At 71.8% G+C, this 56434-nt stretch carries 53 protein-coding genes and 1 rRNA gene (1 of these 54 cut by a window edge); 15 read left to right on the top strand and 39 right to left on the bottom strand.

What is annotated here, in order from left to right:
* A protein-coding gene (locus ACFZDK_RS33495) for an ABC transporter permease subunit (protein ID WP_390977661.1) crosses the window boundary here: on the bottom strand, nt 1–618 show its 5' portion. It extends 240 nt beyond the left edge of the window; the window shows 618 of its 858 coding nt (coding positions 1–618); the start codon lies at nt 616–618; the stop codon falls past the left edge of the window.
* Between the two features lie 413 nt (nt 619–1031).
* Here ACFZDK_RS33495 and ACFZDK_RS33490 point away from each other — a divergent pair, with 413 nt between their 5' ends.
* A complete protein-coding gene (locus ACFZDK_RS33490) occupies nt 1032–1985 on the top strand; it encodes a transporter substrate-binding domain-containing protein (RefSeq protein WP_390977660.1) in 954 nt (317 codons plus the stop codon).
* Nucleotides 1986–2104: 119 nt separating this feature from the next.
* Here ACFZDK_RS33490 and ACFZDK_RS33485 read toward each other — a convergent pair whose 3' ends face one another.
* From ACFZDK_RS33485 to ACFZDK_RS33465, 5 genes are all read right to left on the bottom strand, one after another.
* On the bottom strand, nt 2105–2701 hold the full coding sequence (locus ACFZDK_RS33485; RefSeq protein WP_390977659.1) for an ATP/GTP-binding protein: 597 nt from the start codon (nt 2699–2701) through the stop codon (nt 2105–2107).
* Nucleotides 2685–3035 (bottom strand): DUF742 domain-containing protein, encoded by a 351-nt coding sequence (locus ACFZDK_RS33480; RefSeq protein ID WP_390977658.1) that lies wholly within the window; start codon nt 3033–3035, stop codon nt 2685–2687. Before ACFZDK_RS33480 ends, ACFZDK_RS33485 begins: the two co-directional genes overlap by 17 nt.
* Entirely contained in the window at nt 3032–3460 is a 429-nt protein-coding gene (locus ACFZDK_RS33475; RefSeq protein WP_390977657.1) for a roadblock/LC7 domain-containing protein, read from the bottom strand. Before ACFZDK_RS33475 ends, ACFZDK_RS33480 begins: the two co-directional genes overlap by 4 nt.
* A complete protein-coding gene (locus tag ACFZDK_RS33470) occupies nt 3457–5730 on the bottom strand; it encodes a nitrate- and nitrite sensing domain-containing protein (protein WP_390977656.1) in 2274 nt (757 codons plus the stop codon). The genes ACFZDK_RS33475 and ACFZDK_RS33470 overlap by 4 nt, the downstream gene beginning before the upstream one ends.
* 245 nt (nt 5731–5975) lie before the next feature.
* Entirely contained in the window at nt 5976–7067 is a 1092-nt protein-coding gene (locus ACFZDK_RS33465; RefSeq protein WP_390978072.1) for a DUF5685 family protein, read from the bottom strand.
* Nucleotides 7068–7329: 262 nt separating this feature from the next.
* On the opposite strand from ACFZDK_RS33465, the gene ACFZDK_RS33460 reads away from it, so the two are divergent.
* Nucleotides 7330–7770: a cell division protein SepF gene (locus ACFZDK_RS33460; RefSeq protein ID WP_390977655.1), complete on the top strand. Its 441-nt coding sequence runs from the start codon at nt 7330–7332 to the stop codon at nt 7768–7770.
* Nucleotides 7771–7807: 37 nt separating this feature from the next.
* On the opposite strand, the gene ACFZDK_RS33455 is transcribed toward ACFZDK_RS33460, so the two are convergent.
* Nucleotides 7808–9001 carry an acyl-CoA dehydrogenase family protein gene (locus ACFZDK_RS33455; RefSeq protein WP_390977654.1) on the bottom strand — a complete coding sequence of 398 codons (1194 nt, stop codon included), beginning with the start codon at nt 8999–9001 and terminating at the stop codon, nt 7808–7810.
* A 335-nt stretch (nt 9002–9336) separates the two neighbouring features.
* Nucleotides 9337–10944 (bottom strand): MFS transporter, encoded by a 1608-nt coding sequence (locus ACFZDK_RS33450; protein WP_390977653.1) that lies wholly within the window; start codon nt 10942–10944, stop codon nt 9337–9339.
* A 260-nt stretch (nt 10945–11204) separates the two neighbouring features.
* Here ACFZDK_RS33450 and ACFZDK_RS33445 point away from each other — a divergent pair, with 260 nt between their 5' ends.
* Nucleotides 11205–12512, top strand: a complete 1308-nt coding sequence (locus tag ACFZDK_RS33445; protein ID WP_390977652.1) for a mannosyltransferase family protein — start codon at nt 11205–11207, stop codon at nt 12510–12512.
* A 238-nt stretch (nt 12513–12750) separates the two neighbouring features.
* Nucleotides 12751–13779: a phosphatase PAP2 family protein gene (locus tag ACFZDK_RS33440; protein ID WP_390977651.1), complete on the top strand. Its 1029-nt coding sequence runs from the start codon at nt 12751–12753 to the stop codon at nt 13777–13779.
* A gap of 82 nt (nt 13780–13861) precedes the next feature.
* Here the strand turns inward: ACFZDK_RS33440 and ACFZDK_RS33435 are convergent, their stop codons facing one another.
* Nucleotides 13862–14077: an I78 family peptidase inhibitor gene (locus ACFZDK_RS33435; RefSeq protein WP_355723849.1), complete on the bottom strand. Its 216-nt coding sequence runs from the start codon at nt 14075–14077 to the stop codon at nt 13862–13864.
* A gap of 457 nt (nt 14078–14534) precedes the next feature.
* Nucleotides 14535–15209 (bottom strand): transglycosylase family protein, encoded by a 675-nt coding sequence (locus ACFZDK_RS33430; RefSeq protein WP_390977650.1) that lies wholly within the window; start codon nt 15207–15209, stop codon nt 14535–14537.
* A 540-nt stretch (nt 15210–15749) separates the two neighbouring features.
* Here ACFZDK_RS33430 and ACFZDK_RS33425 point away from each other — a divergent pair.
* Together ACFZDK_RS33425 and ACFZDK_RS33420 are read left to right on the top strand one after the other, a co-directional pair.
* Nucleotides 15750–16535 carry a hypothetical protein gene (locus tag ACFZDK_RS33425; RefSeq protein WP_390977649.1) on the top strand — a complete coding sequence of 262 codons (786 nt, stop codon included), beginning with the start codon at nt 15750–15752 and terminating at the stop codon, nt 16533–16535.
* Between the two features lie 135 nt (nt 16536–16670).
* Nucleotides 16671–17078: a hypothetical protein gene (locus tag ACFZDK_RS33420; RefSeq protein WP_390977648.1), complete on the top strand. Its 408-nt coding sequence runs from the start codon at nt 16671–16673 to the stop codon at nt 17076–17078.
* 53 nt (nt 17079–17131) lie between these two features.
* Here ACFZDK_RS33420 and der read toward each other — a convergent pair whose 3' ends face one another.
* From der to ACFZDK_RS33390, 6 genes are all read right to left on the bottom strand, one after another.
* Nucleotides 17132–18616 carry a ribosome biogenesis GTPase Der gene (gene der, locus ACFZDK_RS33415; protein WP_390977647.1) on the bottom strand — a complete coding sequence of 495 codons (1485 nt, stop codon included), beginning with the start codon at nt 18614–18616 and terminating at the stop codon, nt 17132–17134.
* 77 nt (nt 18617–18693) lie between these two features.
* Nucleotides 18694–19281, bottom strand: a complete 588-nt coding sequence (locus tag ACFZDK_RS33410; RefSeq protein ID WP_390978070.1) for a 1-acyl-sn-glycerol-3-phosphate acyltransferase — start codon at nt 19279–19281, stop codon at nt 18694–18696.
* Between the two features lie 53 nt (nt 19282–19334).
* Complete coding sequence (cmk, locus tag ACFZDK_RS33405) at nt 19335–20021, bottom strand: (d)CMP kinase (RefSeq protein ID WP_390977645.1); 687 nt, start codon at nt 20019–20021, stop codon at nt 19335–19337.
* A 96-nt stretch (nt 20022–20117) separates the two neighbouring features.
* The gene (locus ACFZDK_RS33400; protein WP_390977644.1) at nt 20118–21203 is read right to left on the bottom strand and encodes a prephenate dehydrogenase; all 1086 of its coding nucleotides are present in this window, start codon (nt 21201–21203) and stop codon (nt 20118–20120) included.
* The gene (gene aroH, locus ACFZDK_RS33395; RefSeq protein WP_390977643.1) at nt 21200–21562 is read right to left on the bottom strand and encodes a chorismate mutase; all 363 of its coding nucleotides are present in this window, start codon (nt 21560–21562) and stop codon (nt 21200–21202) included. Before aroH ends, ACFZDK_RS33400 begins: the two co-directional genes overlap by 4 nt.
* A gap of 96 nt (nt 21563–21658) precedes the next feature.
* Nucleotides 21659–22054, bottom strand: a complete 396-nt coding sequence (locus ACFZDK_RS33390; protein WP_390977642.1) for a YidB family protein — start codon at nt 22052–22054, stop codon at nt 21659–21661.
* Nucleotides 22055–22180: 126 nt separating this feature from the next.
* Here ACFZDK_RS33390 and ACFZDK_RS33385 point away from each other — a divergent pair, with 126 nt between their 5' ends.
* The 4 genes from ACFZDK_RS33385 to ACFZDK_RS33370 all read left to right on the top strand — a co-directional run bounded on the left by ACFZDK_RS33385 (nt 22181) and on the right by ACFZDK_RS33370 (nt 24659).
* Entirely contained in the window at nt 22181–22834 is a 654-nt protein-coding gene (locus ACFZDK_RS33385) for a hypothetical protein (protein WP_390977641.1), read from the top strand.
* A 100-nt stretch (nt 22835–22934) separates the two neighbouring features.
* On the top strand, nt 22935–23519 hold the full coding sequence (locus ACFZDK_RS33380; RefSeq protein ID WP_390977640.1) for a DUF6529 family protein: 585 nt from the start codon (nt 22935–22937) through the stop codon (nt 23517–23519).
* The gene (locus ACFZDK_RS33375) at nt 23516–23941 is read left to right on the top strand and encodes a Rieske 2Fe-2S domain-containing protein (RefSeq protein WP_390977639.1); all 426 of its coding nucleotides are present in this window, start codon (nt 23516–23518) and stop codon (nt 23939–23941) included. Before ACFZDK_RS33380 ends, ACFZDK_RS33375 begins: the two co-directional genes overlap by 4 nt.
* A 22-nt stretch (nt 23942–23963) precedes the next feature.
* Nucleotides 23964–24659, top strand: coding sequence for a DNA polymerase beta superfamily protein (locus tag ACFZDK_RS33370; protein WP_390977638.1), 696 nt, complete (start codon nt 23964–23966; stop codon nt 24657–24659).
* A gap of 7 nt (nt 24660–24666) precedes the next feature.
* On the opposite strand, the gene ACFZDK_RS33365 is transcribed toward ACFZDK_RS33370, so the two are convergent.
* The 11 genes from ACFZDK_RS33365 to ACFZDK_RS33315 all read right to left on the bottom strand — a co-directional run bounded on the left by ACFZDK_RS33365 (nt 24667) and on the right by ACFZDK_RS33315 (nt 37525).
* Nucleotides 24667–25689 (bottom strand): ADP-ribosylglycohydrolase family protein, encoded by a 1023-nt coding sequence (locus tag ACFZDK_RS33365; RefSeq protein ID WP_390977637.1) that lies wholly within the window; start codon nt 25687–25689, stop codon nt 24667–24669.
* Nucleotides 25686–26414: an NUDIX domain-containing protein gene (locus ACFZDK_RS33360; protein ID WP_390978067.1), complete on the bottom strand. Its 729-nt coding sequence runs from the start codon at nt 26412–26414 to the stop codon at nt 25686–25688. Before ACFZDK_RS33360 ends, ACFZDK_RS33365 begins: the two co-directional genes overlap by 4 nt.
* Nucleotides 26415–26640: 226 nt before the next feature.
* A complete protein-coding gene (locus ACFZDK_RS33355; protein ID WP_390977636.1) occupies nt 26641–27765 on the bottom strand; it encodes a pseudouridine synthase in 1125 nt (374 codons plus the stop codon).
* A gap of 12 nt (nt 27766–27777) precedes the next feature.
* Nucleotides 27778–28428: an SMC-Scp complex subunit ScpB gene (gene scpB, locus ACFZDK_RS33350; RefSeq protein WP_390977635.1), complete on the bottom strand. Its 651-nt coding sequence runs from the start codon at nt 28426–28428 to the stop codon at nt 27778–27780.
* Nucleotides 28425–29444, bottom strand: a complete 1020-nt coding sequence (locus ACFZDK_RS33345) for a segregation/condensation protein A (protein WP_390977634.1) — start codon at nt 29442–29444, stop codon at nt 28425–28427. The genes scpB and ACFZDK_RS33345 overlap by 4 nt, the downstream gene beginning before the upstream one ends.
* 18 nt (nt 29445–29462) lie before the next feature.
* Nucleotides 29463–30080, bottom strand: coding sequence for a hypothetical protein (locus tag ACFZDK_RS33340; protein WP_390977633.1), 618 nt, complete (start codon nt 30078–30080; stop codon nt 29463–29465).
* Complete coding sequence (locus ACFZDK_RS33335) at nt 30065–31192, bottom strand: AAA family ATPase (RefSeq protein ID WP_390977632.1); 1128 nt, start codon at nt 31190–31192, stop codon at nt 30065–30067. Before ACFZDK_RS33335 ends, ACFZDK_RS33340 begins: the two co-directional genes overlap by 16 nt.
* Before the next feature lie 413 nt (nt 31193–31605).
* The gene (ald, locus tag ACFZDK_RS33330) at nt 31606–32721 is read right to left on the bottom strand and encodes an alanine dehydrogenase (protein WP_390978065.1); all 1116 of its coding nucleotides are present in this window, start codon (nt 32719–32721) and stop codon (nt 31606–31608) included.
* A 143-nt stretch (nt 32722–32864) separates the two neighbouring features.
* Nucleotides 32865–34931: a tetratricopeptide repeat protein gene (locus tag ACFZDK_RS33325; RefSeq protein WP_390977631.1), complete on the bottom strand. Its 2067-nt coding sequence runs from the start codon at nt 34929–34931 to the stop codon at nt 32865–32867.
* A gap of 195 nt (nt 34932–35126) precedes the next feature.
* Entirely contained in the window at nt 35127–35753 is a 627-nt protein-coding gene (locus tag ACFZDK_RS33320; protein WP_390977630.1) for an NUDIX domain-containing protein, read from the bottom strand.
* A gap of 101 nt (nt 35754–35854) precedes the next feature.
* Complete coding sequence (locus tag ACFZDK_RS33315) at nt 35855–37525, bottom strand: CTP synthase (RefSeq protein ID WP_390977629.1); 1671 nt, start codon at nt 37523–37525, stop codon at nt 35855–35857.
* Between the two features lie 514 nt (nt 37526–38039).
* On the opposite strand from ACFZDK_RS33315, the gene ACFZDK_RS33310 reads away from it, so the two are divergent.
* From ACFZDK_RS33310 to ACFZDK_RS33300, 3 genes are all read left to right on the top strand, one after another.
* Nucleotides 38040–39842 carry a glycoside hydrolase family 15 protein gene (locus tag ACFZDK_RS33310; RefSeq protein WP_390977628.1) on the top strand — a complete coding sequence of 601 codons (1803 nt, stop codon included), beginning with the start codon at nt 38040–38042 and terminating at the stop codon, nt 39840–39842.
* Between the two features lie 88 nt (nt 39843–39930).
* Nucleotides 39931–41280, top strand: a complete 1350-nt coding sequence (locus ACFZDK_RS33305; protein WP_390977627.1) for an FAD-binding protein — start codon at nt 39931–39933, stop codon at nt 41278–41280.
* A gap of 43 nt (nt 41281–41323) precedes the next feature.
* Nucleotides 41324–42973, top strand: a complete 1650-nt coding sequence (locus tag ACFZDK_RS33300) for a PucR family transcriptional regulator ligand-binding domain-containing protein (protein WP_390977626.1) — start codon at nt 41324–41326, stop codon at nt 42971–42973.
* Between the two features lie 18 nt (nt 42974–42991).
* Here the strand turns inward: ACFZDK_RS33300 and ACFZDK_RS33295 are convergent, their stop codons facing one another.
* The 5 genes from ACFZDK_RS33295 to ACFZDK_RS33275 form a co-directional block, all read right to left on the bottom strand.
* Nucleotides 42992–44128, bottom strand: a complete 1137-nt coding sequence (locus ACFZDK_RS33295; protein WP_390977625.1) for a glycosyltransferase — start codon at nt 44126–44128, stop codon at nt 42992–42994.
* 298 nt (nt 44129–44426) lie between these two features.
* Nucleotides 44427–46145, bottom strand: coding sequence for a DNA repair protein RecN (gene recN / locus ACFZDK_RS33290; protein WP_390978063.1), 1719 nt, complete (start codon nt 46143–46145; stop codon nt 44427–44429).
* Nucleotides 46146–46304: 159 nt separating this feature from the next.
* Nucleotides 46305–47210, bottom strand: a complete 906-nt coding sequence (locus ACFZDK_RS33285) for an NAD kinase (protein ID WP_390977624.1) — start codon at nt 47208–47210, stop codon at nt 46305–46307.
* Nucleotides 47207–48022 (bottom strand): TlyA family rRNA (cytidine-2'-O)-methyltransferase, encoded by an 816-nt coding sequence (locus ACFZDK_RS33280; RefSeq protein ID WP_390977623.1) that lies wholly within the window; start codon nt 48020–48022, stop codon nt 47207–47209. The genes ACFZDK_RS33285 and ACFZDK_RS33280 overlap by 4 nt, the downstream gene beginning before the upstream one ends.
* Before the next feature lie 7 nt (nt 48023–48029).
* Nucleotides 48030–48350 (bottom strand): hypothetical protein, encoded by a 321-nt coding sequence (locus tag ACFZDK_RS33275; RefSeq protein WP_390977622.1) that lies wholly within the window; start codon nt 48348–48350, stop codon nt 48030–48032.
* Between the two features lie 42 nt (nt 48351–48392).
* Between ACFZDK_RS33275 and ACFZDK_RS33270 the strand changes: the two genes are divergently transcribed.
* Nucleotides 48393–48740, top strand: coding sequence for a sterol-binding protein (locus ACFZDK_RS33270; protein WP_390977621.1), 348 nt, complete (start codon nt 48393–48395; stop codon nt 48738–48740).
* Here ACFZDK_RS33270 and ACFZDK_RS33265 read toward each other — a convergent pair.
* The 4 genes from ACFZDK_RS33265 to ACFZDK_RS33250 all read right to left on the bottom strand — a co-directional run bounded on the left by ACFZDK_RS33265 (nt 48724) and on the right by ACFZDK_RS33250 (nt 52783).
* The gene (locus ACFZDK_RS33265; RefSeq protein ID WP_390977620.1) at nt 48724–49572 is read right to left on the bottom strand and encodes an ATP-binding cassette domain-containing protein; all 849 of its coding nucleotides are present in this window, start codon (nt 49570–49572) and stop codon (nt 48724–48726) included. The genes ACFZDK_RS33270 and ACFZDK_RS33265 overlap by 17 nt on opposite strands.
* Entirely contained in the window at nt 49569–50606 is a 1038-nt protein-coding gene (locus tag ACFZDK_RS33260) for an iron chelate uptake ABC transporter family permease subunit (RefSeq protein ID WP_390977619.1), read from the bottom strand. Before ACFZDK_RS33260 ends, ACFZDK_RS33265 begins: the two co-directional genes overlap by 4 nt.
* Nucleotides 50603–51646, bottom strand: coding sequence for an iron chelate uptake ABC transporter family permease subunit (locus ACFZDK_RS33255; RefSeq protein ID WP_390977618.1), 1044 nt, complete (start codon nt 51644–51646; stop codon nt 50603–50605). The genes ACFZDK_RS33260 and ACFZDK_RS33255 overlap by 4 nt, the downstream gene beginning before the upstream one ends.
* A 108-nt stretch (nt 51647–51754) precedes the next feature.
* Nucleotides 51755–52783, bottom strand: coding sequence for an HAD-IIA family hydrolase (locus tag ACFZDK_RS33250; protein ID WP_390977617.1), 1029 nt, complete (start codon nt 52781–52783; stop codon nt 51755–51757).
* An 85-nt stretch (nt 52784–52868) separates the two neighbouring features.
* Between ACFZDK_RS33250 and ACFZDK_RS33245 the strand changes: the two genes are divergently transcribed.
* Complete coding sequence (locus tag ACFZDK_RS33245) at nt 52869–54152, top strand: DUF1015 family protein (RefSeq protein ID WP_390977616.1); 1284 nt, start codon at nt 52869–52871, stop codon at nt 54150–54152.
* A 72-nt stretch (nt 54153–54224) separates the two neighbouring features.
* Here the strand turns inward: ACFZDK_RS33245 and ACFZDK_RS33240 are convergent, their stop codons facing one another.
* From ACFZDK_RS33240 to rrf, 3 genes are all read right to left on the bottom strand, one after another.
* Complete coding sequence (locus tag ACFZDK_RS33240; RefSeq protein ID WP_390978061.1) at nt 54225–55094, bottom strand: hypothetical protein; 870 nt, start codon at nt 55092–55094, stop codon at nt 54225–54227.
* Entirely contained in the window at nt 54986–56191 is a 1206-nt protein-coding gene (locus tag ACFZDK_RS33235; protein WP_390978100.1) for a hypothetical protein, read from the bottom strand. Before ACFZDK_RS33235 ends, ACFZDK_RS33240 begins: the two co-directional genes overlap by 109 nt.
* Nucleotides 56192–56341: 150 nt before the next feature.
* Nucleotides 56342–56434 (bottom strand): 5S ribosomal RNA (gene rrf / locus ACFZDK_RS33230); the annotation flags it as partial.

Raw genomic sequence — 56434 nt, 5'->3', positions numbered from 1 at the left:
GCGCATCGCCTGCGGCAGCACGATCCGCCGCCAGCGCCGCCACCGGCTCAGCCCGAGCGCGTTCGCGGCCTCGATCTGGCCGCGGTCCACGGAGAGGATGCCGCCGCGGACCACCTCGGCGGCGTAGGCGGCCTCGTGCAGGGTGAGTCCGACGATCGCGACCGCGACCGGGCTCAGCAGATCGACCGTGCGCACCCCGAGCACCCGCGGGTACAGCGCCCCGATGTTGAACCAGAGCAGCAGCTGCACCAGGATCGGGATCGACCGGAAGAGCCAGACGTACCCCCAGCTCACCGCGCGCAGCACGGGGTTGGCGGAGAGCCGGAACGCGGCGAGCAGGGTGCCGAGCGCGAAGCCCAGGACCATCACGACGGCGGTCAGCCACAGGGTGAGCCACAGCCCGCGCAGCACGGAGTCCGAGGTGAAGTAGTCGGCGACGACGCCCCACTGGAACGCCTTGTTGCCGAGGACGGAGTCGACGGTGAGCCCGAGCAGCACGAGGACGACGACAGCGGCCGCCCACTGCCCGTAACGGCGCTGCGGGACGATCCGGAGAGTGTCCGCGTGCTCGGGTATGCCGGGAGCGGCGGAGGAGGTGGCGAGGGTGTCGGATGACATGCGAAGGCTCCGTGACGGATAGCTCGAGCACGGTGGATGCCTTCACACGGCGGCGCCGCCGCGCGGCGCCGTACGGCCGAGCCCCTCAGCAGGGCCGTCCGTCGACTTTACGGCGGCTTTCACCCTCACTGTCAAGGGTGTCCAGAGTGTGAGCGGCGCGTCTCAGGTCAGTTGACGGAAAACCGGAGACCTGTTCCACTTGGCCCATGCATCCACAGCAGTGGCTGGTCACCCGCTCCCACATCGACTTCGGTCGCGTGTGGTCCTGTTCCTGTTGAGCTGACCCACTGCGCGCCCCGCCCACGGCGGGGATTCCTCGCGTTCTCCCTTGCACCGTCTTCTCCTTCGCCTTCACACGCGCACCCCTCCCCTCGCGTTCCCCTCGCCTGCTGACCCCAGGAGTCCGCCCGACGATGCGTACACCCACCCATGCCCGTTATAGGCATTTTGCCCACCTCTTTGCGCTCACCTCGGCCACGGCGCTGCTCCTCACCGCCTGCGGTTCCGGCGACTCGTCCGGCACCGGCGCGCAGGGAGTGGCCGCCGCGAACGACAAGATCCCCACCACGGACGTGGTCTCCGCGATCCACAAGGACGACGCGGCCGCCCGGCTGCTGCCCTCGGGCACGACCGGCCTCACCGTCGCGGTCACCGTCGGCGGCACCCCGCCCGGCACCGCCTATCTGCCCGACGGAAAGACCCTGACCGGCCAGGACGTCGACTTCACCAAGGCCGTGGCGAAGGTGCTGGGCATCAAGCTCAAGATCGAGCAGGCCAGTTTCGAGGCGATCCTGCCCGCCCTGGACAGCGGCAAGTACGACTTCGGCGCCGCCAACTTCGGGGTGACCGACGAGCGTCGCAAGACCATCGACTTCGTCACCTACATCAACGACGGCCAGGGCTTCGCCACCCGCGCGGACAGCAAGCTGTCGAAGATCACCGACCTCCGGCAGCTGTGCGGGCTGAACGTGGCGACCGCCGCCGGCACCACCTTCGAGGCGACCCTCGAAGAGAACAAGAAGGTCTGCACCGACGCCGGCAAGAAGGCGTACACCGTGCAGACCTACGGCGAGCAGAGCGCCATCTGGTCCTCCGTCCAGCAGGGCCGCAGCGACGTCGTGATGTCCACCATCAACGGCCTGCGCTACGCGGTCACCCACCAGCAGGGCCTGAAGTTCCTCAACGAATACCACCGCCTCGACGTCGGCTTCGCCTTCAAGAAGGGCACCAAGCTGGCCCCCGCCTTCCAGTCGGCGGTCAACAAACTCATAGCCGACGGCACCTACACCAAGATCCTCAAAAAGTGGGGCACCACCGCCTCAGCCATCCCCAAGTCCCAGATCTCACCCCCAGAACTAAAGAACTGACGCCACAACAACGCGCCCCAAAAGGGGCGCGGGGCTGTGTAGACATGCGGCTCCGCCGCGTGGGCGCGACCAGCCACGAACAACCCGCACTCGCCGCACACCCCGCGCCCCCACCACCCCTACCGCACAGCCATCACCCCCCTCCTCGACACAGACCTCACTCCGATCACCCGGTCCATCAGTGCGCCCAGCACATCCCGCACCGACCCCCGCTCCCGCGCATCACAGTCCAGCACCGGAACATCGGCCCCCAGCCCCAACGCCTCCCGCACCTCCCCCAGTTCGAACCGCTCGGCGCCATCGAAGCGGTTCACGGCGAGAACGAAGGGCGCCCCGTGCGCCTCGAAGTAGTCGACGGCGGGAAAGCAGTCCTCGATCCGGCGCGTGTCCGCGAGGACCACCGTGCCGAGCGCCCCCTCCACGAGGTCGTCCCACAGGAACGAGAACCGGTCCTGCCCGGGTGTGCCGAAGAGGTACAGCGCGATGGACGGGTCCAGCGTGATCCGCCCGAAGTCGAGGGCGACCGTGGTCGTCGTCTTGGACTCCACGCCGTCCAGCGAGTCGACGCCCACCGACACCTGGGTGATCGCCGCCTCCGTGTCCAGCGGCTCGATCTCCGAGATCGCCCCGATGAACGTCGTCTTGCCGACCCCGAGTCCCCCGCTCACCACGATCTTCACGGCGAGCGGCACAACCCTGTCAGAGCGCCCGGACATGGTCCCTGATCCTTTCGAGCATCTGGAGCGGCAGCTCCGCGGGTTGCCGGCAGGCGAGCTGCCCGGCGACGACGAGGTCGGAGATCAGCACCTTGGCGACTCCGAGAGGGACGCCGACCCGGTGCGCCACCTCGGCGACCGTCGTCGGCTGTGCGCACACCGCAACGATGTGCCGCCGTTCGAACGCGAGCGACTCGTCCGGCACCCCGACGGCCACGACCAGCGTCTCCAGCCGCAGATCGGCCTGGAGCGGCTCGGCCCGGCCGCCGGTCATGATGAACGGCCGGACGAAGGACGGGTCGTCGGCGGACTCGGCAGGCTCCCGCGCACTCATCGTGGCAACGCCTGCCGCAGATCGGTGATGAGCGCCGGCGTCAGCAGGTCCCCGGCCCGTTCCGCGAGCACTGCCATCTCGTAGCCGACGAGGCCGAGTTCGCCGCTGGAGTCGGCGAGGACGCCGAGGCAGCTGCCGTCCCGGATCGCGGAGACCAGCAGGAAACCGCGCCCCATCTCGATCATGATGAGTTTGACCCCGTCGAAGCCGTACCGCTTGGACGCGCTGCGCGCGAGCGACGACAGGCCCGACACGATCGCCGCGAGATGGTCGGCCTCCGTGCGGCCGAGCCCGTCCGAGACGGCGATGAGCAGCCCGTCGGAGGAGACGGCGACCGCGTCCCGTACGCCGTCGGTGGACTTGACGAAGTTCGCGAGCAGCCAGTTGAAGGTCCGCGATTCGCTGGGGGTGTCGACGGTGGTCACCTGGCCTCCCCCTCGCCCTTCGCGGCGCCCTCGTGGTCCGCTTCCTTCTCCCGTTTCTCCTTCTCCACGCTGATCCCGCCCCGCATGTGCGCGCTGCGGAGGGTGGACAGCATTCCGGAGACCTCCTCGGGGCTGCGGTCGGGGGTCCGTTCGGCGGGTGCGGGACGGCTGGGCCGGTCGGTCTCGCTGACGGCGTCCGCGATCGCGCTGCGCTGGGGCCGCTTGACGAGCCCGTTGCGGGTCCGGGCGGCCGAGGTGCCCTTCTTCTGCTGCTGCTCCGGCCTGGCGGCCTCGGCGCCCTCGGTGGCGACGGAGACGAGCGGCGCCTCGTCGGTTCCCTTGCGCGGGGCGGGCACGGCCGGCTGCCCGGCCGCGGCGGCGGCCTGCTTCGGCGCCGCCGTCGGCTCCGTGAGCAGGTTGACGGGGATCAGCACCCGGGCGACCACCCCGGCGGCCGGCGCCTCGCCGAGCCGTACCTCGATCCCGCACTTGCGGGCGAGCGCGCCGACCACGAAGTGGCCGAGGAACCGGGTGGGTTCGGCCATGAAGCTGGCGGTGCCGGAGAGCCGTACGTTGGCCTCGGCGAGCGCCTGGGTGTCCATGCCCAGGCCGTGGTCGACGATGGCGACCAGATAGCCGGCGCTGGTGCGGCGGCCCTCGATCTCCACGTCGGAGTCCGGCGGCGAGAAGCTCAGCGCGTTCTCGATCAGCTCGGCGAGCAGGTGGGCGATCTCGGCGACGACCGAGCCGGTGAGATGGGCGGGCTCGACCCGGCGCAGGGTGACCCGGCGGTACTCCTCGACCTCCGCGAGGGAAGCGCGCAGGACGTCCGTGATGGACAGCGGGGTGGACCAGGGGCGGGGGCTGGACTCCCCGGCGAGGACGAGCAGGCTCTCGGCGTTGCGGCGCATACGGGTGGCGAGGTGGTCCAGTTCGAAGAGGTTGGCGAGGGTGGCGGGGTCGGCGTCCTCGTGCTCCAGCTTGTTGATGAAGCTGATCTGGCGGCGCACCAGGTTCTGGTTGCGGCGGCCGAGGCTGACCAGCGAGTCGGTGGCGTTGCGGCGCAGCACGGCCTGCTCGGTGGCGAGGTCGTAGGCGGCGCGCTGCACCCGGTCGAAGGCCTCGGCGACCTCCTTGACCTCGGCTCCGGCCGTGGCCGCGACGGCGAGCGGGGCGGGCGGGGCCGGGCTCTCGCCCGAGGAGCCGTCCTGGACGGCGGCGACCGCCTCGGGCAGCCGCTGCCCGGCCACCTCCCGGGCCTGCTGGGCGAGTTCGGCGAGCGGTGCGGAGACGGACCGTACACAGTCGAGGGCGAGCGCGCCGAGCGCGGCGACGGTGCCGAGGGCCAGCAGCAGGAAGAGGAGCAGGTCGCGCTGGGCGGTGCCCTCCAGTCCTGCGGCCCGGTTCTCGACGTCGGCGCCGAGCGAGACCTGGACGTCCCGCAGCCCGTTGATGGTGGCGGTCATCGCGTCCCACCACTGCATGGGCGGGATGTCGCTCCACTTGAGCTTCCCGCCGCCCTGCACGGCCGTGCTCTCGTACGCCAGCGCGCGCTCCGCGTCCGGGGTGCTCAGGGCCGCGTCCAGGCGCCGCTGCTGGGCGTCGGTGGCCGAGCGGGGGAAGGCGTCGAGGGCGGCGACACGGCCGGCCCTGATCTCCATGAAGCGGCTGTAGTCGTCGTCCTTGAACTGCCCGGCGCGCACCGAGCCGAGCACGATGGCCCGCTCCTCGCCGGTGAACTCCTTGGCGTTGCCGAGGATCTGCAGCGTCTGGTAGGCGTCGCGCAGGGTGGCGTCATGCACGTCGCTCAGGCCCAGGTCGAGCCGGTCGAGGACGGTGATGGTGGTGGTGAAGTAGTCGAAGGTGTCCTTCACCACGCCGGTGTGGTCGTCCGCGTGCGCGCGGATCCCGGTGAGCCCGTCGAGCCGTCCGAGGGACTCGCGCACCGAGCCGGCCGCCGAGTCGTCGCGTCCCCGGAGCGCCTTGCCCAGCAGGGCGCGGGCGGCGTCGGTGGCCTTGCGCTGTGCGGGCAGCTTGCCGCCGAACTCCTTGACGCCGCCGACGTATCCGGTGGTGAGACCGCGTTCCTTCTGGAGTTCGTGGATGAGGCCCTGGAGGGTGATCTCCAGGCGGGCGTTGTCCGCGGTGGCGGAGGCGTTGCGGTAGGCGGAGATCTGCTCGGCGGCGGCGACGCCCAGCAGCATCAGCAGGACCGCGAGGGCGAGGACCAGAATCCTCAGAAGCCTGGTGCGAATGGTGGCTGCTTGCACGGAGGTGCCTTAATCAGGAGGCGAGTCGGTGGATGCGCAGAACCGAGGCAGAAATGGTTCTGCGCCCCGGCCAACGAACCTCACGGGGCAGCGGTCACCCGATCATGTTTTTGTTTTACGTCCCGGATACAGGATCTCGGAGAATCCCGAGGTGACCCGTCACCTCCCCTCGTCACCGTATACAGGGACGAGGGCGGCCTCGGGTTGACGGTCGGCCGGCTGCCCCGAGCGCTCGGGCCGGCCGCTCAGCAGCCGTCGCACGGACAGCAGCAGTCGCAGCCGTCACATCCGTCGCAGCCGTCGCACGGGCAGTCGCAGTCGCAGTCCCGGCAGCAGCCTTCGCGCTTCTTCCCGGACCAGGGCCCCTCGTACTCCTCCGCGCAGCACATCTGGCAGCTGCAGCACAGCAGCGCGAACATGCCGCACCCCGCCAGGAATCCGCGCTTCTTCACGGGGGCCTCGGGCCCGGGTACGTGGGCCGCGCAGCGCGGCGCGGCCCCGAACGCCCGGTCCACCGAGCGCCCGAGTTCGTGTACGAGCAGCAGATGGGCCAGCGCGCCGTCCGTGAACTCCGTGTCCCGCAGCGCCAGCCGGATGCCGTGCAGCGCGTCGTCGGCGAGCCGGCGGGCCTCGGTGAGGGGGGTCCCGGTGGCGGTGAGCGGGTTCCAGGCCCCCGTGGCGGCGTCGGCGGTCCGGTCCTCGACGGCGTCCAGCAGATGCGCGAGCCGGCCGAAGAGGCGTCCGGCCTCGGCGAGCGGAACGGCGTTGCCCGGCCGGCCGGCCAGGACGGCGGTGTGCGCGAAGGCCGCGGCGGTGGCCGTCTCGGTCGGTTCGGTGACCGCGAGCAGGGGCGTCCCCGGCCCCGCGAGCGCCTCGATGCCGAGCTGCCGGTCGACGGCGTCGACGAGGATCCCGGTGTCGAACCCGACCCCCGCGCCGCCACGGGCCCCCGCCCGCCCCCAGCCGTCCGCGACCCGGCGCGCGGCGACCGCGACCGGCCCGCGCGCCAGCAGCCCGTCCCCGTCGGCGACATGGTCGCGCACCTTCGCCGAGGCGAGCACGAGGGAGACGGCGGCGGCGAGCCGCGCGCCCTCGCCCCGGGCGACGGAGGCGGTCCGCATCCCGCGCAGCGGGCATGGTCCGGCCGTACGCCGCCCGTCCTCCGGGCGCGCGGCCTGAGCCTCCGTCAAAACCGATATGAGCAGCCCGTCGTAGTTCGTCACGAGCCGCGCGAACTGCCCGTGGTCACCTCGCAGGGCGAGACACAGCCCGCACAGGTGCGCCATCCACTGGCTCTTGAATCTCTCCCCCAGCCGATGACCACATGGTCTGACCATCCCGAACACGCCCGAAATCCCCCCAAGCCGTTCACTCAAACGCACTACCGATCACCCATACGCCCGGAACAATCATATTTCACTCTCAGTCAGCAGACATGTGAGCTAGGGCCCTTGGCACATCTGGGCTCTCGACGTATGCGCTCTGCACCAGTACCGTCACAAACCCCCCGCGCGGCGTCTATCCACTTGGCGCGCCATCCGCATCATGGACGACCATAGAGATGCGGAGCATGAAGGACCGCTGTGAGAGGAGGCGTCCATGGGATCGGTACGCAAGGCAAGTGCCTGGCTTGGCCTCGTCGACGACAACGATGACGAGCGCTACTACGACGACGACTACTCCGAAGGGACCGAGCAGCCCGGGGATGCCTGGGTCACCGACCCCCGGGTCAAGGTGGCCTCGGACACCGCCGAGGAGAAGGGCCGCCGGATCGGTACGGTCACCCCGGACAGCTTCCGGGACGCCCGCGCACTCGGTGAGCTGTTCCGCGAGGGCGTGCCGGTCATCGTGAACCTCACGGCCATGGAGCCGGCCGACGCCAAGCGGGTCGTCGACTTCGCGGCCGGGCTGACCTTCGGTCTGCGCGGCACCATCGAGCGGGTCGCCAACCGGGTCTTCCTGCTGACCCCCGCCAACACGGAGATCGTCAGCGGCGAGCCGGCCTCGCGCCGGGAGGACGGCTTCTTCAACCAGAGCTGAGGCAGGGCCGCTCACCGGCCCTGCCCCCGCGCAGGGTTCACCGGAACGCGTCGAGTCCGGTGAGCGCCTTGCCCAGCACCAGCTGGTGCATCTCGACGGTGCCCTCGTAGGTGAGCACCGACTCGAGGTTGGTCGCGTGCCGCATCACGGGGTACTCCAGCGAGATCCCGTTGGCCCCGAGGATCGTCCGCGCCGTACGGCAGATCTCGATCGCCTCTCGTACGTTGTTGAGCTTGCCGAAGCTGACCTGCTCGGGACGCAGGCGGCCGGCATCCATCCGCCGCCCCAGGTGATGGGCGAGCAGGATCCCCTTGTGCAGTTCGACCGCCATGTCGGCGAGTTTGGCCTGGGTCAGCTGGAAGCCGCCGATCGGCCGCCCGAACTGCTCCCGCGACTTCGCGTACTCGACGGCGGCCTCCAGGCAGCTGCGCGCGGCACCCATGGCGCCCCACACGATCCCGTACCGGGCGTGCGACAGACAGCTGAGCGGCCCCTTGAGTCCGACGACCTCCGGCAGCACGGCATCGGCGGGCAGCCGCACATCCTCCAGTACCAGCTCACTGGTGACACTCGCCCGCAGCGACCACTTGTGCTTGATCTCCGGCGCGGAGAACCCGGGGGTGTCGGTGGGTACGACGAACCCCCGGATCCCGTTGTCGCTCTGCGCCCACACGACGGCGACGCCCGCCACCGACCCGTTGGTGATCCACATCTTCCGCCCGTTGAGCACCCAGTCGCCGCCGGCGTCGCGCTTCGCGTACGTCCGCATGGAGGCCGGGTCGGAGCCGTGGTCGGGCTCCGTCAGCCCGAAGCACCCGATGACGTCACCGGCCGCCATGCCCGGCAGCCACCGCAGCTTCTGTTCCTCACTCCCGAACCGGTGGATGGCGTACATGGCCAACGACCCCTGCACGGAGACCAGCGACCGGATACCCGAGTCGGCCGCCTCCAGCTCCAGACAGGCGAGCCCGTACTGCACGGCCGACGCCCCCGCACACCCGTACCCCTCGAGCGACATCCCGAGGGCCCCGATCGACCCGAGCTCCTTCGCGAGCTCCCTGATCCCCGGCAGCTCCCCACTCTCGTACCACTCGGCGACATACGGCAGCACCCGGTCCGCCGCCCACCTCCGCACGGTCTCCCGTACGGCGACATCCTCCGGCTCCAGCAGATCGTCGATCCCGAGCGGGTCCCCCGGATCGAACGCGGGCAACTTCACGGACGCGGACATGAGACCCTCCCATAAACTAGCGCTGCTAGTTACAACAGGTTACGCGCCCTCCCCCACATCTCCCACCCACGCACCACCTGTGCGAGTCACCGACAAGGTCGACGTCTCAGGTGGCGGCCACCCGCCGCCGGCGGCTGCGGGCACAGACCGGACAGTCGACAGCCGGCGAACGGCAGAGGACAGAAAGCGAACGCGGGATGGAGGACGACGAAAGGCGGACGGCCGACCGCTGACGGCAAGCGGCAAGCGGCAGCCGCCGACGGCGAATCACCCCCGCAGGTCGGCCCACCCTCCCACTCACCCGCACGGGCGGTGCGTGGGTGAGAGGGATCGCGTCACGCGGAGACGCGTGAGCGGGTGGGTTCGCGGGGGGCGGGGACCTCGACCGGTGATTCCTCGCACTGCATGGCCCGCGGCAACCGCAGCGCCATCACGGCCCCCAGCAACAGCAACCCCGCACTCACCAGCAACGTCACATGCAGCCCGTGCACGAAGGAGTCCCGCGCCGCCCGCCGCAACGCCGCCCCCGCCGACCCGCCCAGCCGCCCGGCGACCTCGTACGCCTCCCCCAGCGAATGCCCCGCCGCGGCCGACGCCGACGCCGGCACCCCCGGCACCGCGGCCAGCCCGGGCGCGTACGCCGCGTTCATCACGCTGCCGAGGAGCGCGATCCCGATCCCCGCACCCAGCTGGTACGACGTCTCGCCGATCGCCGCCGCGCCCCCGGCCTGCTCCGCCGGCGCCTCGCTCAGCATCGACTCGTACGCCCCGAAGAGCGTGGTCTCCAGACCGAAGCCGAGCAGCACGAACCCGACGAGCAGCAGACCGGCGTTGTCGACCCCGCCCATCGCCGTCAGCGTCAGCACCGCCGCCGCGGTCAGGCAGAAGCCGAAGCACACCATCCGGCGCGGCCCGAAACGCCGCAGCATCCGCGCCCCGGCCAGCCCCGCCGCCATCGCGGCGAGCGTCAGCGGCAGCAGTCGTAGCCCCGTCTGCAGCGGGGACAGCCCGAGGACCAGCTGCAGATACTGCGCGGCGATCAGTTCGAGGCCCACCAGCGCGAGCATCGCCAGCACGATGCAGCCCACCGCCGTGCTGAACGCGGGCCGCGCGAACATCTTCAGGTCCACCAGCGGGAACGCCCGCCGCCGTTGCCGTCGCCCGAAGAGCATCAGCAGCAGCGCGCCCAGCACCAGCGGCGCCACCGTGAGCACACTGCCCGCCGGCTCGCCGCCGCCAAGCCGCTTCACGGCGAAGACGACACCGAACAGACCGCCCGCCGCCATCAGCGCCCCGACCACGTCCCAGGGGCCGTTGCGGTCGCCGCGCGACTCGGGGAGGAGCAGCCGTCCCACCGGGAGGCTGACCAGCATCAGCGGGATGTTGACCAGGAAGACGGAGCCCCACCAGAAGTGTTCGAGGAGGAAGCCGCCGAGGAGCGGGCCGACGGCCGCGCCGACCGCCGCCACGGCGCTCCAGATGCCGATGGCGAGGGCCCGTTCATGGCGGTCGGGGAAGACCTGCCGGAGGATCGACAGCGTCGCGGGCATGATCATCGCGCCGCCGACACCGAGCAGCGCCCGGGCCAGGATCAGCGCCTCGGCGCTCGGCGCGACGGCCGCCGCCGCGGAGGCGACGCCGAACAGGGCGTAGCCGATGAGCAGGACCCGCCGCCGGCCCACCCGGTCGCCGAGCGTGCCGAAGAGGATCAGCAGCGAGGCGCAGACCAGCGGATAGACGTCGACGATCCAGAGCAGCTGCATGGCGCCGGGCTTGAGGTCCTCGGTGACGGCGGGCACCGCGACATGCAGCACGGTCGCGTCGAGGGCGACCAGCAGCAGGCTGACACAGAGGACGACGAGGACGACCCAGCGGTTGGCACCGGCACCGGCTTCGGGCGCCCGACGGCGCTGGCGTACGGCAGCCGTGGTCGTCCCGGACATGTACGTACCTCCCAGATGGTCCCTCGCGCGCGGCGGATCGGCGGGGCGGGGACTCCCCGTCGTACGGCCGGAGAGGAGCGGGGTCTCCGGCCCGCGCATACGAACGCGAGTGACACGTCAGCGTACGCGAGTTCGTTCCGGGGTCACGTGGCGGACCTCTCACACTCTCCACAGAACTCATGTGGCGTACGCCACTGGCCCCGACCTGGACCACGTCCGGGCGGGCCCTCCGGTTCCGCGTCCGGTCGATAATCGAGCCCGTGACCGATCTTGAAACGCCCGTCGCGGTGCCTCGGGTCCCGGCTCTGCGCCGGGCGGCGCCGGCCCTGCTCGGGTACGTCGCCGTGCGCGCCCTGGGCCTGTTCGTGCTGGCCGTGTGGAGCGCGGCGCGCGGCAAGAGCGCGTACACCTTGTTGACGGCGCGCTGGGACTCGCTGTGGTACACGCGGGTCGCCGAACTGGGCTACGGCTACGAGGTGCGGCTGCCGAACGGCGACGTCCACTCCAACCTGGCGTTCTTCCCGCTGCTGCCGTGGCTGGAGCGCCTGTTGCACGCGCTCACGCCCCTGTCGTACGCGGGCGCGGGCTTCACGGTCGCCCTGCTCGCCTCGCTCGCCGCGGCCTGGGGGATCTTCGCGGTCGCCGACGTGGTGTACGGCCCGCGGGTCGGGGTCTGCGCGGTGCTGGTGTGGGCCGTCCTGCCCGTCGGGATCGTCCAGTCGATGGCGTACAGCGAGTCGCTGTTCACGGCGCTGGCCGCCTGGTCGCTGTACGCCGTGCTGACCGGCCGCTGGGTGGGCGCGGGCGCGCTGGCCGCGCTGGCGGGGCTGACCCGGCCGGTGGGACTCGCCGTGGTGGCGGCGGTGTGGACGGCGGGGGTGGTCTCGTTCGTGCGGGATCGGAGCGGGGGCGCGCGAGAGCAGAGTGCAAGTGACGTGCAGGGCGCACACGGTGGCGAACACGCCCCTGAGGTGTCCGGCGCCGCCCGCGCCCGGCGCGTCCCGCAGCCAACCGGCGCACATCACACAGCACGCGCCCCCCACATCCCGTACGTCTCGTACGGCGCACCCGTCTGGCGACGCGCCCTCGGCATGCTCCTCGCCCCCGCCGGCACGGCCGCCTATGTGCTGTGGGTCGGTCACCGCACCGGCAAGGGCCCGCTCGGCTATCTGGACGTCCAGGCGGGCTGGCGCAACGGCTTCGACGGCGGCTATGCGTTCGCACGCTTCGTCGGCGACAAGTTCACGTCATTTCCGTCCGCTCTGGCCGGAGCGGGTTTGATCGCCGGTGTCGGCCTGCTGTTGTGGCTCTACGTGACGGGTCTGCGTCAGCGGCAACCGCTTCCCCTGCTGGTCTACACGGGTGTCGTCCTCGCCCTCGCGCTCTGCGCGTCCAGCTACTTCGGGTCGAAGCCGCGCCTGCTGATGCCGGCCTTCCCGGTGCTGTTCCCGCTCGCCCGGGCCCTCGCCCGGCTGCGCACGGGCAGATCGGCGCTGGTCATGGCCGGTGTCGCGGTGGCCTCGGCGGTCTATGGCGCGTTCTGGCTGAACGGCTCCGGGCCACCATGATCATCTCTGCCGGGACGGTGAGCGGCCGGAGAATTCCACCCCATGCTTTGGTTAACGAATTCATAAGTGCCATAAAACAGCGACCCGGCATGATCAAAGGAATTGAAGGGCAGACCCGCCGAGGATTACGGAATCCTTAGAATTCGGAGGCCTCCTGAGAGGTTTCCCACATCACATCGTCATCACAAAGCCGCTGTTTCGACCGGGAACAGAGCTCACTCGCTGTAACGTCGATTGGGTGCGTACCGAACGAAACCTCACCCGTCTGGACCGGGTGTTCGCCAGGCTGGACCGTGAGCCGGAACGGCCGGCCCACATTGATGTGCCGAAGATGAGCCGGCACCGGGTCGTGTTGTTCACCGCGACCCTCGCCTTCTACCTGGCGATCGTGTGGGCCGTCGTGATCACGTCCTGGCTGGTCCGGCTCGACTGGCAGGTCATGTTCTTCCGGCCGTACCAGCAGTGGTCGGGAATCCACTGGTTCGTCGACTACTACGTGGTCCTCGGCCAGCGCGGCCCGACCGCCGTGATGGTCTCGGCCTGGCTGGGCTGGCGCTCGTGGCGGCAGCACACCCTGCGCCCGCTGCTCACGCTCGGCGCCTCGCTGCTGCTGCTCAACATCACGGTCGGCGCCGCCAAGCTCGGCATGGGGCGCCTCGGTCCGCACTACGCCACCGTGATCGGCTCGAACGAGATGGGCCTGGGCGGCGATATATTCCCCAGCGGCCACACCGCCAACGCGGTGGTGACCTGGGGAATTCTGGCGTATCTGGCCTCCACCCCGCGAGCCCGCCGCTGGCTCTCCGCCGCCTCGGCGGTCACCTCCCTCGGCGTCGGCATGTCCACCGTCTACCTCGGTACGCACTGGCTGAGCGACGTGTTGCTGGGCTGGGCCGCCGGGCTGCTGATCCTGCTGGCGCTCCCCTGGTGCGAGCCGTTCATCGCCCGCGCCGAGACCTGGCTCTTCGACCTGCGCGACCGCTGGCGCTCCCGCCGCGGCAGTGCGGTGCCGGTACCCGCCCCCGCCCCCGTCCCGGTCACGCCCGTGGTCCTCAAGCCGCGTCCGGCGCCCGCCGAGCAGACGGAGCCGGAGCCGGTCTCCTCCGCCCGCTCCCCCCGGACGCCGATCCATCTGGCGCCCGGCCCGCACACGGCCCGCTCGGAGCGCACCCCGGTGACCCCGGTCGGCAGCCGCCGCCCGCAGCACCCGGAGCGGCCGCCGCGCGGCACCGCCGGCCAGACGGCCCGCCCGCTGACGGGCGGCTGACGGCCGTACGGACGCGACAGCGGGGCCGCGACGCGGGGCCAGGTACGCACAACCGGCCCCGCGGTCAGCCCTCCGGGCGCGCTCAGCCCTTCCAGGCGCGCGCCACCACGCCGTCCCGCACCTCGAAGTTGAGCCGCCCCACCCGGTACTCCATGGTGATGATCGCCCCCGGCGGCAGCGAGCGGACCGTCGACCACCCCCGCTCCCGGGCGAGCCGTTCCGCGTCGCCCGAGTGGAGGCCTACGTACCCTTGAGGGCTGTCCTGGGGCTCCGTCGGCGGAGCGGGATTCGGTGCCATGCGGCCACGCTAGGCGGCTTCCGGCAGGGACGGAAGTCGCGACGGTCGGTGAAGTCCCGCATCCGTCTCCGGTCACGCTTCTGTCACAGAATCACGACACGTGTTTCGGTCGAACTCCGTCACACGTACGAGCGGTTCCGTACGCCTTCCTGGCGCATTCGAGCGCAATTCCCTGATGCCGGTAGGGTCTTCCGAAAAGCCCCCCGGAAAGAACCGGAAGTATGGATCAGGGGGCTCATGCGGCCCGATTCCATTCCGAATCCGCGGACCCGCGCACAAGCTGACACCGCATAAGAGTTTCACCACTCGGACACAGAACCCCCGTACGGGCCCGGGTGAATCGCCGTCGCATCGGGGCACTCGGTTCCGATACGGAGCATGTACATGCCCCCAAAACGCGCCGGACCCCACCCGGTCGGACCGGGCGGGGCGGGCTGGTGCGGGGCAGGGGCGCGCGTCAGAGCGCGAGGCGCTGCCCGGGCACGATCAGGTTCGGGTCGTCGCCGATGACGGCCTTGTTGGCGGCGTAGAGGCGCTGCCAGCTGGTGCCGTGCCGCTCGGCGATCCCGCTCAGGGTGTCGCCCTCGCGGACGGTGTAGTCGCCCTTGGCCGAGGCGCCGCCGGTGCGCGGGGTCGAGCGCTGCGGCGTCTTCGCCGCAGGGGTCGACTTCCTGGTGGTCGTCGACTTCGTCGCCGACTCCGTGCTGCTCTTCGTGGTCACCGAGGCGCTCTCGGGCGCCGAGCCGGTCGCTCCGGCCCGCGCGGAGCAGACCGGCCAAGCGCCCCAGCCCTGGGCGTGCTGAACCTTGGTGGCGACGGCGATCTGCGCTTCCCTGGAGGCCTGGTCGGCCGTCGACGCGTAGGCGGTACCGCCGTACGCGCGCCAGGTGGAGGCGGAGAACTGGAGTCCGCCGTAGTAGCCGTTGCCGGTGTTGATGTGCCAGTTGCCGCCGCTCTCGCACTGGGCGATGCGGTCCCACACTCCGTTGTCCGCCGCCGCGGCGTTGCCGGTGGCTGCCAGCAGGCCCAGCGGGGCGAGCAGCGCCGCTCCGGCCAGGGCGGCCGTCGTACGGCCCTTGCGGGAGCCGTTCTTCGCAGCGGTCTCACGGGTGGTATCGGCACACTCGGACATGTATTTCCCTCTCCACGTACCCGGGCTCCCCCAGGCGGTCGCGGTCCCCGCGCGATGGACGCGGTTCTTCGCGCTCGCCCCGTCCGCCGCGGCCTGGTACTGCGGTGGTGCTCTGCCTGGTTCGGCCGGCGGACGTACCCGAGCGGTGCTCGTTGCACACGGCGGAGGAATCTAGGGACCGGGAACGTCCGAAATCAACCAACTCCCCGTCCGGCCAGGCCAGTTCGGCGTTACCGTTGGTAGCGGCGATTTCCAGCCACCCACTACATTCCCCGATTTCATGATTTGTCGACCATGGGTTCGATGGATCTGTGATTCACTTCACCGCGTCAAACTCCTTTGGCTTGCGAAGAGTTGACGGGGAGTGCCGGATTCCGCACGGGGAGTGACCCTGTGCAGTGGATGGTTCGATCCCGATCCCCCCGAGGCGTGACCCCCACCACAGATCACCCGTTGTCTTCTTCATGAGCCCGCGACCCCGGGGGCTCACGGACCGGGAGCCACCCGGGCCTTCACGTACCGCATCCCGAGGGAGCCACCGTGCCGCGCATGCTCGACGTCAGCAACGAGGTACGCGCCGAGATCGGCGACGAAGAAGCCGACCGGCTGCTCGCCGGAGACAACGCCCCTGGCAGCTACGACTGCACGTCCTGCCGCACCCCGGGCGACTCCGAACAGGAGCGCACCAGCACCGTCCTGTTCATCGGCGACGAGACCGCCGTCCTCGCCTTCGCCCACGCCACCTGCCTGCCCTCGCAGGTCGTCCAGGTCACCGAGGAGCAGCTGCAGGGCGCGGTCCGCTCCATCAACGGCGACAGCGCGCCCGGCGGCGGGCCGCAGAAGTCCGTGCCCGAGCAGGCGGTGCTCGGGGTGACCAGCGGACTCGTCCTGATCGCCGGGGAATTGCACCCCGCACTCGTCGTCGAGCCGACCTCGCCGATCGTCCGGCCCGGCACGGACGGGGTCGGCGACGACTTCCTGCCGCTCCTCATCGAGCAGGGCTTCATGCCGCTGACGGAGCTGACCGCGGTGCCGCCGGTGCTGCACGGGTGGTCGGTGCTGCTGGCGGTGGGTCAGCTGCACGCGGTGCTGCAGCCGGGGGCGAACGGCGGGCAGCCGATCGCCTGGTGGCAGGCGCACCAGCCGCTGCAGGTGACCGACGGGTGGCGGGCGGCCGCCAACAAGCACCAGCAGGTGCTGATGTTCGCGGCGCCGGTGGGGTCGATCGGGCGGCAGCCGCGGGAGGACCTGCTGCGGGACGCGCTGAACAAGGCGGCGGCGAACGGGAAGCTGGTGGCGGCGGCGTTGCCTCTTGCGGGGGTTTGAGAGTCGCCCAAGGGGTAGCGAGGTGCTCTGAGTCGGCGGCTGCGGGTGGTTTGTGGCTGGTCGCGCAGTTCCCCGCGCCCCTAAAGGGGCGTCACCGAACCGCATCTCTTCACCAACCCGGTCGTTTGGACATACGTGCACGCATACGACCTTCCGCCCCGCCGGCCGTCCTTCTCCACCGTTCCGTCCGCACGGGTGGCCCAGGAGGCCACCAGCGGGCTCTCGGCCACGCCGATCTACGACTCGCTCTACGCGGAGTGGGTCAAGAGCTTCCGTACGCTGCCGGGGGACCGCAGCGGTGAGGAGGAGCTGGGGTTCGTCGCCTTCGGGAACACCCCGTTCAGCACGGGCATCCACGGCCTGGGGTCGTACGGAGGGACCGCGTACGGCGCGTACAGCGCGGGCGCCTTCAGTGCCCGGCACGGCGGGGACCAGCCACAGCCGCCGCAGTGGCAGCGGATCGGGACGCTCGGCCGGTCCCAGGACGCCGGGATGACCGCCGTCCCGGCGGCGCTTCCGCCGGGACCGCGCCGGGGTCTGTGACACATGCGTGAGGGGCGGCCACCGTGACCGGTGGCCGCCCCTCACGCATGTCCCTACTTCTTCTTCGCGCCGCGCTTCTCGCGGACCCGCACGGAGATGTGGATCGGGGTGCCCTCGAAGCCGAACTCCTCGCGCAGCCGGCGCTCGATGAAGCGGCGGTAGCCGGCCTCGATGAAGCCGGAGGCGAAGAGGACGAACCGCGGCGGCTTGGTGCCGGCCTGCGTGCCGAACAGGATGCGGGGCTGCTTGCCGCCACGGACCGGGTGCGGGTGGGCCGAGACCAGCTCGCCGAGGAAGGCGTTGAGGCGGCCGGTGGGCACCCGGGTCTCCCAGCCGGCGAGGGCGGTCTCGATGGCGGGGACCAGCTTCTCCATGTGCCGGCCGGTGCGCGCGGAGACGTTCACCCGGGGCGCCCAGGCGACCTGGCCGAACTCGGTCTCGATCTCCCGCTCCAGGTAGTAGCGGCGCTCCTCGTCGAGGGTGTCCCACTTGTTGTAGGCGATGACCATCGCGCGCCCGGCGTCGACGGCCATCGACACGATCCGCTGGTCCTGGACCGAGATGGACTCGGAGGCGTCGATCAGGATGACCGCCACCTCGGCCTTCTCCACGGCGGCGGCGGTACGCAGCGAGGCGTAGTAGTCGGCGCCCTGCTGGAGGTGGACGCGCTTGCGGATACCGGCGGTGTCGACGAACTTCCAGGTGACGCCGCCGAGTTCGATCAGCTCGTCGACCGGGTCGCGGGTGGTGCCGGCGAGCTCGTTGACGACGACGCGCTCCTCGTTCGCCACCTTGTTGAGGAGGGAGGACTTGCCGACGTTGGGGCGGCCGATGAGGGCGATCCGGCGGGGGCCGCCGACGCCGGTGCCGCCGAAGGTCTGCTCGGGGGCCTCGGGGAGCGCCTCCAGGACGGCGTCCAGCATGTCGCCGGTGCCGCGGCCGTGCAGGGCGGAGACCGGGTGCGGCTCGCCGAGGCCGAGGGACCACAGGTAGGAGGCGTCGGCCTCGCCGCTGGGGCCGTCCACCTTGTTGGCGGCCAGCACGACGGGCTTGCCGGCCTTGCGCAGCAGTCGTACGACCGCCTCGTCGGTGTCGGTCGCGCCGACCTTGGCGTCGACGACGAAGACGACCGCGTCGGCCGCCTCGATCGCGTACTCGGCCTGGGCGGCCACGGAGGCGTCGATGCCGAGGACGTCCTGCTCCCAGCCGCCGGTGTCGACGACCTTGAAGCGGCGGCCCGCCCACTCGGCCTCGTAGGTCACGCGGTCGCGGGTGACACCGGGCTTGTCCTCGACGACGGCCTCACGGCGGCCGATGATGCGGTTGACCAGGGTCGACTTGCCGACGTTCGGGCGGCCGACGACGGCGAGCACGGGCAGCGGACCGTGGCCCGCCGCCTCGATGGCGCCCTCGACGTCCTCGATGTCGAAGCCCTCTTCCGCGGCGAGCTCCATGAACTCCGCGTACTCGGCGTCGCCGAGCGCCCCGTGGTCGTACTCGTGCTCAGCCGAGTCGCCGGGCTGGCTGTGGTCGTTCATGAAGTCCGTACCTCGTCGTTCATCGTGGTGATCGGTGGATCAGCCGTATATCGGGCTGATCCACTACTTAGTGTCGCCTAGCGTCCGGTCAGACGCCTGGCGTTTTCCAGGTGGCCGCTGAGCTGCTTCTGGATGCGTTCGGTGGCTTCGTCCAGGGCCTTGCGGGTGCGCCGGCCGCTGCCGTCGCCCGCCTCGAAGGGGTCGCCGAAGACGACGTCGACGCGGGAGCGCAGCGGAGGCAGCCCCTTCATCAACCGTCCCTGCCGCTCGGAGCTTCCCAGGACGGCCACCGGGACGATCGGGGCGCCGGAGCGCACCGCGAAGTAGGCGAGGCCGGCCCGGAGGGCGGCGAAGTCGCCGTCGCCGCGGCTGCCCTCGGGGAAGATGCCGAGCACTCCCCCGGCCTCCAGGACGCCGAGCGCCCGGGTGATCGCCGTGCGGTCGGCGGACTGGCGGTCCACCTTCAGCTGGCCGATCCGGGTCAGGAACGGGTCGAGCGGCCCGACGAACGCCTCCTTCTTGATCAGGAAGTGCGTCGGCCGGGGCGACACGCCCATGACCATCGGGCCGTCGATGTTGTGGGAGTGGTTCACGGCGAGGATCGCCGGGCCGTGCGCGGGCACCTTCCAGGAACCCAGCACGCGCGGCTTCCACAGCCCGTACATCAGGCCGACGCCGATCCGCCGTCCGGTCTCGGCGCCCCGCCGCGACGGGAGGCTCACTTCCCGGCCCGCTTCTCCTCGACGAGGGTGACGACACACTCGACGACCTGGGCGAGGGTGAGCTCGGTGGTGTCCACCTCGACCGCGTCGTCCGCCTTGGCGAGCGGCGAGGTCTTGCGGGTCGAGTCGGCCGCGTCCCGCTTGATCAGGGCCTCGCGGGTGGCGTTGACGTCGACGCCCTTGAGCTCGCCGCTGCGCCGGGCCGCGCGGGCCTCCGGCGAGGCGGTGAGGAAGATCTTGAGGTCGGCGTCGGGCAGCACGGTCGTACCGATGTCCCGGCCCTCGACGACGATCCCGACCCCGGCCGAGGCGGCCAGCGAGCGCTGCAGCTCGGTGATCCGCGCCCGCACCTCCGGCACCGCGCTGACCGCGCTGACCGCGCCGGAGACCTCCTGGGTGCGGATCGGGCCGGCCACGTCGGTGCCGTCGACCGTGATCGTCGGGTTCGCCGGGTCGGTGCCGGAGACGATCTCGGGCTTGCCGGCCGCGGCAGCGATCTCGGACGGGTCGGCGACGTCGATCCCGTTGGTCACCATCCACCAGGTCATCGCCCGGTACTGGGCGCCGGTGTCCAGGTAGCTCAGGCCGAGCTGCGCGGCGACGGCCTTCGACGTGCTCGACTTGCCGGTGCCGGCGGGGCCGTCGATGGCGACAATCACGGGCTGGGCAGCGCCGTTTTCCACGGGGGGACACCTTCCGGGTGCAGGGTGGGAGTGGTGTGCGGGACGCCGACGCGCCCCGCACAAGGTTACCGGCCCCCGGGACCGCCCGATTCAGCGCTATTGCCGCAGCGCCCAGCCCCGGTCCCGCAGGGCCGACGTGAGCACCGGCACGGCCTTCGGCTCCACCCACAGCTGGACGAGACCGGCCTGCTGCCCGGTGGCGTGCTCGATGCGCACGTCCTCGATGTTGACCCCGGCCGCGCCGGCGTCCGCGAAGATCCGGGCCAGCTGGCCGGGCTGGTCGTCGATGAGCACCGCCACGACCTCGTACGCCCGCGGCGCCGACCCGTGCTTGCCGGGGACCCGCACCTGGCCGGCGTTGCCGCGCCGCAGCATGTCCTCGATGCCGGCCCCGCCCTCGCGCCGCTTCTCCCCGTCGGAGGACTGCAGGGCGCGCAGCGCGCTGACCGTCTCGTCCAGGTCGGCGGAGACGTCCGCGAGCAGGTCGGCGACCGGCCCGGGGTTCGCGGAGAGGATGTCGATCCACATCCGGGGGTCGGAGGCGGCGATCCGGGTGACGTCCCGGATGCCCTGCCCGCACAGTCGTACGGCGGCCTCCTCGGCGTGCTCCAGACGGGCGGCGACCATGCTGGAGACCAGGTGGGGCATGTGGGAGACCAGGGCCACCGCGCGGTCGTGGGCGTCGGCGTCCATCACCACCGGGACGGCCCGGCAGTGCGAGACCAGCTCCAGGGCGAGGTTCAGCACCTCGGTGTCGGTGTCCCGGGTCGGGGTGAGGACCCAGGGACGGCCCTCGAAGAGGTCGGCGGTGGCGGCCAGCGGGCCGGACTTCTCCCGGCCGGCCATGGGGTGCGTGCCGATGTAGGTCGACAGGTCCAGGCCGCGCGCCTCCAGCTCGCGGCGCGGGCCGCCCTTGACGCTGGCGACGTCGGCGTAGCCGCGCGCCAGGCCCCGGTCCATCGCGTCCGCGAGGACGGCGGCCACGTGGGCGGGCGGGGCGGCGACCAGGGCCAGGTCGACGGGGCCCTCCGGGGCCTGGTCGGTGCCGGCGCCGAGCGCGGCGGCCGTACGGGCCTGCTCCGGGTCGTGGTCGGCGAGGTGGACGACGACGCCCCGCTGGGAGAGGGCGAGCGCGGCGGACGTACCGATGAGACCGGTACCGATGACGAGGGCGGTCCTCACTGGGCGATGTCCTTGCGCAGGGCGGCAGCGGCGCCGAGGTAGACATGGCTGATGTCGGCGCGGGACCGGTCGGACTCGATGTGCGCCAGTATCCGTACGACCCGGGGCATCGCGCCCTCGATGTCGAGTTCCTGGGCGCAGATCAGCGGGACGTCGACGATGCCGAGCTTGCGTGCGGCGGCCGCCGGGAAGTCGCTGTGCAGGTCGGGGGTGGCCGTGAACCAGATGCTGATCAGGTCGTCGGCGGTCAGTCCGTTCCGCTCCAGAAGGGCGGTGAGCAGCGCTCCGACCTGCTCGTCCATGTGACCGGCCTCGTCCCGCTCCAGCTGGACGGCCCCCCGGACCGCTCGTACCGCCACGGCACTGCTCCTGTTCTGATGTCGGCTCCTGCGTCCGTCCAGCCTAGTCAGACCGCGCCGCGTACCGGCACCGTGCCCGCCCGCTGAGACGCACTCTCACTGGGACGGCTGCCGGATCAGGTCCTCGATCGAGGCCTTCGGCACCTCGCCCTCGGGGGTGAGCCGGTCGACGGCGTCGGGCAGCACCCGGGCGAGCTGGTCGGCGGCCTGCTCCGGGGTCGTCCCGGCCTCCTCGGCGACCTGCTGGAGGGTGTCGTCGGGCAGAGCCTGCTGGAGCTGGTCACCGGTGACGGGCTGGTTGGCGCCGGTGCCGACCCAGGAGTCCTTCTGGGCGGTCAGACCGGACCTCGCGAGGGTCTCCAGCAGTCCGCCGAGCGAGTCGCCGCCCTGGCCGTGGCTCATCGCGGCGATCAGCGCGGTCAGCAGTCCGGCGCCCTTGCCCTCGCCGCCCAGGAGGCTGCCGAGCATGCTTTCGAGATCGTTGCCTGCCATAGCCCCAATGTCACTTGAATTACCTCATTCCGCTACTTGGGGTGAAAAGCCCCTGTGCGCCTCTTTACGCCGGACCCGTCGGTCCGCTCTGATGGCAGGCACACCCGCCTCGGGGGGAGGCCCGCCATGAAACGTCCCGGACCTGTGCTCACCCTTCTCGCGGGTCTGCTGCTCGGCCTGTTCATGCTGACGCTCAACGCGACGACGGGGACGAGGACGGCCTCGTCGTCGTACCAGGAGAAGTCGCCGAGCCCGACACCGACGAGCACCACCGCGGCACCGAGGGCCTCGCCGTCACCCTCGCCCTCGAAGATCCCCGACTCCTCCTACTCCGGCCGCACCGACGACGACTCGTCCTCCGTCGCCGTCTCGATCCGCGCCGGCAGAGCGATCGCCTACTTCTGCGACGGGCACAGCAAGGAAGCGTGGCTGAAGGGCCCGGTGAAGTCCGACGGCAGCATGCGGCTGACCGGCGGCGACGGCGCCGTGCTGAACGGCACGCTGCAGGAGAACAAGCGCATCCGTGGCGCCGTCGAGTTCGACGGCGGCCACTACGCCTTCACCGCCCGGAAGGCCGTCAAGGGCACCGCGCTGTACCGGGCCACGGCGACCGTGCGCGGCGCGCGGATCGACGGCGGCTGGATCGTGCTCGCCGACGGCAGCCAGGTCGGCGTCGTCGACCGCGACGGCACGCCCTCGGCGGCGCCCGGCATCGACCCGGAGACCGGCGCCGTGACGGTCGACGGCCAGCGGCTGACGGCGAACCCGGTCGCCCCCTGACACCCCGTCGCGCCCCGACACCCAGGCGTGCCCTGACGCCCCGTCGTCCCCCGACACCCAGCTCGTCCCCGATCCCGGCCGTGACCCGAGGGAGCCGACCATGACCGTCGACCCGAACGCCGCCACCCAGAGCTGGCCGTCGCCCGAGCCGGACCACCGCCGTCCGCACCCGGCCCGCTGTCTGCTCCCGGCCCTGGTGGCCGCCGCCGTCGCGGTCGGCCTCGGCGTGTACGGCAGGATCCACCACCCGACCGGCACCGCGTTCAACCTGGCGGGCTTCAGCAGCACCGGCGCGGTGAAGTCCTGGCTCGCCTCGACGGCGTTCTTCTTCGCCCTCGTCCAGCTGGTCTCGGCCCTGATGATGTACGGCAGGCTGCCGGGGCCGCGCTGGGCGTCCGCGGTGCACCGCTGGTCGGGGCGGATCGCGTTCCTGGTCGCCGTGCCGGTGGCGGTGCACTGCCTGTACGCGTTGGGCTATCAGACGTATGAAACGCGCGTTTTGTGGCACTCCATCCTGGGTTGCTTCTTCTTCGGCGTTTTCAGTGCCAAGATGCTGCTGCTCCGCTCGGAGCGACTCCCTGGCTGGCTGCTGCCGATCGTCGGTGGACTGGTGTTCGCCGCGCTCACGCTCATCTGGCTGACGTCCGCGTTCTGGTTCTTCCGCACGTTCGGAGTGACGACATGACCGACGGCTCCACTCGGCGCACGGTTCTAGCGACGGGCGCTGCGGCGCTCGCCGTGGGATGCGCGGGATGCAGCAACTACAACGACAACAGCGGTTCCTCCAGCTCCTCCGAGTCGACGACCGGTGCCGCCGCCGGGCAGGCGCTGGCGCAGACGAGCGAGATCCCGGAGGGCGGCGGCGTGGTCTTCAAGGACCAGAAGGTCGTGGTGACGCAGCCGACGAAGGGTGAGTTCAAGGCCTTCTCGGCGATCTGCACCCACCAGGGCTGCACGGTGAACCGGGTGGCGGACGGCACCATCGACTGCCCCTGCCACGGCAGCAAGTACAAGATCGCCGACGGCTCGGTGGCCCACGGTCCGGCGCCCCGGCCGCTGCCGGCCAAGTCGATCACCGTCAGCGGAAATTCGATCACCCTGGCGTGACCGGCCGCGTACGCTCCCCGGCATGCAGCCCGAGGACCTGGTACGCGACCACACGATCTATGCCTGTGTCATGGGGTCGCGCGCCTTCGGTCTGGCCACGGAGGGCAGCGACACCGACCGCCGGGGCGTGTTCCTCGCCCCCACTCCCCTGTTCTGGCGCTTCGAGAAGCCCCCGACGCATGTGGAGGGGCCAGGCGAGGAACGGTTCTCCTGGGAGCTGGAACGGTTCTGCGAGCTGGCGCTGCGGGCCAACCCGAACATCCTGGAGTGCCTGCACTCACCCCTGGTCGAGCACGTCGACGACACCGGCCGCGAGCTGCTCGCGCTACGCGGCGCCTTCCTCTCCCGGCGGGCCCACGACAGCTTCACCCGGTACGCCCTCGGCCAGCGGCGCAAGATCGACGCCGACGTCCGTACGCACGGCGCCCCGCGCTGGAAGCACGCGATGCATCTGCTGCGGCTCCTGACCAGCGCCCGCGACCTGCTGCGCACGGGCGAGCTGACGATCGGCGTCGGCGACCGGCGCGCGGCCGTGAAGCGGGGCGAGGTCTCCTGGGCGGAGGTCGAGTCCCGGATGGCCCGGCTCGCCGAGGAGACGGAGCGGGCCCTGCCCGGCAGCCCGCTCCCGGCGGAGCCGGACCACGCGCGCGTGGCCGACTTCCTGCTCCGGGTCCGCCGCGCCTCGGCCTGCCGGCAGCCCCACCCGGACAGCCCCTAGGCGACCCCTAGGCGTCCCAGAGCGCGCCCAGGGTCATCAGGTCCCCCCGGTACTCGATCCGGTCGGCCCACTCGGTCGGCCAGGCGTCCTCGCCCAGCCAGGCACCCGCGAACGCCCCGGTCAGACAGGCGATCGAGTCCGAGTCGCCGGAGGAGCAGGCGGCCCGGCGCAGGGCGAGCAGCGGCTCGTCGGGGAAGAGCAGGAAGCAGAGCAGACCGGTGGCGAGGGCCTCCTCGGCGATCCAGCCGGCACCGGTGGCCAGGCAGGGGTCGGCCTCCGGCGAGGCGGTGCGCACGGCCCCTTCCAGACGGTCGAGGATCGCCAGGCACTCGTCCCAGCCGCGCGCGACGAAGTGCTCCGGGTTCGGGTCCTGACTGCGGGTCCACAGGTCGCCGAGCCAGGCGCGGTGGTAGCGGTTGCGGTTGTCGCGCGCGTACGACCGCAACCGCCCGACCAGTTCGGCCGGTCCGACCCCCTGCGCGAGCAGCCGTACGGCCCGCGCGGTGAGGTCGGAGGCGGCCAGGGCGGTGGGGTGGCCGTGGGTGAGGGCGGACTGCAACTGGGCGGCGCCGGCCCGCTGTTCGTCGCTCAGCCCCGGGGCGAGCCCGACGGGCGCGACCCGCATGTTGGCCCCGCACCCCTTGGAGTCGATCTGGCTGGCGTCCTGCCAGAGTCGCCTCTCGTCCTCAAGGAGGTCGCAGGCCCGCAGGCAGGTGTTGCCGGGCGCCCGATTGTTCTCGGGCGACCGGTACCAGTCCACGAACTCCTCGCGCAGCGGCCGCTCCAGCCGCTCGGGCGCGAGCACGCCCCGGTCCATGGCGGTGCGCAGCGCGCGCCCGACCGCGATCGTCATCTGCGTGTCGTCGGAGACGACGGCACGCGCGGGCAGCTCCATCTCCTGCCACGGCCCGCACTTGGCGAGGATCGACGGCACGTCGTTGAACTCGGTCGGGAAGCCGAACGCGTCCCCGAGGGCGAGACCGATCAGGGCGCCGGTGGCGGCGCGTTTGTGGACGATGGTCGTGGTCATGCGGGACGTCCTTCCCGGGACGGGCGGAGCAGGGGCGGGTGGAGGGCGGTGGCGGTGCCCGCGCGGTAGAGGGCGGCCGGTTTGCCCCGGCCGCCGGTCAGCCGGGCGGCACCGGGGACGGGTTCGACGAAGCCGGGCGTGGCGAGCACCTTGCGCCGGAAGTTGGGACGGTCCAACTCGACGCCCCAGACGGTCTCGTAGACGTTCTGCAGCTCGCCGAGCGTGAACTCGGGCGGGCAGAAGGCGGTGGCCAGGCAGCTGTACTCCAGCCGCGCGCCCACGCGTTCGTGCGCGTCGGCCAGGATCCGGTCGTGGTCGAAAGCGAGCGGTCCGGCCGCGTCGTACGGCAGCCAGCGCGCCTGTGCCGCGTCGCCGCCGCCGTGCGGCTCGGGCGGGTCGGGCAGCAGCGCGGTGAAGGCGACGGAGACCACCCGCATCCTCGGGTCGCGCTCCGGCTCGCTGTAGGTGCGCAACTGCTCCAGGTGCAGCCCCTCCAGGCCCGGCAGGTTCGACAGGCCTGTTTCCTCGGCGAGTTCACGCCGGGCCGCCGTCTCGGCCGACTCCTTGGGCAGCACGAAGCCGCCGGGCAGCGCCCAGTGGCCGAGGTACGGCTCCTGTCCGCGCTCGACGAGCAGCACGTGCAGGGTGCCGGCGCGGACGGTGAGGACGGCGAGGTCGACGGTGACGGCGAAGGGTTCGTAGGCGTACTTGTCGTAGCCCTGCATACGTCCGTCCACCTCCTTACTGGTCGTTCGCGCCGGTCGCTTAATGGTCGATCCGACTAATAGTCTCTACGACTATAAAGACCTCGCAGGTCACCGCGCAAGCCCTGCCGCAGGCCGCCAGTGGCCGCTGGAGCGCCTTTCCCGGAAACGGCGGCGGCCGGTCCCGGAGTGTCCGGGACCGGCCGCCAGAGAGCCGTACGAGCCCCTTCGCGGGGTTTACGGAGGCCTAGAGGTCGACTTCCTTCATGAGCATCCCGACCTCGGTGTTGGACAGGCGGCGCAGCCAGCCCGACTTCTGGTCGCCGAGGGTGATCGGACCGAAGGCGACCCGGACCAGCTTGTCGACCGGGAACCCGGCCTCGGCCAGCATCCGCCGCACGATGTGCTTGCGGCCCTCGTGCAGGGTGACCTCGACCAGGTAGTTCTTGCCGGTCTGCTCGACGACCCGGAAGTGGTCGGCGCGCGCGTACCCGTCCTCCAGCTGGATGCCGTCCTTGAGCTTCTTGCCCAGGTCGCGCGGGATCGGGCCCACGATGTGCGCGAGGTAGGTCTTCTTCACGCCGTACTTGGGGTGGGTCAGCCGGTGCGCCAGCTCGCCGTGGTTGGTGAGCAGGATGACGCCCTCGGTCTCGGTGTCCAGGCGCCCCACGTGGAAGAGCCGGGTCTCCCGGTTGGTGACGTAGTCGCCGAGGCACTGCCGCCCGTCCGGGTCCTCCATGGTGGAGACCACGCCGGCCGGTTTGTTCAGCGAGAAGAACTGGTACGACTGCGTGGCGACGGTCAGCCCGTCGACGCGGACCTCGTCCTTGTCCGGGTCGACCCGCTTGCCCTGCTCCAGGACGATCTCGCCGTTGACCTCGACGCGAGCCTGCTCGATCAGCTCCTCGCAGGCGCGCCGGGAGCCGTAGCCCGCGCGGGCGAGCACCTTCTGCAGCCGCTCGCCCTCCTGCTCGGCGCCCGGGAAGGTCTTGGGGAGCTTCACGTCCGGCTTGCCGGCGTACCGCTCCCGGTTGCGCTCCTCCGCGCGGGCGTCGTACTCACGGGAGCTCGCCGGAGCCGTCCGGCCGCGCCCGGTGCCCTGGCCCTGCCGGGGGCCGCCCTTGGCGCCGCCGCGCGCCGAGGCGCCACGGCCCGACTTCGGGCCGTCCTGGGTGGCGTTCGGGCCCACGTCGTAGCGCCGCTCCTCCGGGCGCGGCTTCTTGGGCCGGCCGGCGCCCTGCTTGTCGTCGCGGGAGTTGCCGGCGCCGCGGTAGTTGCCGCGCCCACCGCTGCTCCCGCCGCGGCCGCCGCTGTTGCCACCACGGCTCCCGCCGTTGTTTCCGCTGCTGTTCCTGCCGCTGCTGCTTCGCATCAAAATTTCCGTCTAGTCGTCTGCGTCCTCGGAATCCGGCGCATCGGGTGCGTCCGGATCGAACGACGGCACGCCCTCCTGGGTCTCGGCCTCGATCGCCTCGGCCTCCGGGAGGAAGGGCGCGAGCTCCGGGAGTTCGTCCAGGCCGCGCAGGCCCATCCGCTCCAGGAAGTAGTTCGTCGTCCTGTACAGGATCGCACCTGTTTCGGGTTCCGCGCCCGCCTCCTCGACCAGACCGCGCTGGAGCAGGGTGCGCATCACACCGTCGCAGTTGACTCCGCGTACGGCCGAGACCCGGCTGCGGCTCACCGGCTGGCGGTACGCGACGACCGCGAGGGTCTCCAGGGCGGCCTGGGTGAGCCGGGCGGTCTGGCCCTCCAGGACCAGCCGCTCGACGGCGGGCGCGAACTCGCCGCGGGTGTAGAAACGCCAGCCGCCCGCGACGAAGCGCAGCTCGAAGCCGCGGCCCTGCGCCGTGTACTCGTCGGCGAGGGCCCGCAGCGCCTTGGTGATCGTCTGCTTCGGCCGCTCCAGGATCTTCGACAGGTGCTCGGCGGTGGCGGGCTCGTCGACGACCATCAGGACGGCCTCCAGGGCCGGCTTGAGGTCGAGCTCGGCGACCGGGCGCAGGCCGGCCGGCAGCTCGGTGGTGTCCTCGCTCACGCCTTGTCCTCCTTGGGCGGCTCGGGCGGCCGGTCGAATTCGTCGGTGACCATCAGCCGCGTCTCCTCGCCTCCGCCGGTCCAGCGCACGATCAGGTCGCCGAGCGCCGTCTCCTGATCGAGGGCGACGGCCTTCTCGCGGTACAGCTCGAGCAGGGCGAGGAAGCGGGCGACGACGGTGAGCGTGTTGTCGGTGTCCTCCACGAGCACCCGGAAGCTGGCCTCGCCCAGCTCCCGCAGCCGCGCCACCACGATCCCGGCCTGCTCCTGCACGCTGACCAGCGGGGCGTGGATGTGGTCGACGTACACCTGCGGCTTGGGCCTGGGCTGCATCGCCTTGACCGCGAGCCTGGCGAATCCTTCCGGCCCGATGCTGATGACGACCTCGGGCAGCAGCTCGGCCAGGTGCGGTTCGAGGCCGACGGTACGGGGCCAGCGGCGGGCCTCGTCGTCCAGGCGCCGGTTGAAGATGTCGGCGATCTGCTTGTACGCGCGGTACTGCAGGAGCCGCGCGAAGAGGAGGTCCCGGGCTTCGAGGAGCGCCAGGTCGGCCTCGTCCTCGACCTCGGCGGAGGGCAGCAGCCGGGCGGCCTTGAGGTCGAGCAGGGTGGCGGCGACGACGAGGAACTCGGTCGTCTGGTCCAGGTCCCAGTCCGGCCCCATGGCCCGGATGTGCGCCATGAACTCGTCGGTGACCTTGGAGAGGGCGACCTCGGTGACGTCCAGCTTGTGCTTGGAGATCAGCTGGAGGAGGAGGTCGAAGGGGCCCTCGAAGTTGGCGAGCCGGACCTTGAAGACACCGTCGGGGACGGGCTCGGCCTCGGGTTCGGGTGCCGGTGTGGGTTCTGGTGCCGGTGTGGGTTCCGGCTCCGGCTCCGGTACGACTACGGCGGCCTCGGGCACCGGCTCCGGCTCCGGCTCGGTGGGAACCGCTGGTGGCGCTGCTCCCGGCCCCCGCCCCAGCGCACGCCGACGGCCGCCGGAGGAGCCGGAAAAGGGAGCGTCGGTCGAGGTCATAGCCCCCGAAGGCTACCCCTACCGCCCGCGCAGCCGTCGTACGAGGATGCTCGCGTCTCCGCGGGACTCCAGGTCCGCCAGGACCACGGCGACCGCCTCGCGGACGATCCGGCCCCGGTCGACGGCCAGCCCGTGCTCGCCGCGGAGCACGAGACGGGCGTGCTCCAGGTCCATCAGCTCCTCGGCGGAGACGTACACGGTGATCTTCTCGTCGTGCCGCTCGCGCCCGCTGGGCCGCCGGGCGGGCGCCCGGCCGCCGCCCCGCTGCTTGCGGGGCTGGCCCTGCGCGGCGGATCCGGCAGAACCTTCCTGCGCCGCCGCCTGCTGCCGCGCGGCCCGCTCCGCCGACGGCGCGACCGTGACGGACTGCGCGGCGTGGTTGCGGGACTCCCCGGCGTCGCCCGGACCGGCCTCCGCCGCAACGTGCTCCGCACCCTCGCCGTCGCCGCCCTGCACGGGCACCGACTGGGGCACGTCCTCGGCGGCCGCGGCCGCCGTCTCGTCGCTCTCCCCCGCGGGAGCCGGCACCCGGACCTCGCCGTTGACCGGGCGCCTGGGCGTGGACGGCTGGAGCGCCATCCCCCCTGTCGTACGGAACAGTTCGTCGGCCCCGGGCAGACTCACTCGGCGTGACACCGGGCGAGCACCTCCCTGGCGAGCTGGCGGTAGGCGGCGGCACCGACGGAGTTCGAGGCGTACGTGGTGATCGGCTCACCGGCGACCGTGGTCTCCGGGAAGCGGACCGTGCGGCCGATGACCGTGTGGTAGACGTGGTCGTCGAACGCCTCGACCACACGGGCCAGCACCTCACGGCTGTGGACCGTGCGCGAGTCGTACATGGTGGCGAGGATGCCGTCGAGCTCCAGCTCCGGGTTGAGCCGCTCCTGGACCTTCTCGATGGTCTCGGTCAGCAGGGCCACACCACGCAGCGCGAAGAACTCGCACTCCAGCGGCACGATCACCTTGTGAGCGGCCGTCAGCGCGTTGACCGTGAGCAGGCCGAGCGAGGGCTGACAGTCGATCACGATGTAGTCGTAGTCGGGCAGCAGCGGCTTGAGGGCACGCTGCAGCGTCGACTCGCGGGCGACCTCGGAGACCAGCTGGACCTCGGCGGCCGACAGGTCGATGTTGGAGGGCAGCAGGTCCATGTTGGGGACCGCGGTCTTCAGGAGGACCTCGTCGGCCGCCATGCCCCGCTCCATGAGCAGGTTGTAGACGGTGAGGTCGAGCTCCATCGGGTTGACGCCGAGACCGACCGACAGCGCGCCCTGCGGGTCGAAGTCCACGAGCAGCACCCGCCGGCCGTACTCCGCGAGCGCGGCACCCAGGTTGATGGTCGACGTGGTCTTGCCGACGCCGCCCTTCTGGTTGCACATCGCGATGATCGTCGCGGGGCCGTGACTGGTCACCGGGCCCGGGATCGGGAAGTACGGCAGCGGGCGCCCGGTCGGACCGACGCGCTCGCGGCGCTGGCGGGCCGCGTCGGGCGCGAGCGTGGCCGCGTACTCCGGATCGGGCTCGTACTCGGCATCGGGGTCGTAGAAGTGCCCGTCGGGCAGTTCGTCGTAGTCGGCGAAGTGGTTGTGGGGCGCGCCACTTCCGTCGCCGGCCATGGCGTTCACGTGATGGCCATCCATGCTCTGGTGTGCTGTTCGCGTGGTCAGCGGAGTCCGGGCTGCTGTGAAGGTGCGCACCGCGACGGAGCCGACAGCCTCGAACCCCGCGGGACCCTGGTCCCGTACCGGCATTCCTGGTTGACCACCCCCGGGAGAAAATGTCGACTCATTCACAAGTCGTCTTACCTCCTTGGTGACCAGGAAACTTCTAGACAGGTCAGCGTGGCACCATGCCGACAGCTGGCGACTCTATGGCGTGTCGGGCGTTCGCAGCAACACAATCCGCCGGACCCGGCACGATGTGTCGGCAATGAAACATCTCGCTGTCAAGGGCGTACGGCCGTCGCACAGCTGGTTTCACGGGTGTACGAATCGGTTGAAGGGTTACGTTCGAGGCGAGTTGACCGAGAGTCGCAAAGTGACCATACACACATCCGGCCGGACCTTGTCGGGCAAGGTCCGGCCGTGTGTTCGTGATTGACGCGGCTTGTTGACGTATCGCCTTTACGAAAAGGTGACTTAGCCACCGCCCCGTGGGCGCCGGGTCAGCCGATCAGTGTGTCGAGGTCCACGTGCTCCAGGCCGTGCGCCTCGGCGACCTCCTTGTAAACGACCTTGCCGTCATGGGTGTTGAGGCCCTTGGCGAGCGCGGCGTCGCGGCGCAGGGCCTCCGCCCAGCCGTTGTTCGCGAGCGACACGATGTACGGCAGCGTGGCGTTGGTGAGCGCGTAGGTGGAGGTGTTGGGCACCGCGCCGGGCATGTTGGCGACGCAGTAGAAGACCGACTCGTGGACCTTGAAGGTCGGCTCGGCGTGCGTGGTGGGGCGGGAGTCCTCGAAGCAGCCGCCCTGGTCGATCGCGATGTCGACAAGGACACTTCCCTGCTTCATGCGGGAGACCAGCTCGTTGGTGACGAGCTTCGGGGCCTTGGCACCGGGGATCAGCACCGCGCCGATCACGAGGTCGGCCTCCAGGCAGGCCTTCTCCAGCTCGAAGGAGTTGGAGACGACGGTCTGGATCTTGGTGCCGAAGACCTTGTCGGCCTCCTTGAGCTTGTTGATGTCCTTGTCGAGCAGGGTCACGTGGAAGCCCATGCCGATGGCGATCTGCGCGGCGTTCCAGCCGGAGACACCACCGCCGATGACGACGGCCTTGGCGGCCAGCACGCCCGGGACACCGCCGGGCAGCACACCGCGGCCGCCGTTGGCGCGCATCAGGTGGTAGGCGCCGACCTGCGGGGCGAGCCGGCCCGCGACCTCGGACATGGGCGCGAGCAGCGGCAGGGCGCGGTTCGGGAGCTCGACGGTCTCGTAGGCGATCGCCGTGGTGCCGGACTCCAGGAGGGCGTCGGTGCACTCCTTGGAGGCGGCCAGGTGCAGGTAGGTGAAGAGGGTCTGGTCCTTGCGGAGGCGGTGGTACTCCTCCGCGATGGGCTCCTTGACCTTCAGCAGCAGGTCGGCGGTGGCCCACACCTCGTCGGCGGTGTCCAGGATCGTGGCACCGGCGGAGACGTACTCGCCGTCCGGGATCGACGAGCCGACACCGGCACCGCGCTCGATGACGACCTGGTGGCCGTGACGCACCAGCTCGTGCACGCCGGCCGGGGTGATGGCCACCCGGAACTCGTTGTTCTTGACCTCGCGGGGGATGCCGACCTTCACGTCGATCACGGTCCTTGGCTCAGAGGGTGTGGGGGCACAGCTGCACATACCCGGCATACGGGGTACACCAGGAGACACCGCAGGAGAACCGGCGGCAGAGCCAGTTTAATGAAGGTGTTCTGACTGTCTAGCCTTTCATTGCATCAATCTTCGCCGGAAGCGCTACGGATTTCGCAGGCGTTAGCTCCGTGTTCCGGGTCGGAGTCGGGGGCGGAGGGCACCAGCGGCTCCTCACCCAGCATGCGCTCGGCGGCCGAGCGGTGCAGGCTCGCGGCGGTGGAGTCGCCCAGCCGCTCCAGCGTGTCGGCGAGCCGCAGCTGCAGCGCGGCCTGGAGCCGGGCGTCCTCGGCGCGGCGCGCCCACTCCACCGCCTCCTGGCAGGTCGCCAGCGATTCCTCGGGCCGTCCGGCGTACTCCTGAACGCGCGCCAGTTCGCTCAACGCCCGTGCCTGCGCGGCCACATCACCGTTCTTGCGATGGCCGGAAACGGCCGCCCGCCAGGCCCTGAGCGCCTCCCCGTAACGGCCCGCGTAGGTGTGCGCGCCGGCGATCCGGCCGTAGAGCCGGGCGGCCTCGGCCCGCTCGCCGCGGGCCAGCCGTTCGGCGAGGGCCCGGCCGAACCAGTCGGCGGCCCGTTCGTAGTCCCCCAGCTCCTGGTAGGCACCACCTACGGATTCCATTGCGCGGCCGGTCGCGTACGGGTCATTTGCTCTGCGTCCGGCGTCCAAAGCGGACCGATAGCGCACCAGCGCATCCGCCGTACGCCCGGTCTGGGCGTCCAGGTCGCCCAGGTTCAGCAGGGCGGCGGCCTGCTCCCGGGGCAGGCGCCGGCGCACGGCGACATCGAGGACGAGCCGGTGGACGCCGTACAGGTCGGGCGCGGCGGCCTGGGTGCCCAAGTGCGCCGCCATGGCCTTGACCAGCTGGGACATCAGCCGGCGGGCCAGCGTGTCGAGCTCGCCGTCGGCGACCGCCGCGCGGGCGGCGGCCAGCAGGGCCGGACGGCGGATGCGCAGCCAGTCGGCGGCGGCCCGGGGGCTGGGGAAGCGCAGCTCGCGAGGGAGCGCCTGGAGCCGCTCACGGGCCTGCGGGTTGTCCGTCTCGGTGATCGCCCGGCAGGACTGCAGCAGCCGTACCGTGCGCTCCAGCATCCGGGCGCGGGCCAGCTGGAGCTCCCCGGACCGCTCCTGGGACTCGGACAGCGCCCGCAGCATCGGGTGCAGACAGCCCGGGACCTCGTACTGGGGCAGCGGGGAGTCCACGACGTGCAGCAGCCCGTGCCGGGCCAGCTCGTCCAGGGTGGTGCGGGCGGTGTCGACCGAGCAGCCGGCGAGGGAGGAGGCGGTGTGCGGGTCGACGAGGCCGGCCGGGGCCAGACAGAGGAGTCGCAGTATCCGGGCGGCCTGGCCGGGCAGGTCGTCGTGGACGAACCGGAGGACGCGGGCCAGGGCGGTGCCGTCCTCGGGGTCGGCGTGCAGGCGCTTGGCGAGGTCGGAGACGGCGACCTGGGGGCGCGCGGCGAGCCAGCCGCCGGCCAGGGTGAGCGCGGCGGGCTGGCCCTGGCAGACCTCGGCCAGCGTCTCGGCGGAGCGTGGGTCGACGGTGATGCGGACCGAGCCGGTGAAGCGGGCGAGGAGTTCGACGGCCGACTTGGTGTCCAGGCCGCCCAGGGTGCACGGGCGGACGTCCGAGATCCCGGTGAGCGGGCCGGCGGAGACGGCGACGGCCAGGCAGTCCGGGGTGTCCGGGAGCAGTACGTCGACCTCTTCGGCGCCCGGCGCGTCGTCCAGCAGGAGCAGCATCCGGCGGCCTTCGAGGGCGGTGCGCAGGGCGTGGGTGAGGTCGTCGGCGGCGGCCCCGGCCGGGGTGGGCAGCCGCAGCGCGGTGAGGAGGTCGCGGGCGGTGCGCTCGACGGGGACCGGGGTGCCGTCGGGCTCGGCGAGGCGGGCGCGCAGCACCCCGTCGGGGTAGTCGGCGGCGACCCGCCGGACGAGTTCCTCGGCGAGGGCGGTACGTCCGGATCCGGGCCTGCCCGCGATCAGCAGGACCCGGGCGCGGGGGGCCTTGCGGCCGGCGATGGTGTCCAGTCCCGCGCGCTCGATGTCGGCGCGCAGTTCTTTCAACTCCCTTGTCCGGCCCAGGAATCTGTCGCCCGTGGCCGCGGGCGCCGACCGTCGTACGCCGCCTTTGTCCACCGCCTGATCCGTCACGGGCCACACTCCCGTCCCACCGCACACGCGTGCCCGCCGGGACTCCGGTTCGGGCGTTTCGGCTCAATCGCGTCGAGCCTAGTTCACGTGCGAGGACGTTCCTGGCGGAGCACGGCGGGCACATCGCCCGATCGGATCAGGCGATGGTCACACCGGGTCGCCCGATCAGTGGTTCAGGACCGACTCAGGCCTGGTTCAGGACTGGAAGGGCCGGGCCGGCCAGGGCGCTTCGGCCGGGCGCAGCGCGTCGAGTCCGTCGCCGGTGCGGGCGGCGACCAGCGAGAGGACGCCCGTCACCAGGCAGTTGTTGTGCAGGTCGCCGGCGAGCACCAGGCGCACCAGTTCGTCGACCGGCACCCGCGCGTACTCCAGGTCGATCTCCTCGTGCTCGGTCTCGAAGCGCTCGCCCTCGGCCTCGGACAGATCACGGGCGAGGAAGATCCGTACCGCCTCGTCGCAGCCGCCGGGGGTGGTGTACAGGTCGGTCAGCACCCGCCAGTCCTCGGCCTTGACGTGCGCCTCCTCGTACAGCTCCCGCTGGGCCGCGTGCAGCGGGTTCTCGCCGGGGATGTCGAGCAGGCCGGCCGGGATCTCCCAGAGCTTCTGCCGGACCGGGTGCCGGTACTGGCGGATGAGCAGCACGCGGTCCTCCTCGTCGAGGGCGAGGACGGCGACCGAGCCGGGGTGGACCTGGTAGTCGCGGCGGACCACCGCGCCGTCGGGCATGACCACCTCGTCCGTGCGGACGGAGGTCTTGTTGCCCACGAAGGGGGTCTCCGTCGCCCGGATCTCCCACTCCTCGGGGGTGTCCTTGATCGTCATGCCGAGCCCTTCCAGACGTTCACGAGAAAAACCGGTCCACGAGAAAAACCGGGGTGCGCACCTTTGAAGGTATGCACCCCGGCCACCGTACAACCGGTGTGTTACTTCGAATTCGTCTGCTCGATGTCGGCCTGCTGACGCGCCACGGCCGCCTTCACCAGGCCCGCGAACAGCGGGTGCGGGCGGGTCGGGCGGGAGCGCAGCTCCGGGTGGGCCTGGGTGGCGACCAGGTAGGGGTGGACGTCGCGCGGGTACTCGACGTACTCGACCAGCTTGCCGTCCGGGGAGGTGCCGGAGAACTGCAGACCGGCCTTCTTCTCCAGCTCCGAGCGGTAGGCGTTGTTGACCTCGTAGCGGTGGCGGTGCCGCTCCTCGACGTACTCCTTGCCGTCGTACACCTCGCGCACGATCGAGCCTTCGGCCAGCTTGGCCGGGTACATGCCCAGACGCATGGTGCCGCCCATGTCGCCCTCGCCGGCGACGATGTCCAGCTGCTCGGCCATGGTGGAGATGACCGGGTGGCCGGTGGCGGAGTCGAACTCGGTGGAGTTGGCGTCCGGGATGTCGGCGAGGTTGCGCGCGGCCTCGATCACGATGCACTGCAGGCCCAGGCAGAGCCCGAGCAGCGGGATCCGGTTCTCCCGGGCGAAGCGGATGGCGCCGACCTTGCCGAGCACACCGCGGTCGCCGAAGCCGCCGGGGATGCAGATGCCGTCGACGTCGGCGAGCTGGGCGGCGGCGCCGGCCGGGGTCTTGCAGTCGTCCGACGTGACCCACTTGATCTTCACGCGGGCCTTGTTGGCGAAGCCGCCGGCGCGCAGCGCCTCGGTGACCGAGAGGTAGGCGTCGGGCAGGTCGATGTACTTGCCGACCAGGGCGAGGGTGATCTCGTGGTCGGGGTTGTGGACGCGGTCCAGCAGGTCGTCCCAGGTCCGCCAGTCCACGTCGCGGAACGGCAGGTCCAGCTTGCGGACGACGTAGGCGTCCAGGCCCTCGCCGTGCACGGTCTTCGGGATGTCGTAGATCGAACGGGCGTCCGGGCAGGCCACCACGGCGGCCTCGTCCACGTCGCACATCAGCGAGATCTTGCGCTTGATGGCGGTGGGGACCTCGCGGTCGCAGCGCAGCACGATCGCGTCGGGCTGGATACCGATGTTCCGCAGGGCGGCCACGGAGTGCTGGGTGGGCTTGGTCTTCAGCTCGCCGGACGGGCCGATGTAGGGCAGGAGTGAGATATGAACCACGAAGACGTTGTCCCGGCCGACCTCGTGCCGGACCTGGCGGACGGTCTCCAGGAACGGCAGCGACTCGATGTCGCCGACCGTGCCGCCGACCTCGGTGATGACGACGTCGACCTCGTCGGTCGCCATACGCCGGATGCGGTGCTTGATCTCGTTGGTGATGTGCGGGATGACCTGGACCGTGTCGCCCAGGTACTCGCCACGCCGCTCCTTGGCGATCACCGTCGAGTAGACCTGACCTGTGGTGACGTTGGCGGAGCCGTCCAGGTCGCGGTCGAGGAAACGCTCGTAGTGGCCGATGTCCAGGTCGGTCTCGGCGCCGTCGTTGGTGACGAACACCTCACCGTGCTGGAAGGGGTTCATCGTGCCCGGGTCGACGTTCAGGTACGGGTCGAGCTTCTGCATCACGACGCGCAGGCCCCGGGCCTTGAGCAGCATGCCCAGGCTGGAGGCCGTCAGGCCCTTGCCGAGCGAGGAGGCGACACCCCCGGTGACGAAGATGTGCTTGGTCGTCGTGGCTTTCGGCGGCATGGCCAAGAGGGGGCTCCCGTGGTCGCGATCTGTCGTGCGGTACGGCTGCAGTCCGGGCGTTTCCGGGGGTCGTGCCGTCGCTGCGGTTCGGGGGATTCGTGCCCACCGGTCCACGGGCTACCAGGGTATCAGCGCCTCGGAGAGATGGCTTCCGGCCACGCTCCGTGCACACGTCGGCACACAGACGCTCACGGTTTACGTGCTTCTCACTCACAGCTCACTCGTTCGGCCCACACGGGTTGCCCGGAGCGGCACGCAGATCATCTACGTGCGTCGTATCCTGCTCGGACACTCGCTGCCGAGTCCGGCCGGAAACACGGCACACCCCCGCCCGTCACTCCCGGAACAACGAGAGCTTGGCAGTTCGTTGAGCTATGACTGTCGTTTTGCCTCAGGGCACGGCGGGCTGATTTGCTTCACCGCTCAACGACGTACAACAACAACCCCCTTGACCGCACTAGCGACAGCCCCCCTCTGCCTGGGGGGTGACGTGGCCGTTCGACTGGAGTTGCACGTGGCCGGGCGCATCGAAGATTACGCACTCATCGGAGACATGCAGACCGCTGCGCTGGTCTGCCGGGACGGCACAGTCGACTGGCTGTGCCTGCCCCGCTTCGACTCGCATGCCATCTTCGCCGGTCTGCTCGGCACCGAGGAACACGGCTTCTGGCGGCTCGGCCCGGCCCACGCGGCCGACTCCCAGCCCCCGACCGCGGCCCGCCGCACCTACCGGGGCGACTCGCTGATCCTGGAGTCCGAGTGGGACACCCCGCGCGGCACGGTCCGGGTCACCGACTTCATGCCCCCGCGTGACGGCGCCCCCCAGCTGATCCGCATCGTCGAGGGCGTCACCGGCCGGGTGCCGATGCGCTCGGTGCTGCGCATGCGGTTCTCCTACGGCCGGGTCGTCCCCTGGGTACACAAGCACGACGGCCGCACGGTCGCCGTCGCGGGCCCCGACTCGGTGTGGTTCGACACCTCGGCGGAGACCTACGGCAAGTCGCTGACCACGTACGCGGACTTCACGGTGGCCCCGGGTGACCGGATCGCGTTCACGATCTCCTGGGAGCCCTCGCACAAGCAGCCGCCCGCGCTGCCGGAGCCGGAGCAGTCGCTGCAGGCGACCGAGGACTTCTGGCGGGAGTGGGTCGAGCAGTGCACGTACCACGGCCCGTACCGCGAGGCCGTGATCCGCTCACTGATCACCCTCAAGGCCCTCACCTACGCCCCCACGGGCGGCATCGTCGCCGCGCCCACGACCTCCCTCCCCGAGGACATCGCCGGTGTCCGCAACTGGGACTACCGCTACACCTGGCTCCGCGACGCGGCCATCACCCTGTCCTCGCTGCTGCGCACCGGCTACCGCGAGGAGGCCCGCGCCTGGCGCGAGTGGCTGCTCCGCGCGGTCGCCGGTGACCCCGAGAACCTGCAGATCATGTACGGCATCGCGGGCGAGCGCGAACTGGGCGAGGCCGAGCTGGACTGGCTGCCCGGCTACGAGAACTCGGCCCCGGTCCGGGTCGGCAACGGCGCGGCGCACCAGCTCCAGCTGGACGTCTACGGCGAGGTCACCGAGGCCCTGCACCTGGCCCACATGACCGGGCTCGCCCGCAACGACTACGCCTCCCTGCTCCAGCTCAAGCTCATCCGCTACCTGGAGGACCACTGGGACGAGCCCGACGAGGGCATCTGGGAGGTCCGCGGCCCGCGCCGGCACTTCGTGCACTCCAAGGTGATGGCCTGGGTCGCCGTCGACCGCACCATCAAGCTGATCGAGTCCGGGGACGCGGACGGCCCGCTGGAGCGCTGGAAGGAACTGCGCGACGACATCCACCGGGACGTCTGCGAGAAGGGCTACGACAAGGAGCGCAACACGTTCACGCAGTCCTACGGCTCGCAGGAGCTGGACGCGTCGCTGCTGCTGATCCCCCAGATGGGCTTCCTGCCGCCGGACGACAAGCGGGTCATCGGCACCATCGAGGCGATCCAGCGGGAGCTGTCCACCTCGGACGGGTTCATCCTGCGCTACCCGACCTCGGGCGGCGAGGAGGGCGTGGACGGGCTGCCGGGCGACGAGGGGGCCTTCCTGGCGTGCTCGTTCTGGATGGCCGACGACCTCGCGATGATCGGCCGTGTCGACGAGGCGCGGAAGCTGTTCGAGAAGCTGCTCGCTCTGCGGAACGACCTCGGGTTGCTGGCGGAGGAGTGGGACCCGCGGCTGAAGCGGCAGGTGGGGAACTTCCCGCAGGCGTTCAGTCATGTGCCGCTGATCGACACGGCGCTGCGGCTGACTGCGTCGGGCGCGTACGGGGGGTAGCGGTCGTCGGTCGGCTGCGGGTGCGTGGGGGCTGGTCGCGCAGTTCCCCGCGCCCCTTTGGGGCGCGCTGCAGCCTAGGCTCGTAGTCATGGCCGGCCTCTCGAAGGCGCACACCGCTCTCGCCGTGCTCCGTGAGGATCTCGTCGGGGATGTGTTCGCCCCGGGGGACCCGGGGTACGACGAGGCGCGGGCCGTCTTCAACGGCATGATCGACCGGTATCCGGCCGTGATCGCGCAGTGTGCGGGGGATGCCGACGTGGTCCGGGCCGTGCGGTTCGGGCGGGAGTTGGATCTGAAGGTCGCGGTGCGGGGCGGGGGCCGCAGTGTGGCGGGCTGGGCGGTGGGCGACGGCGCGCTCGTGGTGGATCTGCGCCGGATGCACGAGGTGACGGTCGACCCGGCGGCGGAGGCCGTGCGGGTACAGGGCGGGGCCACCGTGGGGCATCTGGACCGGGCGACCCAGCCCTACGGACTCGCCACCGGCGCGGGCCGGGACTCCGGCACCGGGGTCGGTGGGTTCGTGCTCGGTGGCGGCTCGGGGTGGCTGGACCGTGCCTTCGGGCCGGCCGTCGACGACCTGATCGGCGTCGAGCTGGTCACCGCCGACGGTGAGCGTGCGCACGCCGACGCCGACGAGAACCCGGAGCTGTTCTGGGCCCTGCACGGCGGCGGCGGGAACTTCGGCGTCGCCACCGCGCTCACCCTGGCCCTGCACGAGCTGCCGGTGTTCTCGGCCGCGCTGCTGCGGTACCCGCCGTCGTCCGGCCCGGACGTCGTCCGCACCTTCCGCGAGGTGATCCGCACCGGCCCCGACGAGGCGGGCGGCGCGGTGCTGTACCTCGCCGCCGGGGAGCCGGTGTGCGCCGTCCTCGTGACCTACGCGGGGGGCGAGGAGGGCCTGCGGCGGGTCGCCGGGCCGCTGCTCGCGCTGCCGCACGCGGCGGAGGTCGTCGGCGAGGTGCCGTACGGCGAGCTGCGGTGCCTCCTCGACGCTCCGTCCGGGCTGCGGAACCACGGCTCGGCCGAGTGTCTGGCCGCCCTGCCCGACGAGGCGGTGGACGCCTGGTGCAGGGGCGCGGACGGCATGCCGGCGCCGACCGGCAGCCGGCATGTGCTGTTCCCGCTGGGCGGCGCGGTCGCCCCGGGACCGGCGGCGTACCCGGTGCCGTACCGGAACGCGGCCTGGGTGGTGCACCCCTTCGGGATCTGGGCGGACCCGGCGGACGACGCACGGGCGATCGCCTGGGTGCGGGACGTCCGTGCCGGGGTCCGGCCGTGGCGCACCGGCGCGGTCCCCCTGAACCTCGTCGGTGACGAGGGACCGGAGCGGGTGCGGGCCGGTCTGGGCGCGGAGAACGCGCTACGGCTCGGCAAGGTGAAGCGGCGGTGGGACCGGGACAACGTGTTCCGCTTCAACCACAACATCACACCGCTGTGAGCGGAGGTGCCGTGAGGACGTTCGCCCAGGTAGCGTCCGCTCCATGGACAGCGGTACGGGCAGCGGATTCGAGTCTCAGGGCGCCGGGATCACCGTGCAGCGGGCGCTGGAGCTGCCCGGGCTGCGCAGCGGGCTCCCGGAGGTCCTGGCGGGCGCCGACCGCCTGGGGCGGACCGTGCGCTGGGTGCACGCGGGCGAGGTGCCGAACATCGCCTCGCTGCTGAAGGGCGGCGAGCTGCTGCTCACCACCGGCTACGGCCTGGGCACCCGGCCGGGCGACCAGCGGGCGTTCGTGCGCACGCTCGCCGACCGGGGCATCGCCGCCCTGGTGGTGGAGCTGGGCGCGCGTTTCTCCCGGCTGCCCGCCACCCTGGTGGACACCGCGCGGGCGACCGGGCTGCCGCTCGTCGTGCTGCACCGCGAGGTGCCCTTCGTGACGGTGACGGAGGAGATCCACACCGAGATCGTCAACCACCACTACGCGCTCCTCCAGCGCGCCGAGGAGGTGCACCGCCGCTGTACCGAGGCCCTGCTCGGCGGCGGCGGGGTCCCCCAGGTGCTGGCCATCCTGGCCGACTTCAGCGGCAACCCGGTCTTCCTGGAGACCGCCGACGGCCAGCTGCTGTACGCCGCCGGGGCGGGGCCCGAGGGGGCGGATCCGCTCCAGGTGTGGGAGGGGCTGCGCGGCCAGCGGGGTAACGCACCGCCGCCGGCCGGGGCGGTCCTGGTGGAGGTGCCGGGCGGCGGGCCGGGGACGGGTTCCGTGCGCGCCCGGCTGGTGCTGCTCCCCGTCCGCGGGCCCCTGGCGCCCGTCCACCGCATCGCCGCCGAGCGGGCCGCGGGCATCCTGGCGGTCGTGCTGATGCAGGCCCGCCAGGAGGAGGAGCTGGCGGCCCGCGGGCGCGGCGACTTCCTGACCGACCTCGCCGAGGGCCGTATCACCGCGGAGGACGCCCCGGCCCAGGCCCGGGTCCTCGGCTTCAAGCCCGGCGGCAGCCCGCTGCTGCCGGTGGTCATGAAGATCGGCGACTCCCTTTCCCCTTCCCCGGGCGGGGGCTGGGCGGTGCTGGCCCGCGCGGTGGGCGAGGAACTGGCGGCCGTGGGGGTTCCCGTCCTGCTGGGTGTACGACCGGTCGAGGGCCGGGTGCCGCTGCTGCTGGGCCTGCGCTCGGAGGCGGAGCGGACGACGGTCGCGGACCGGGTCGCGGCGGCGCTGCGGGCGGGGGTGGAGCGCGCCGGGATGCAGCGTCCCGGCGCCGCGCCGCCCGTCGTGGTCGTCGGCGTGGCCGGCGGCTGGGCGGCCGCCTCGGCGGGCCTGCGGCACGCGGCGGAGACGGCGACGGCGGCCCAGGGCCTCTCCGACCGCCCCTGGTACGACGCCCGCCGCCTCGACATCGACCTGCTGCTGTGGCGGCTGCGCGACCACCCCGACCTGGCGGCCTTCGTCGACCGGGCGATCGGCCCGCTCCGCCACCACGACCACCGCTCCAAGCCCTCGCTGCTGCCCACCCTGGAGACCTACCTGGCGCACGCGGGCCGCAAGGCGGAGACGGCCCGTGAACTCCATCTCAACCGCCAGACCCTCTACAACCGCCTGGCCCGCATCGGGGAGTTGCTGGGCACGGATCTCGACGACCCGCAGGTGGTCCTGGCGTTGAGCCTGGCGCTGCGGGCGCGCCGGCACGTGCCGTAGCCGCCGGCTGCGGCACGGCTACGGCAGCGGCCGGGGCTGCGTCAACTCGTCGTAGACGCTCAGCACTTGGGCGACGGTCTCGTCCTCCGTCGGCCAGCTCGCCGCCTGCCGGGCCCCCTTCTCGCGCAGCTCCTCGCAGCGCTCCGGGTCGCCGAGCAGGCGTGCCACGGTCGCGGCGAGGGCCATGGTGTCGCCGTACGGGACGAGTTCGGCCGCGTCGCCGACGAGGTCGGGGATCCCGCCGACGGCGGTGGCGACGAGCGGCACGCGCGCGTGCAGGGCCTCCTGGGCGAGGACCGAGCGGGATTCCCAACGGCTGGGCAGCAGCGCGATGTCGGCGGCGGCGAGCAGTTCGGTGACGTCGTCGCGGCGGCCGATGAGCCGGACGGGCAGGTCCTCGTCCTCGATCCGCCGCTGCAACTCCGTGCGCAGTGGGCCCTCCCCCGCGATGACGAGCAGCGGTACCGGATCGAGCCGACACCAGGCACGCGCCGCGTCCAGCAGGACGTCATATCCGCGATGTGGGTCGAGGGAGCCGACGGCGATGAGCAACGGCCGCCCCATGGCGCCGAGTTCGGCCCGCACCTTGGGACGCAGCCGCTCCGGGTCCTCCGGCTCCGCGGGCCGCCGCAGACCGGGCAGCGCCACGGCGGCGAGCCGCGCGTCCCGGGCGCCGGTACGGCGGGCGCGGTCGACGAGGTCGGAGGTGGTGCCCAGCACCACGGCGGCGGCCTTCACCACCCGCCGCTCCAGCATCCTCAGCAGATGCGCCCGCGCACCCTCGGCGTGCGCCCGGCTGTGCCAGGTGACGACGAGCGGGGTGCTGCGGCCGCTGAGCGCCAGCACCGCGCGGAAGGAGGCGTGCAGGCCGTGGGCGTGCACCAGGTCGGCGTCGGTGCAGGCGGCGCGGAGCGCGGCGACCGACCCCGGGTCGCTGCTGCGCGGTACGTGCACATGGTCGGCGCCGACGCCCGAGAAGTCGTAGGCGCGGTCGGCCTCGGCGGGGGCGCACACGGTGACCCGCACGCCCCTCTCGACGAGGCCGGCGGCGAGCGAACGCACATGCGCGCTGCTGCCGGCGTTGCCGCCGCCCAGCACCTGCACGGTGCGCAGGGGCGACTGACCGTGCGGTGCGTTGCTGCTCACGGGGCTCACGCGGCCGGGCTCCTGGTTCGGCTTCGGGGCGGTCACGAGGGTACGTACAGACGGTATCGGGCCGAGGGGGCAGTGCGGGGCTCCGGGGAGGGGCATACCGGGGCGGGGCGGGGCATGCGCCGGAGTGTGTCACCCGGGAGAGTGATGAAAAGTGGGGAGACGGGGGTGGGGTGGCCGGGTGTGGGGGGTGGTTTCGGAGCGGGGGCGGCTGCGGGTGATTCGTGGTTGCTCGCGCCCGCGCGGCGGTAACCGTATGTCGATACAGCCCCGCGCCCCTATCGGGGCGTCCGGCCTCGCGTCACTTGTCGGCTCGTGCCGTTGCCAAGAGCTCCTCCGCGTGTGCCCTCGCCGTTTCCGAGTCCTCCTGGCCCGCCAGCATCCGGGACAGCTCCCGGACCCGCTCCTCGCCCTCCAGGACCTTGACGCCGGACCGCGTGACCGTGCCGTCGTTGGTCTTCTCCACCAGCAACTGCCGGTCGGCGAAGGCGGCGACCTGCGGGAGGTGGGTGACGACCACCACCTGGGCGGACTTGGCGAGCTTGGCCAGCCGGCGTCCGATCTCCACCGCCGCCTTGCCGCCGACGCCCGCGTCGACCTCGTCGAAGAGGTACGTGGGGACCGGGTCGGTGCCCGCGAAGACGACCTCCACCGCGAGCATCACACGGGACAGCTCACCGCCGGAGGCGCCCTTGGCGATCGGGCGGGGCGGGGCGCCGGGGTGCGGGGCGAGCAGCAGCTCGACCTCGTCGGCGCCCGACGGGCCGTAGGCCACCGCCCGCCCGCCGACCTCCACGCCCTCCGGGTCCTCGGTCTGCCGGATGGCGAAGGACACGCGCGCGTGCGGCATCGCGAGGGAGCCCAGTTCGGCGGTGACAGCGGCCGCGAAGCGCTCGGCGGCCTCGGTGCGCGCGTCGGTCAACGCCTGGGCGAGCCCGCCCAGTTCCGCTCGGAGCGCGTCCCGCTCGGCGGTGAGTTCCTCGATCCGCTCGTCGTCGCCGTCCAGCTGGGTCAGCCGGGCGGCGCCCTGCTCGGCCCACGCCAGCACGGCCTCGATGTCCTCGCCGTACTTGCGGGTGAGCGCGGTGAGCGCGGCGCGCCGCTCCTCCACGGCCGCGAGCCGCAGCGGATCGGCGTCCAGGTCGTCGGCGTAGCCCGCCAGTTCCCCGGCCACGTCGCCGAGCAGGATCCCGATCTCGCCGATCCGGTCGGCGAGCGCGGCCAGCGCCGGGTCGTGCGACCGTACGGCCTCCAGGGCCCGATGCGCACCCGCGACGAGGGTGGCCGCGTCGATGCCCTCGGGGTCCTCGGGGTTGCCCGCGAGGGCGGCGTGCGCGGCGGTCGCGGCCGATGCCAGCGCCTCGGCGTGCCCGAGCCGCTCGGCCTCCTCGGCGAGTTCGACGTCCTCGCCGGCCCGCGGCTCCACACCGGCGATCTCGTCCAGCCCGTAGCGCAGCATGTCGGCTTCCTGCGCCCGTTCCCGCGCGCGGGTGACGATCTCCTCCAGCTCGACCGCGACGGCCCGCAGCCGCCGGTAGGCCTCGCCGTACTTGACGAGCGGTACGGCGACGCCGTCGCCCGCGTACCGGTCGAGGGCCTGCCGCTGCCGGTTCAGCTTCAGCAGCCCCTGCTGGTCGGTCTGTCCGTGCACGGCCACCAGGTCGTCGGCGAGCTCGACCAGCAGCCCCACGGGCACGCTCCGCCCGCCCACGTGCGCCCGCGAGCGCCCCTCGGCGGAAACGGTACGGCTGATCAGCAGCGCCCCGTCGTCCAGCTCCGCGCCGGCCTCCTCGGCCCGTACGGCCGCGGAGGTACCCGGCGGCATGGTCACCCGTCCCTCGACGACCGCCTTCTCGGAGCCGATCCGCACGAGCGCGGGATCGGCCCGCCCACCGAGCAGCAGCCCCAGGCTGGTGACCACCATGGTCTTGCCCGCACCGGTCTCACCGGTGACGGCGGTGAACCCCGGCGACAACTCGACGACGGCATCGTCGATGACTCCGAGGGACCGTATCCGCATTTCTTCCAGCACGGAGAAGACCTTACGAGGTCGGGACCGAGAAGTGCGAGGTGCCCTTGTCACTCCGGCGAGTGGACCTACCCAGAGGCGCGGGGAACTGCGCGACAAGCCACGAGTCACCCGCACTCGCCGACGCTCCCCGCCGCCCCCTTCGAACCGCTAGTGCGGCGCCCCCCGCCATCCGGAAACGGGCAGCGCGAACTTCGCCACCAACCGATCCGTGAACGACGCATGATGCAGCCGAGCCAGCCGCACCGGCACGGCCCCCCGCCGCACCTCGACCCGAGCCCCCGGCGGCAGCTCGACGGTCCGCCGCCCGTCGCACCACAACACCCCCGGCTGGATGTGCGGCAGCACCTCCACCGCCAGCACCGAGTCCGGCGACGTCACCAACGGCTTCGCGAACAGCGCGTGCGCGGAGATCGGCACCATCAGCAGCGCCTCCACCTCCGGCCACACCACCGGCCCGCCCGCGGAGAACGCGTACGCCGTGGACCCGGTCGGCGTCGACAGCACGATGCCGTCGCAGCCGAACCCGGTCACCGGCCGCCCGTCGATCTCCAGCACGACTTCCAGCAGCTTCTCGGCGCCCGCCTTCTGCACGGCCGCCTCGTTCAGCGCCCAGTCCGTGTGCACGATGTCCCCGTTGCGGTGCACGACGACGTCGACGGTCATCCGCTCCTCGACCTCGTACGCCCGGCTCACCACCCGGTCGACGACCTTGTCGAGGTCGTCCCGCTCGGCCTCCGCGAGGAACCCGACGCTGCCGAGGTTGACGCCGAGCATCGGCACCCCGGAGGCACGCGCGAACTCGGCGCCGCGCAGCAGCGTCCCGTCACCGCCGAGGACGATCAGCAGCTCGCAGCCGTCGAGGCTGTGCGGCGAGGCCTCCTCGACGAGTTCGACCTCGTCGGGCAGCGGCAGGTCCGCGGCCTCGAAATCCAGCACCCGTACGCCGACTCCGGCCGCCAGCAACCCCTTGACCACGAGTTCGGCGCTGCGGATGGCCGCGGGCCGCCCGGTGTGGGCGAGGAGGAAAACAGTACGAACTCGGTTCTGTGTCAACGCGGCCCCTCCGCCACTGCACGGTCAACGTCAGCCGGATCCAACTGGGGTGCGCCGGCCCGCAGCCACAGAAAGTACTCGACGTTGCCGGACGGCCCGGGCAGCGGACTGGCGGTGACACCCTTCACCCCGAGCCCCAGCTCCCACGCCTTCTCGGCAACCCCCCGCACGGCCTCCGCCCGCAGCTGCGGACTCCGTACGACTCCCCCGCTGCCCAGTCGTTCCTTGCCCACCTCGAACTGCGGCTTGACCATCATCACCAGGTCGGCGTCCGGCTTCACACACCGCGCCAGGGCCGGCAGCACCAACCCGAGCGGGATGAAGGACAGATCACCCACGACAAGATCCACAGGCTCCCCATCGATCGCTTCAAGCGTCAACTCGCGTACGTTCGTACGGTCCTTGACGGTGACGCGTTCATCGCTCTGCAGAGACCACGCGAGTTGGCCGTACCCGACGTCGACCGCGACGACGTGCGAGGCCCCCGCCCGCAGCAGCACATCGGTGAAGCCGCCGGTGGACGCCCCGGCGTCCAGCGCCCGCCGCCCCTCGACCGCCAGCCCCTGCGGGACGAACGCCGCGAGCGCGCCCGCGAGCTTGTGCCCGCCCCGCGAGACGTACTCGGGATCGCTGTCGTCGGTCTGCACGACGATGGCCGCGGCGGTCTCCACCTGGGTGGCCGGCTTGGTCGCGACGGCCTTGCCGACGGTGACCCGCCCGGCGGCGATCAGCTGGCTGGCGTGCTCGCGCGAGCGCGCCAGCTTCCGGCGGACCAGCTCCGCGTCCAGACGGCGACGTGCGACTCCTGCCACGGTGGGTTCAGCTCCTGCTCTGGTGGTACGACGGTGACGGCGGCCGGTTGGCGCCCGGCGGTGCCGGTGCCGGAGGTCCGGGGCGGACGTCGAGCGCGGTCAGCGCGTCGCGCAGCCCCCGGTGTACATCCTCGTACACCTCCAGATGCCCGTCCGTGGCGAGGTGGTCGGCATCGCCGAGCCGGTCGAGCTGGGCGTCCACCTCGGCGTCGCCGGTGGGGGTGCGGGGGACGTTCAGCGGGGCGGGGGCGGCGGGGTCGTACTCCGGTTCGGCCTCGGCGTTTTCCTGCGCCTGAGCCGCCGGGCCCGCGGGTACGGAGTCGGTCATGCCCCGACGCTACATCGAACCCCTGCGGTACCGTCGATCGCGATGGCCACGATCGAGGAGTGCCGCGCCGCACTCGACAAGCTCTCCCACAGCATGGGCGGCGCCGAGGGCGACGTCCGCGCGGCCGCCGCCATGGACCGCTCGGTGAGCTGCCACATCACCGACCTGGACGTCACCTTCGCCGGCCGGCTCACCGGCGGCCGGATCGACGTGGAGGAGACGTTCCCGGGGCCGCCCCGGGAGAAGGCACAGATCAGGCTGGCCATGGCGGGCGACGACCTGGTGGCCCTGGTCGACGGCGAACTGAACTTCGCCGGGGCCTGGGGCTCGGGCCGGGTGAAGCTGGAGGCGAACCTGCTGGACCTGTTCCGGCTCAGGAAGCTGTTGTGACCTTCGTCTTCCGGGCCGCCGGCACCACCAGCGGGGTCCCGGTCTCCGGGTCGTCGATGATCTGACAGCGCAGCCCGAACACCTCCTCGACCAGCTCGGCGGTCACGATGTCGTTCGGGGCGCCCTCGGCGAGGACCCGACCGCCCTTCAGGGCGATGAGGTGGGTGGCGTACCGGGCCGCGTGGTTGAGGTCGTGCAGCACGGCGACGAGCGTGCGCCCCTGCTCCTCGTGGAGTTCCGCGCACAGGTCGAGGACGTCGATCTGGTGCTGGATGTCCAGAAAGGTGGTCGGCTCGTCGAGGAGCAGCAGCGGGGTCTGCTGGGCGAGGGCCATGGCGATCCAGACGCGCTGGCGCTGGCCGCCGGAGAGTTCGTCGACGTACCGGTCGGCGAGTTCGGCGACCCCGGTCTGCTCCATCGACTCCTGGACGACCCGCTCGTCCTCGGCGGACCACTGGCGCAGGATGCCCTGGTGCGGGTAGCGGCCGCGGCCGACCAGGTCGCCGACGGTGATGCCGTCGGGCGCGATGGACGACTGGGGCAGCAGGCCGAGGGTGCGGGCGACCTTCTTCGCGGGCATCGACTGGATGACCTGCCCGTCGAGCAGCACCCGGCCCTGGCTGGGCCGGAGCATCCGAGAGAGAGCGCGCAGGAGCGTCGACTTGCCGCAGGCGTTGGGGCCGACGATGACCGTGAAGGAGTTGTCGGGGATCTCCACCGACAGCTGCTCGGCGATGACCCGCTGGTCGTAGGCGAGGGTGACGTTCTCGGCGGACAGGCGGTTCACGGTGCTCCTCGGGTTGTTCGTCTTGCCGGTGGGTGTCGCGCTCATATCCGGCCCGCCCTGCGTTCGGTGACGAGCAGCCACAGCAGATAGACACCGCCGAGGACGCCGGTGACCACGCCCACGGGCAGCTGGTCGGCGCCGAAGGCGCGCTGCGAGGCCCAGTCGGCGGTGACCAGCAGGGTGGCGCCCATGCAGAGGGAGGGCACCAGGTTGGGGCCGGGTGAGCGGGTGAGGCGGCGGGCGAGCTGGGGCGCGGTGAGCGCCACGAAGCTGACCGGGCCCGCGGCGGCGGTGGCGGCCGCGGTCAGCAGGACGGCCGCCACCATCAGCACCGTCCGCACCCGCTCCACGCGCACCCCGAGGGCGTACGAGACGTCGTCGCCCATCTCCATCATGCGCAGGCCGCGCGCGTTGGCGAGGACCAGCGGGACGAGGACGGCGCAGAGCGCGAGCAGCGGCCAGACCTGGCTCCAGTCCCGGCCGTTGAGGGAGCCGGTCATCCAGACGACCGCGCGGGTCGCGTCCACCAGGTCGGCCTTGGTGAGCAGATAGCCGTTGACGGCGGTGACGACCGCTGAGACGCCGATACCGACCAGGACCAGCCGGTAACCGTGCACGCCCTGCTTCCAGGCGAGCAGATAGATGGCGAGACCGGTCAGCAGGCCACCGATCAGGGCGCCGACGGTGACCTGGGTGGCGCTCCCGGACATCAGCACGATGACGACGAGCGCGCCCGAGGTCGAGCCCTGGGAGAGGCCCAGGACGTCCGGGCTGCCCAGCGGGTTGCGGGAGATCGCCTGGAACAGCGCGCCGCCGAGGCCCAGCGAGGCACCGACCAGCAGACCGACCAGGACCCGGGGCAGCCGCAGGTCGTTGACGATGAACTCCTGCCCCGCGGTGCCGTTCCCGAACAGGGTCTTCACCACGTCGCCGAAGGAGATCGGGAAGTCGCCGGTGCCGATCAGCACGACGCTCGCGGCGGACGCGGCCAGCAGCAGCGCGGCCACGACGACCAGCGCGCGCACGTCCGCCCGCAGCGAGAGCCCGCCGGGGGTGCGCAGAGTACGCGTGTTCCTCACAGCTGGGCCGTCCTCCGCCGTCGTACGAGAAGAATGAAGACCGGCCCGCCGATGACCGCGGTGACGATGCCGACCTGGAGCTCCGAGGGGCGGGCGACGACCCGGCCGATGACATCGGCGCCGAGCAGCAGCACCGGCGACAGGACCGTCGCGTACGGCAGGATCCAGCGCAGGTCGGGGCCGGTGAAGGAGCGCACGACGTGCGGGACCATCAGGCCGACGAAGGCGATCGGGCCGCAGGCCGCGGTGGCCGCGCCGGACAGCACGGTGGCGGCGAGCATGGCGAGGGCCCGGGTGCGGTTCAGGTTCGCGCCGAGAGCACGGGCCGTGTCGTCGCCCATGGCCACCGCGTTCAGCGGCCGGGCGAGGCCCAGGGCGAGCAGGGTGCCGACCGCGAGGAACGGCAGCACCTGCAGGATCGTGGAGTTCGAGGCCGAGGCCAGCGAACCGACCGTCCAGAAGCGCATCTTGCCGAGCGCCGCGTCGTCCGTGATCATCACGGCCTGGAGATAGCCGTAGAGCGCGGCGCTGATCGCCGTCCCGGCGAGTGCCAGCCGGACCGGTGTGGCGCCCCGGCTGCCGCCCAGGAACCACACCAGCGCGCCCACCGCCGCCGCCCCGACGAAGGCGAACCACACATAGCCGTCGAGGCTGGTGACGCCGAAGAAGGTGATGGCGGTGACGACGGCGGCCGACGCGCCCGCGTTGATGCCGAGCAGACCGGGGTCGGCCAGCGGGTTGCGGGTGAGCGCCTGGAGCACGGCCCCGGACAGACCGAGGCCGGCACCGGCCAGCAGACCGAGGACGGTACGCGACAGTCGCTCGTCGACGACCACGTCGCCGTAGGTCCCCGTGTCGTGGAACAGACCGTGCCAGACCTGGTCCAACGGCAGCTCTTTCGCCCCGATCGCGATGCTCGCCAGGGCGACGAGCACCAGGATCACGACGGAGACGAGGAGCCCAAGGGCCCGGATCGCCCGGCGGGTTGGGGGCGCGGGGGTGGTCTCCGCGCGCTGTTCGGGAGGACTGTCGACCAACACGAGGTTAGGTTAGCCTACCCTCGCATGCGGCCTCGATGTCCGGTCCCTGTGAACAGCGCGGATGCACAGACACGCGGATCCACGGACTCGCGGCGCTGCGGCCGGGATTCAGAGACCGAGCCGCGCCAGCGCCTTGCCCCCGTCCAGCTCGCAGGAGCCGTCCCCGGCCGCCGTCCAGGCCGCCGCGCACAGCGCCCGCAGCCCGTCGAGCGCACCGCCGTCACCCTCCAGCTCCAACCGCTCGCCACCCGCGGTCGCGGTCCAGCCGCCGCACCGGAACCCGTCACCCTCCGCGGTGACCTCCGGCTGGCCGGTGAGCAGCCCGCGCAGATCGGCGTCGACGTACGTCGGCCGGTGCTGCGGCGGCGCGGCGAGCAGCTGACGCCCGTCGGTGACACCGGTCAGCACCAGCAGCGAGTCGACCCCGCCGTTGAACGCGCCCTCGATGTCGGTGTCCAGCCGGTCCCCGACCACCAAGGGCCGCCTCGCCCCCGTCCGCAGGATCGTCTCCCGGTGCATCGGCGGCAACGGCTTGCCCGCCACCTGCGGCTCGGCGCCCGTCGCGATCCGGACCACCTCCACCGCCGCGCCGTTGCCGGGCGCGATCCCCCGCCCGCTGGGAATCGTCAGATCGGTGTTGGACGCGAACCACGGCACCCCGCGCGCCACGGCGTACGACGCCTCGGCGAACCGCGACCACGGCAGATCCGGCCCCCCGAACCCCTGCACCACGGCCGCCGGCTCGTCGTCGGCGGACTCCACCGGCTCCAGCCCCCGCTCCCGCAGCGCGACCCGCAGCCCCTCCCCGCCGATCACCAGCACCCGCGACCCCGCCGGCACCTGCTCGCTGATCAGCCGCGCGACCGCCTGCGCCGAGGTGATGACGTCATCGGCGCCCGTCGGGATCCCCAGCTCGGTGAGATGCCCGGCCACCGCGTCCGGCGTCCGCAGCGCGTTGTTGGTCACGTACGCCAGATGCATGCCGCCCGCACGGGCCACCTCCAGCGACTCCACGGCGTGCACGATCGCGCTGCCGCCCGCGTACACCACCCCGTCCAGATCAAGCAGCGCCGTGTCGTACGCCGTGCTCAGAGCCTGTCCGCTGCCCTCGGGACCAGTCCTGACGCCGTGGCTCATTCCTCATCGCTCCTTGTCACTCTTCGTCGACCCGCCTTTCCCCGTCGATCATCCCGCACGCCACTGACACACGTACGATGCCGGGATGAACACTGCAGGTCACTCGGAAGCAACGGAGCGCCGAGGCCTGGAACTCATCCCGTTCCGAGGCCTTCGCTACGACCCCGACCGGGTCGGCAGCCTGGCCGCCGTCACCTCCCCGCCGTACGACGTCGTCGTACGCCCGGACGGCGTCAACCACCTCCAGTCCGCCGACCCGCACAACATCGTCCGCCTCATCCTCCCCCAGGCGGGCACCCCCAGCGCCGGCACCGAACAGGCGGCCGACACCCTGCACCGCTGGCAGGCCGAGGGCATCCTCACCACGGATCCCGAACCGGGCCTGTACGTCTACGAACAGCACGACGGCAACGGCATGCTCCAGCGCGGGGTCATCGGCGCCCTGCGGGTCTCGGAGCCGTCGGAGGGCGTGGTGCTGCCGCACGAGGAGGTCATGCCCCCGGTCGTCGCCGACCGCGCGGCCCTGATGCGCGCCACCTCCGCGAACCTCGAACCCCTCCTGCTCACCTACCGGGGCAACGGCGCGGCGGCCGAGGTCGTCGAGGCGACGGCCGCCCGCCCCCCGCTCCTCGCCACCACCACGGAGGACGGCTTCCGGCACCGCCTCTGGTCGATCACCGACCCCGCCGAGGTGGCACGTGTCCAGTCCGACCTCTCCCACCACCAGGCCCTGATCGCCGACGGCCACCACCGCTGGGCCACCTATCTGCGTCTACGCGCGGAGCACACCTCCCCCAGCCCCTGGGACTACGGCCTGGTCCTGCTGGTCGACACCGCCCGCTACCCGCTGCGCGTCCGTGCCATCCACCGCCTGCTGCACGGCCTGCCGGTGGCGGACGCCCTGAGGGCCGTCGAGGGCCTGTTCCGGGTACGACGGCTCGACGTCCCCCTGCCGAAGGCCCAGGAGGCGCTCGCCGACGCGGCCTGCGCCGGCAACGCCTTCCTGCTGGCCGGCGACGGCACGTTCCATCTCATCGACCGGCCCGACCCGGACCTGCTGGCCCGCACCATCCCCGCCGACCGTCCGACCGCCTGGCGCACCCTCGACGCGACCGTCCTGCACGCCACGCTCCTCGACCACATCTGGCACATCCCCGAGGACTCGCCCGCGCACATCGCGTACATCCACGACACCGCCGCAACGGTCGCCAAGGCCGAGCGCCACGGCAGCACGGCCGTGCTCCTGCACCCGGTCCGCGAGGAGGTCGTCCGCGACCTGGCCCGCCAGGGCGTCACGATGCCGCGCAAGTCGACGTCCTTCGGCCCGAAGCCCGCGTCGGGACTGGTGCTGCGGGCGCTCGACGTCTGAACGACCAGGAAGGGCCGAAACGCGAGAGGGCAGGCTCCGGTCGGAGCCTGCCCTCTGTGTCACCGGCCGAGATCAGTCCTTCTTGGTGTCGGCCTCGGCGTCAGCCTCATCCTCGTCGTCAACGTCGTCAACGTCGTCCTCGGCGTCAGCCTCGTCCTCGGCGTCAGCCTCGTCCTCAACGTCGTCCTCGACCTCGGCGGAGGTCTCCTCGGACAGGCCCTCGGCCTCGTCCCCGCTCTCGTCTTCGTTCCCGTCCTCGTCCTCGTCCAGGGCGTCGACGAACTCGACCCCGTCCAGCTCGGCCAGCCGGTCGGAGGCGTCGGTGCTGCCGTCCCGGTCGGCCTCCACGGCCTTCGCGAACCACTCCCGCGCCTCGCCGGCACGGTCGGCGGCCAGCAGCGCGTCGGCGTAGGCGTAGCGCAGTCGCGCGGTCCACGGCTGGACGGAGCTGGACGCCAGCTCGGGGCTCTGCAGCGTCACGATCGCCGCGTCCAGCTGCCCCATGTCACGCCGGGCACCGGCGGCGACGAGCCGCATCTCGACCTGGCCGGCCTTGTCGAGCTTGTGCACATCGGGGGCACCGGCCATGTCCAGCGCCTTCTCCGGCCGCCCGAGCCCGCGCTCGCAGTCGGCCATCACCGGCCACAGGTCCACGTTGCCCGTCATGCGCCGCGCGGCCCGGAACTCGGCGAGCGCCTCGGAGTACTTCTGGTTCGCGTACGCGGCGAACCCGGCCGCCTCGCGTACGGCGGCGACCCGGGACGCCAGGCGCAGGGCCACCTTGGAGTAGCCGTAGGCACCCTCGGGGTCCTCGTCGATGAGACGGGCGACCATCACCAGGTTCTTGGCGACGTCCTCCGCGAGCCCCTTGGGCAGGCTCTGCAGCTCCTGCCGTACGTCCTTGTCGATCTCGTCGCCGGTGACGTCCTCCGGGATCGGCAGCCGCTTGATCGGCTCACGGTCGCGGTCACGCTCCCGCTCGTCACGGAAGCGGCCGCCGCCGCGGCGGTCGTCCCGACGGTCGTCACGGCGGTCATCGCGGCCGCGGTAGCCGCCACCACGGCTGTCGTCCCGGCGACCGCCGTACCCGCCACCGCCCCGGCTGTCGTCGCGACGCGGGCCACGGGGGCGGTCATCGCGGCGGTCGTCACGACCGCCGCGGAAGCCGCCGCGGGTGTCACGGTCGCCACCGCGGTTGTCGTCACGACGGTCGTCGCGACGGGGGTAGCCGCCACCACCACGGTGGTCATCCCGACGGTCGTCCCGACGGAAACCGCCACGGTCGTCACGACGGTCATCGCGACGGAAACCACCACGGTCATCACGACGATCGTCACGGGGACGGTCATCACGACGATCGTCACGGGGACGGTCATCACGACGATCGTCACGACGGAATGCGGGACGCTCACCACGGTCGTCACGACGGGGACCACGGTCACGGTCGTCACGCCTGCCGTAACCGCCACCACCACGGCTGTCGTCACGACGGTCGTCCCGACGGGGGTAGCCACCACCACGGCTGTCATCGCGCCGATCGTCCCGACGGAATCCACCGCGGTCGTCGCGGTCGTCACGCCGGAAGGGAGGGCGGTCACCGCGGTCGTCGCGACGATCGTCACGGCGGTCATCCCGACGGTCGTCACGGCGGAAGGCAGGCCGGTCACCACGGTCGTCACGACGGGGACCACGATCGCGGTCGTCACGCCTGCCGTAACCGCCCCGGTCACCGCGATCGTCGCGCTGGAACGGCGGGCGGGAGCCACGGTTGTCGTCGCGTCGGCCGTAGCCGCCACCGCCACCGCGGTTGTCGTCACGGCGGTTGTCGTCACGGCGGTCATCGCGGCGGAAGCCGCCACGGTCATCACCGCGTCGGTCGTCCCGCCGGCCGTAACCGCCACCGCCTCCGCGGTTGTCGTCGCGGCGGTCGTCCCGACGGGGGTAGCCACCACCACGGTTGTCGTCGCGACGCCCGTAACTGCCGCGATCTCCTCGGTCGTTACGGTCCCCGCGGTACCCGCCACGGTCTCCGCGGTCACCACTGTCCCGTCGCCGCTGGTCGCGCTCCGGTCGATCCTCGGGAGAGTTGGTGGACATGGTGACTCCTGTCTTCGGTACCGCAAGCATTGTAAAAACAAAAGGACCCCTGGTCCCAGCTGAACGCTGGGACCAGGGGTCCTCCAAAGATTGTTCGGCGGCGTCCTACTCTCCCACAGGGTCCCCCCTGCAGTACCATCGGCGCTGTAAGGCTTAGCTTCCGGGTTCGGAATGTAACCGGGCGT

The sequence above is a fragment of the Streptomyces sp. NPDC007901 genome, from assembly GCF_042959465.1.
In the GTDB taxonomy this organism is placed as follows: Bacteria; Actinomycetota; Actinomycetes; order Streptomycetales; family Streptomycetaceae; genus Streptomyces.
The sequence above is the reverse complement of the archived record's forward strand: the minus strand, read 5'-3'. Positions and strand labels throughout refer to the sequence as shown.

What these genes read in the sequence shown, in the direction of transcription:
- ACFZDK_RS33490 (WP_390977660.1), top strand. Translation starts at nt 1,032, where the DNA reads ATGCGTACACCCACCCATGCCCGTTATAGGCATTTTGCCCACCTCTTT.
- ACFZDK_RS33485 (WP_390977659.1), bottom strand. Translation starts at nt 2,701, where the DNA reads ATGTCCGGGCGCTCTGACAGGGTTGTGCCGCTCGCCGTGAAGATCGTG.
- ACFZDK_RS33480 (WP_390977658.1), bottom strand. Translation starts at nt 3,035, where the DNA reads ATGAGTGCGCGGGAGCCTGCCGAGTCCGCCGACGACCCGTCCTTCGTC.
- ACFZDK_RS33465 (WP_390978072.1), bottom strand. Translation starts at nt 7,067, where the DNA reads ATGGTCAGACCATGTGGTCATCGGCTGGGGGAGAGATTCAAGAGCCAG.
- ACFZDK_RS33460 (WP_390977655.1), top strand. Translation starts at nt 7,330, where the DNA reads ATGGGATCGGTACGCAAGGCAAGTGCCTGGCTTGGCCTCGTCGACGAC.
- ACFZDK_RS33455 (WP_390977654.1), bottom strand. Translation starts at nt 9,001, where the DNA reads ATGTCCGCGTCCGTGAAGTTGCCCGCGTTCGATCCGGGGGACCCGCTC.
- ACFZDK_RS33450 (WP_390977653.1), bottom strand. Translation starts at nt 10,944, where the DNA reads ATGTCCGGGACGACCACGGCTGCCGTACGCCAGCGCCGTCGGGCGCCC.
- ACFZDK_RS33435 (WP_355723849.1), bottom strand. Translation starts at nt 14,077, where the DNA reads ATGGCACCGAATCCCGCTCCGCCGACGGAGCCCCAGGACAGCCCTCAA.
- ACFZDK_RS33430 (WP_390977650.1), bottom strand. Translation starts at nt 15,209, where the DNA reads ATGTCCGAGTGTGCCGATACCACCCGTGAGACCGCTGCGAAGAACGGC.
- der (WP_390977647.1), bottom strand. Translation starts at nt 18,616, where the DNA reads ATGAACGACCACAGCCAGCCCGGCGACTCGGCTGAGCACGAGTACGAC.
- ACFZDK_RS33410 (WP_390978070.1), bottom strand. Translation starts at nt 19,281, where the DNA reads ATGTACGGGCTGTGGAAGCCGCGCGTGCTGGGTTCCTGGAAGGTGCCC.
- ACFZDK_RS33390 (WP_390977642.1), bottom strand. Translation starts at nt 22,054, where the DNA reads ATGGCAGGCAACGATCTCGAAAGCATGCTCGGCAGCCTCCTGGGCGGC.
- ACFZDK_RS33385 (WP_390977641.1), top strand. Translation starts at nt 22,181, where the DNA reads ATGAAACGTCCCGGACCTGTGCTCACCCTTCTCGCGGGTCTGCTGCTC.
- ACFZDK_RS33380 (WP_390977640.1), top strand. Translation starts at nt 22,935, where the DNA reads ATGACCGTCGACCCGAACGCCGCCACCCAGAGCTGGCCGTCGCCCGAG.
- ACFZDK_RS33375 (WP_390977639.1), top strand. Translation starts at nt 23,516, where the DNA reads ATGACCGACGGCTCCACTCGGCGCACGGTTCTAGCGACGGGCGCTGCG.
- ACFZDK_RS33370 (WP_390977638.1), top strand. Translation starts at nt 23,964, where the DNA reads ATGCAGCCCGAGGACCTGGTACGCGACCACACGATCTATGCCTGTGTC.
- ACFZDK_RS33365 (WP_390977637.1), bottom strand. Translation starts at nt 25,689, where the DNA reads ATGACCACGACCATCGTCCACAAACGCGCCGCCACCGGCGCCCTGATC.
- ACFZDK_RS33360 (WP_390978067.1), bottom strand. Translation starts at nt 26,414, where the DNA reads ATGCAGGGCTACGACAAGTACGCCTACGAACCCTTCGCCGTCACCGTC.
- ACFZDK_RS33355 (WP_390977636.1), bottom strand. Translation starts at nt 27,765, where the DNA reads ATGCGAAGCAGCAGCGGCAGGAACAGCAGCGGAAACAACGGCGGGAGC.
- ACFZDK_RS33345 (WP_390977634.1), bottom strand. Translation starts at nt 29,444, where the DNA reads ATGACCTCGACCGACGCTCCCTTTTCCGGCTCCTCCGGCGGCCGTCGG.
- ACFZDK_RS33335 (WP_390977632.1), bottom strand. Translation starts at nt 31,192, where the DNA reads ATGCCGGTACGGGACCAGGGTCCCGCGGGGTTCGAGGCTGTCGGCTCC.
- ACFZDK_RS33320 (WP_390977630.1), bottom strand. Translation starts at nt 35,753, where the DNA reads ATGACGATCAAGGACACCCCCGAGGAGTGGGAGATCCGGGCGACGGAG.
- ACFZDK_RS33315 (WP_390977629.1), bottom strand. Translation starts at nt 37,525, where the DNA reads ATGCCGCCGAAAGCCACGACGACCAAGCACATCTTCGTCACCGGGGGT.
- ACFZDK_RS33305 (WP_390977627.1), top strand. Translation starts at nt 39,931, where the DNA reads ATGGCCGGCCTCTCGAAGGCGCACACCGCTCTCGCCGTGCTCCGTGAG.
- ACFZDK_RS33300 (WP_390977626.1), top strand. Translation starts at nt 41,324, where the DNA reads ATGGACAGCGGTACGGGCAGCGGATTCGAGTCTCAGGGCGCCGGGATC.
- recN (WP_390978063.1), bottom strand. Translation starts at nt 46,145, where the DNA reads ATGCGGATACGGTCCCTCGGAGTCATCGACGATGCCGTCGTCGAGTTG.
- ACFZDK_RS33275 (WP_390977622.1), bottom strand. Translation starts at nt 48,350, where the DNA reads ATGACCGACTCCGTACCCGCGGGCCCGGCGGCTCAGGCGCAGGAAAAC.
- ACFZDK_RS33270 (WP_390977621.1), top strand. Translation starts at nt 48,393, where the DNA reads ATGGCCACGATCGAGGAGTGCCGCGCCGCACTCGACAAGCTCTCCCAC.
- ACFZDK_RS33265 (WP_390977620.1), bottom strand. Translation starts at nt 49,572, where the DNA reads ATGAGCGCGACACCCACCGGCAAGACGAACAACCCGAGGAGCACCGTG.
- ACFZDK_RS33250 (WP_390977617.1), bottom strand. Translation starts at nt 52,783, where the DNA reads ATGAGCCACGGCGTCAGGACTGGTCCCGAGGGCAGCGGACAGGCTCTG.
- ACFZDK_RS33245 (WP_390977616.1), top strand. Translation starts at nt 52,869, where the DNA reads ATGAACACTGCAGGTCACTCGGAAGCAACGGAGCGCCGAGGCCTGGAA.